The 57,671-nt window shown below is 67.9% G+C and carries 47 protein-coding genes and 1 tRNA gene (2 of these 48 cut by a window edge); 19 read left to right on the plus strand and 29 right to left on the minus strand.

Annotated elements, in window-relative coordinates:
• Nucleotides 1–881 carry the 5' portion of a helix-turn-helix domain-containing protein gene (locus F0344_RS24255; protein WP_185300787.1) on the minus strand. Its footprint begins 43 nt before the window's first position, so 881 of the gene's 924 nt are visible here — the first part of the coding sequence; the start codon lies at nucleotides 879–881; its stop codon lies off the left edge, out of view.
• 1,157 nt (nucleotides 882–2,038) lie between these two features.
• Here F0344_RS24255 and F0344_RS24260 point away from each other — a divergent pair.
• From F0344_RS24260 to F0344_RS24280, 5 genes are all read left to right on the plus strand, one after another.
• Entirely contained in the window at nucleotides 2,039–2,509 is a 471-nt protein-coding gene (locus tag F0344_RS24260; protein WP_258050090.1) for an XRE family transcriptional regulator, read from the plus strand.
• 36 nt (nucleotides 2,510–2,545) lie between these two features.
• Complete coding sequence (locus F0344_RS36090; RefSeq protein WP_258049746.1) at nucleotides 2,546–3,058, plus strand: hypothetical protein; 513 nt, start codon at nucleotides 2,546–2,548, stop codon at nucleotides 3,056–3,058.
• Nucleotides 3,055–4,263, plus strand: coding sequence for an MAB_1171c family putative transporter (locus tag F0344_RS24270; RefSeq protein ID WP_185300788.1), 1,209 nt, complete (start codon nucleotides 3,055–3,057; stop codon nucleotides 4,261–4,263). The genes F0344_RS36090 and F0344_RS24270 overlap by 4 nt, the downstream gene beginning before the upstream one ends.
• Nucleotides 4,260–5,696: an amidase family protein gene (locus F0344_RS24275; protein ID WP_185300789.1), complete on the plus strand. Its 1,437-nt coding sequence runs from the start codon at nucleotides 4,260–4,262 to the stop codon at nucleotides 5,694–5,696. Before F0344_RS24270 ends, F0344_RS24275 begins: the two co-directional genes overlap by 4 nt.
• 129 nt (nucleotides 5,697–5,825) lie before the next feature.
• Complete coding sequence (locus F0344_RS24280) at nucleotides 5,826–6,068, plus strand: hypothetical protein (RefSeq protein WP_185300790.1); 243 nt, start codon at nucleotides 5,826–5,828, stop codon at nucleotides 6,066–6,068.
• A gap of 128 nt (nucleotides 6,069–6,196) precedes the next feature.
• Here F0344_RS24280 and proS read toward each other — a convergent pair whose 3' ends face one another.
• From proS to ccrA, 9 genes are all read right to left on the minus strand, one after another.
• Complete coding sequence (gene proS, locus F0344_RS24285; RefSeq protein WP_185300791.1) at nucleotides 6,197–7,603, minus strand: proline--tRNA ligase; 1,407 nt, start codon at nucleotides 7,601–7,603, stop codon at nucleotides 6,197–6,199.
• Between the two features lie 82 nt (nucleotides 7,604–7,685).
• A protein-coding gene (locus F0344_RS24290) for an IS5 family transposase (RefSeq protein WP_185300792.1) occupies nucleotides 7,686–8,503 on the minus strand; the annotation gives its coding sequence in 2 pieces (ribosomal slippage) (nucleotides 7,686–8,164 and nucleotides 8,164–8,503; 819 coding nt in all).
• A gap of 545 nt (nucleotides 8,504–9,048) precedes the next feature.
• Entirely contained in the window at nucleotides 9,049–10,221 is a 1,173-nt protein-coding gene (locus tag F0344_RS24295; protein WP_185300793.1) for a serine hydrolase domain-containing protein, read from the minus strand.
• Nucleotides 10,218–11,444 (minus strand): cytochrome P450 family protein, encoded by a 1,227-nt coding sequence (locus tag F0344_RS24300; protein ID WP_185300794.1) that lies wholly within the window; start codon nucleotides 11,442–11,444, stop codon nucleotides 10,218–10,220. The genes F0344_RS24295 and F0344_RS24300 overlap by 4 nt, the downstream gene beginning before the upstream one ends.
• Nucleotides 11,441–12,232, minus strand: a complete 792-nt coding sequence (locus F0344_RS24305; RefSeq protein ID WP_185300795.1) for a phytanoyl-CoA dioxygenase family protein — start codon at nucleotides 12,230–12,232, stop codon at nucleotides 11,441–11,443. The genes F0344_RS24300 and F0344_RS24305 overlap by 4 nt, the downstream gene beginning before the upstream one ends.
• Nucleotides 12,233–13,093, minus strand: coding sequence for a TauD/TfdA dioxygenase family protein (locus tag F0344_RS24310; protein ID WP_185300796.1), 861 nt, complete (start codon nucleotides 13,091–13,093; stop codon nucleotides 12,233–12,235).
• Nucleotides 13,090–13,878 (minus strand): class I SAM-dependent methyltransferase, encoded by a 789-nt coding sequence (locus tag F0344_RS24315; protein WP_185300797.1) that lies wholly within the window; start codon nucleotides 13,876–13,878, stop codon nucleotides 13,090–13,092. Before F0344_RS24315 ends, F0344_RS24310 begins: the two co-directional genes overlap by 4 nt.
• On the minus strand, nucleotides 13,862–21,358 hold the full coding sequence (locus F0344_RS24320; protein WP_185300798.1) for a type I polyketide synthase: 7,497 nt from the start codon (nucleotides 21,356–21,358) through the stop codon (nucleotides 13,862–13,864). The genes F0344_RS24315 and F0344_RS24320 overlap by 17 nt, the downstream gene beginning before the upstream one ends.
• A 2-nt stretch (nucleotides 21,359–21,360) precedes the next feature.
• Nucleotides 21,361–22,707 (minus strand): crotonyl-CoA carboxylase/reductase, encoded by a 1,347-nt coding sequence (gene ccrA, locus F0344_RS24325; RefSeq protein WP_374940115.1) that lies wholly within the window; start codon nucleotides 22,705–22,707, stop codon nucleotides 21,361–21,363.
• Nucleotides 22,708–23,098: 391 nt separating this feature from the next.
• On the opposite strand from ccrA, the gene F0344_RS24330 reads away from it, so the two are divergent.
• Complete coding sequence (locus F0344_RS24330; RefSeq protein WP_185300799.1) at nucleotides 23,099–24,316, plus strand: IS701 family transposase; 1,218 nt, start codon at nucleotides 23,099–23,101, stop codon at nucleotides 24,314–24,316.
• A gap of 67 nt (nucleotides 24,317–24,383) precedes the next feature.
• The gene (locus F0344_RS36095; protein ID WP_258049725.1) at nucleotides 24,384–24,518 is read left to right on the plus strand and encodes a hypothetical protein; all 135 of its coding nucleotides are present in this window, start codon (nucleotides 24,384–24,386) and stop codon (nucleotides 24,516–24,518) included.
• A 189-nt stretch (nucleotides 24,519–24,707) separates the two neighbouring features.
• Here the strand turns inward: F0344_RS36095 and F0344_RS24335 are convergent, their stop codons facing one another.
• The 11 genes from F0344_RS24335 to F0344_RS24385 form a co-directional block, all read right to left on the minus strand.
• Nucleotides 24,708–25,283 carry a DUF6624 domain-containing protein gene (locus tag F0344_RS24335; RefSeq protein WP_185300800.1) on the minus strand — a complete coding sequence of 192 codons (576 nt, stop codon included), beginning with the start codon at nucleotides 25,281–25,283 and terminating at the stop codon, nucleotides 24,708–24,710.
• Entirely contained in the window at nucleotides 25,280–25,852 is a 573-nt protein-coding gene (locus F0344_RS24340) for a hypothetical protein (RefSeq protein WP_185300801.1), read from the minus strand. Before F0344_RS24340 ends, F0344_RS24335 begins: the two co-directional genes overlap by 4 nt.
• A 79-nt stretch (nucleotides 25,853–25,931) precedes the next feature.
• Nucleotides 25,932–26,417, minus strand: coding sequence for a helix-turn-helix transcriptional regulator (locus F0344_RS24345; RefSeq protein ID WP_258050091.1), 486 nt, complete (start codon nucleotides 26,415–26,417; stop codon nucleotides 25,932–25,934).
• A gap of 128 nt (nucleotides 26,418–26,545) precedes the next feature.
• Nucleotides 26,546–27,799 (minus strand): acyl-CoA dehydrogenase family protein, encoded by a 1,254-nt coding sequence (locus tag F0344_RS24350; RefSeq protein ID WP_185300802.1) that lies wholly within the window; start codon nucleotides 27,797–27,799, stop codon nucleotides 26,546–26,548.
• Nucleotides 27,800–27,886: 87 nt separating this feature from the next.
• Complete coding sequence (locus tag F0344_RS24355; protein WP_185300803.1) at nucleotides 27,887–28,528, minus strand: GAF domain-containing protein; 642 nt, start codon at nucleotides 28,526–28,528, stop codon at nucleotides 27,887–27,889.
• Complete coding sequence (locus F0344_RS24360) at nucleotides 28,528–29,160, minus strand: GTP-binding protein (RefSeq protein ID WP_185300804.1); 633 nt, start codon at nucleotides 29,158–29,160, stop codon at nucleotides 28,528–28,530. Before F0344_RS24360 ends, F0344_RS24355 begins: the two co-directional genes overlap by 1 nt.
• Nucleotides 29,161–29,212: 52 nt before the next feature.
• Nucleotides 29,213–29,626 carry a DUF742 domain-containing protein gene (locus F0344_RS24365; protein ID WP_185300805.1) on the minus strand — a complete coding sequence of 138 codons (414 nt, stop codon included), beginning with the start codon at nucleotides 29,624–29,626 and terminating at the stop codon, nucleotides 29,213–29,215.
• Nucleotides 29,623–30,138: a roadblock/LC7 domain-containing protein gene (locus tag F0344_RS24370; protein WP_185300806.1), complete on the minus strand. Its 516-nt coding sequence runs from the start codon at nucleotides 30,136–30,138 to the stop codon at nucleotides 29,623–29,625. Before F0344_RS24370 ends, F0344_RS24365 begins: the two co-directional genes overlap by 4 nt.
• A 73-nt stretch (nucleotides 30,139–30,211) precedes the next feature.
• Entirely contained in the window at nucleotides 30,212–31,732 is a 1,521-nt protein-coding gene (locus tag F0344_RS24375; RefSeq protein WP_185300807.1) for a sensor histidine kinase, read from the minus strand.
• Between the two features lie 29 nt (nucleotides 31,733–31,761).
• A complete protein-coding gene (locus F0344_RS24380) occupies nucleotides 31,762–33,663 on the minus strand; it encodes a glycoside hydrolase family 15 protein (RefSeq protein WP_185300808.1) in 1,902 nt (633 codons plus the stop codon).
• A gap of 232 nt (nucleotides 33,664–33,895) precedes the next feature.
• Entirely contained in the window at nucleotides 33,896–34,288 is a 393-nt protein-coding gene (locus F0344_RS24385; RefSeq protein ID WP_185300809.1) for a DUF6415 family natural product biosynthesis protein, read from the minus strand.
• A 359-nt stretch (nucleotides 34,289–34,647) separates the two neighbouring features.
• Here F0344_RS24385 and F0344_RS24390 point away from each other — a divergent pair, with 359 nt between their 5' ends.
• From F0344_RS24390 to F0344_RS24395, 3 genes are all read left to right on the plus strand, one after another.
• Nucleotides 34,648–35,430 (plus strand): aminotransferase class IV family protein, encoded by a 783-nt coding sequence (locus F0344_RS24390; RefSeq protein ID WP_185300810.1) that lies wholly within the window; start codon nucleotides 34,648–34,650, stop codon nucleotides 35,428–35,430.
• Nucleotides 35,431–35,448: 18 nt separating this feature from the next.
• Nucleotides 35,449–35,601: a hypothetical protein gene (locus tag F0344_RS36100; RefSeq protein WP_258050092.1), complete on the plus strand. Its 153-nt coding sequence runs from the start codon at nucleotides 35,449–35,451 to the stop codon at nucleotides 35,599–35,601.
• 63 nt (nucleotides 35,602–35,664) lie between these two features.
• Nucleotides 35,665–36,357, plus strand: coding sequence for a formylglycine-generating enzyme family protein (locus F0344_RS24395; RefSeq protein WP_258050093.1), 693 nt, complete (start codon nucleotides 35,665–35,667; stop codon nucleotides 36,355–36,357).
• Nucleotides 36,358–36,626: 269 nt separating this feature from the next.
• Here the strand turns inward: F0344_RS24395 and F0344_RS36585 are convergent, their stop codons facing one another.
• Complete coding sequence (locus F0344_RS36585; RefSeq protein ID WP_308460989.1) at nucleotides 36,627–37,271, minus strand: ATP-binding protein; 645 nt, start codon at nucleotides 37,269–37,271, stop codon at nucleotides 36,627–36,629.
• A gap of 97 nt (nucleotides 37,272–37,368) precedes the next feature.
• Between F0344_RS36585 and F0344_RS24405 the strand changes: the two genes are divergently transcribed.
• The 4 genes from F0344_RS24405 to F0344_RS24420 all read left to right on the plus strand — a co-directional run bounded on the left by F0344_RS24405 (nucleotide 37,369) and on the right by F0344_RS24420 (nucleotide 40,985).
• Nucleotides 37,369–38,271 (plus strand): helix-turn-helix domain-containing protein, encoded by a 903-nt coding sequence (locus tag F0344_RS24405; protein WP_185300811.1) that lies wholly within the window; start codon nucleotides 37,369–37,371, stop codon nucleotides 38,269–38,271.
• A 14-nt stretch (nucleotides 38,272–38,285) separates the two neighbouring features.
• Nucleotides 38,286–38,495: a DUF397 domain-containing protein gene (locus tag F0344_RS24410; RefSeq protein WP_185300812.1), complete on the plus strand. Its 210-nt coding sequence runs from the start codon at nucleotides 38,286–38,288 to the stop codon at nucleotides 38,493–38,495.
• A 211-nt stretch (nucleotides 38,496–38,706) separates the two neighbouring features.
• A complete protein-coding gene (locus tag F0344_RS24415; protein ID WP_185300813.1) occupies nucleotides 38,707–40,104 on the plus strand; it encodes a helix-turn-helix domain-containing protein in 1,398 nt (465 codons plus the stop codon).
• The gene (locus F0344_RS24420; RefSeq protein ID WP_185300814.1) at nucleotides 40,101–40,985 is read left to right on the plus strand and encodes a phosphotransferase family protein; all 885 of its coding nucleotides are present in this window, start codon (nucleotides 40,101–40,103) and stop codon (nucleotides 40,983–40,985) included. The genes F0344_RS24415 and F0344_RS24420 overlap by 4 nt, the downstream gene beginning before the upstream one ends.
• Before the next feature lie 406 nt (nucleotides 40,986–41,391).
• On the opposite strand, the gene F0344_RS24425 is transcribed toward F0344_RS24420, so the two are convergent.
• The 6 genes from F0344_RS24425 to F0344_RS24450 all read right to left on the minus strand — a co-directional run bounded on the left by F0344_RS24425 (nucleotide 41,392) and on the right by F0344_RS24450 (nucleotide 50,502).
• Entirely contained in the window at nucleotides 41,392–42,348 is a 957-nt protein-coding gene (locus tag F0344_RS24425; RefSeq protein WP_185300815.1) for a restriction endonuclease, read from the minus strand.
• Nucleotides 42,349–42,587: 239 nt separating this feature from the next.
• The gene (locus F0344_RS24430; RefSeq protein ID WP_258050094.1) at nucleotides 42,588–43,652 is read right to left on the minus strand and encodes a DUF2220 domain-containing protein; all 1,065 of its coding nucleotides are present in this window, start codon (nucleotides 43,650–43,652) and stop codon (nucleotides 42,588–42,590) included.
• Complete coding sequence (locus F0344_RS24435; protein ID WP_185300816.1) at nucleotides 43,649–46,852, minus strand: hypothetical protein; 3,204 nt, start codon at nucleotides 46,850–46,852, stop codon at nucleotides 43,649–43,651. Before F0344_RS24435 ends, F0344_RS24430 begins: the two co-directional genes overlap by 4 nt.
• Nucleotides 46,795–48,102 (minus strand): hypothetical protein, encoded by a 1,308-nt coding sequence (locus tag F0344_RS24440; protein WP_185300817.1) that lies wholly within the window; start codon nucleotides 48,100–48,102, stop codon nucleotides 46,795–46,797. Before F0344_RS24440 ends, F0344_RS24435 begins: the two co-directional genes overlap by 58 nt.
• A 28-nt stretch (nucleotides 48,103–48,130) precedes the next feature.
• Nucleotides 48,131–48,952, minus strand: coding sequence for a hypothetical protein (locus F0344_RS24445; RefSeq protein ID WP_185300818.1), 822 nt, complete (start codon nucleotides 48,950–48,952; stop codon nucleotides 48,131–48,133).
• On the minus strand, nucleotides 48,949–50,502 hold the full coding sequence (locus F0344_RS24450; RefSeq protein WP_185300819.1) for a hypothetical protein: 1,554 nt from the start codon (nucleotides 50,500–50,502) through the stop codon (nucleotides 48,949–48,951). Before F0344_RS24450 ends, F0344_RS24445 begins: the two co-directional genes overlap by 4 nt.
• Before the next feature lie 721 nt (nucleotides 50,503–51,223).
• On the opposite strand from F0344_RS24450, the gene F0344_RS24455 reads away from it, so the two are divergent.
• From F0344_RS24455 to F0344_RS24465, 3 genes are all read left to right on the plus strand, one after another.
• Entirely contained in the window at nucleotides 51,224–51,544 is a 321-nt protein-coding gene (locus F0344_RS24455; protein WP_185300820.1) for a MarR family transcriptional regulator, read from the plus strand.
• A 430-nt stretch (nucleotides 51,545–51,974) separates the two neighbouring features.
• Nucleotides 51,975–52,172, plus strand: a complete 198-nt coding sequence (locus F0344_RS24460) for a helix-turn-helix transcriptional regulator (protein ID WP_185300821.1) — start codon at nucleotides 51,975–51,977, stop codon at nucleotides 52,170–52,172.
• A complete protein-coding gene (locus F0344_RS24465) occupies nucleotides 52,172–53,560 on the plus strand; it encodes a tyrosine-type recombinase/integrase (RefSeq protein WP_185300822.1) in 1,389 nt (462 codons plus the stop codon). The genes F0344_RS24460 and F0344_RS24465 overlap by 1 nt, the downstream gene beginning before the upstream one ends.
• Nucleotides 53,561–53,808: 248 nt before the next feature.
• On the opposite strand, the gene F0344_RS24470 is transcribed toward F0344_RS24465, so the two are convergent.
• Nucleotides 53,809–53,884: transfer RNA gene (locus tag F0344_RS24470), tRNA-Arg, on the minus strand.
• 315 nt (nucleotides 53,885–54,199) lie between these two features.
• Here F0344_RS24470 and F0344_RS24475 point away from each other — a divergent pair.
• Complete coding sequence (locus tag F0344_RS24475) at nucleotides 54,200–55,846, plus strand: ATP-binding protein (RefSeq protein ID WP_185300823.1); 1,647 nt, start codon at nucleotides 54,200–54,202, stop codon at nucleotides 55,844–55,846.
• Nucleotides 55,843–57,671: the 5' portion of a GTPase gene (locus tag F0344_RS24480; RefSeq protein ID WP_258050095.1), read on the plus strand. The gene runs 307 nt beyond the window's last position; only the first 1,829 of its 2,136 coding nucleotides appear in the window; the start codon lies at nucleotides 55,843–55,845; the stop codon falls past the right edge of the window. The genes F0344_RS24475 and F0344_RS24480 overlap by 4 nt, the downstream gene beginning before the upstream one ends.

The raw sequence follows: 57,671 nt of genomic DNA on the forward strand, positions 1-57,671 counted from the left end.
GCCATGTGCAGGTCGGCTTTGGTCATGCCGGCCTGTGGGGCAGGGCTGCCGCCGGGCAGGGCGTAGAGGTTCGGGCGCTGGGGTGTGGGGCTGTGCTCGCGGGCGACCCAGGACTGCCAGTCGGAAGCCCAGGCGGCGGCGGAGCGAACGCTCCAGGCGGCTCGGTGGTGTCGCCACTTCGCGTCGGCGGCCTGGAGGCCCTGCTCGCCAAGGCGTGCGAGGTGTCCCTGCTGCTGGGCCCAGGACAGGCTTGCGTCGTCGACCTGCCAGTCAGCGGCGGAGGTGAGACCGGCAGCACTACTGCTGCTGTACTTACGGTTCACCTTCGGTTCACTACAGTTCTGGGGGTCAGTTTCTGACCCGGAAGGGGGGCGGTTTCTGACCCGGGGAGGGGTCAGATTCTGACGAGGGGGTGGAGATTTCGACCCGGTCAGATTCTGACGAGGGGGGCCCGATTCAGACCCCGCCCTGCGGCAAATGCGGTGCTTGCGCAGCCGCTCCTCGTCCAGGTCATCAAGAGCGGGAGCGGGGTCGGCGTCCGCCAGCGGTTCGACGTCCTCGACGCGCAGCTCGGGGTCGGCCTTCTGGGCAGCAGCGACTTTCGCGAGCCAGGCAGCAGGGCGCGGCATGCGGTACACCGTGCTGTGCTGGGGGCCCTCAAAGTCGGCGCATATCTCGAGATCGCCGGTCGCGACCAGTGAGGTGAGGGCGCCGCGCACTGCGTTGCGGCTGGCGTGCGTCCGCTCCATCAGCTCGGTGAGGCCCGCATAGGCGACGCACTGCTCGTCGGGGATCCGGTCGGCGATCGACAGGAGGACCAAGCGGGCCGTGCCGCGGCTGGTGCTGCTCTCCCAGGCCCACTTACGTGCCTGCCCGCTCATCGGGACACCGCCTTCACGAGGTACGTGAGCATGGGTGTCGACGACGCGGGAGACGGGTGAGCGGGGGCGGCTGCCGCGCAGGCCGGGAACGCTGGCCTTTTGCGCAGGGCAGGCGGCATGTAAGACTCTCCTCCGTAGTGAAAGCCGCGCCGGGGTGCCCGTAGGAAAGGTCCGGTGCGGTAAAGGTGGGTAATCTCCGCCCTTGCCGGGGCGGGAGTGCCGTCAGGCGGCCGGCGTCCGGGAGTTAGTGGCTCCATGGGCGCCGTCGCTGTTTTCGGGGCTATGCAGCCCTGCTGGATCGCGCGTTCCGCATATGGCTCCTTATGCCGTCTGCTGCTGGGCGGGGTGCCCGGCGGGGGACGACGAACATATGCGGGCTGTGGCGCAAGATCCAGACCTTGCTAAAGGACTCTCTACAAGTCGTGTGGAGGGCGTCGGCACCTGCGCCTGCGGGTGGGGGCGGCCGGCCGGGACGCGGACAGCGCCATGATTGCCCCGACGGACTCGGAGATGAACATCGCAGCGCCCCGTCGCGTCTCATGCGACGACGGTTTGTTGGACCAACCAGGCAAGCCTCACCGGGGCGTCATCGGTGATCCTTTGCCCGATTCGCCGGGATAGATCGCTCCGGCGGCCGGAGGCTCAGGAGTGCGCTGGTGGCTGCCCGGGCACATGCGCACGGACGAACCCGCGACACGGGCCAGGCTCGGCCCTTAACCCCTGTACTGGTAGCAGAGAGTCACCGTGTGATCGGTGGTCGATGTCGCGCGTAGGGCTCGGTTCGGGCCGCCCCCTGGCGTCGAGGAGCACCGTTGCCGCGGTTGCCCCGAACGTCGAGAGCGTGCCATTGTGTCCGAATTGCGGCGGGTGTCTGATACCTCCCGCGACAGAAAGACGATCTGAATGAGGCGTTTCCACGGTCACCCCCGCGCTTTCCGGTCGAAGATCAAATCCTTGGCGTGCCAGACGTGACGTATGTCGCTAGGGAAATGTGGCTCGCGCCACGTCGCCCGGAGCATTCCTGCCGGTAGAAACGGACAGGCCGACCCGAAATGGGCGGTGCGTGCCACGCGGAAACGTGCTGGTGAGGAAGAACTTTCCATACGCGGGATCGCGCCGTCAACTGGTGTTTATGGCGAGGTAGTGTGGTGGTTGAAGTGACGACGAAGTCCACCCAGAAAAGGATCATGGAAGAGTCGACCGAAGGCCAGGTGACCCCCCAGGGGCTCATGGACCGCCTAAACCGCCTGTTCGATACGGTGCACCCGCCCGATCGCGGCCCTTTCAGCAACGCCGAAGTGGCCGAGCTGATGGAAAAACGAGGGCTGGGCAAGCTGTCCGCGCAGTACCTGTGGCTCCTGCGGACCGGGCAGCGCGATAACCCGACGAAGCGTCATCTCGAAGCGCTCGCAGGGTTCTTCGGGGTGGATCCCGGTTATTGGTTCGATGATGCCGTCGCCGAAAAGACAGTGCAGGAGCTGGAGTTGCTCGCACTGCTTCGTGACGCGAAGATCAAGAACGTTCTTCTTCGCCTATCCGACGTCTCCGCGGACGGAAAGGACGCTGTCCTGGGGATCGTCGAGAGCGTACGAAAATCCGAGGGGTTGCCACCCTCAACTGGCGCGTGAATCGGCCTTAGTTCAGTAAGTGATCAAGGAAAATCAATGTGGTCTGTACGCAGGCTGCGCCGGCCTGACCTCTTGGCCGAGCTGCGGCTCCCGCACGTCACCAATATCCGCGATCTCAGCGACGAGGTCTCACGCCGCACGGGACGGAATGTGGTCCTAGAGCCCCGTGAGCAGGCACCCTCTGTGTGCGGAGCATGCGCTGTCACGGAGAGTGCCTTCTACGTGTACTACGACCCGCGGACCAGCTGTCTGCACCAGGACCACATCATCGCCCACGAGTTCAGCCACCTGCTGCTCGGCCATCACAAAAACCGCCCGGCGTCCGCGCTCTCCTCGACGATCTTCACCAGCGTCGGTTCGGCCACCGTGGAGATGATGTTGGGGCGCACGAAGTACGACGAGGACGAGGAGCGGGATACCGAGCTTCTCGCTTCGCTGCTCCAGCGCCGGATTATCGACCGGTGGCTGCGCAGCGACGAGTCCTCCGGGGACGAAGTCCAGGACCGGGTTACGCACACGCTCCTGCGCCGACGGGAGGCCCGGCCGTGAAGGACTTGCTCCATCCGATCAGCCTTGTTGTCGCCACGCTCGGCTTCCTCTGCCTCCTGCGGGATGTGCCGGCCCGCCGCCGTGATCCCGCCTCCACCGCTTTGGCCGCTGTCTTCCTGCTGTCAGGGCTGTCGTTCCTGTTCTCCATCACACCGATGTGGAACTACCTCGACCGCGTGCTCGGCACCGTCAACCTTTCCGTACCCCTCGCGCAGGGGTGCGTAGTCGCGCTCCTCGCCTGTCAGCAGGTGGTTCTCACGTACTGGGGGTCTTCGCCCGACGTCGCCCGCCGGCGCAGTCGCCGGTGGCTCGGGGCCGGCTTTGCCGTGATCGCCGGACTGTTGGTGCTGTTCGCTCTGCTGACGCCCAGCGCGCCGCGTCCGATCGACTTCACGCTGTACTACGCGCACGACGGCTGGTACGCCGCGTACCTCACCCTGTACGTCACGGCCTACACCATCGGAGAACTGTTCCTCGCCCGCGCCTGCTGGCGCCTGGCCCGCCGCAGCACCCGCGGGTCCGTCCGCGTCGGCCTGCGCATCGTCGCCCTCGGCGCCACCGTCACCCTCGGATACAGCGCAGTCCGCATCGGCAACGTGATCGCCGGCGCCTTCGACACCTCCCTCGCCGACTGGGAAGGCTTCGCCTGGACCTGCGGCGATGTCGGCGCCATGCTCACGCTCATCGGCTGGCTCGTGCCCACCATCAGCGACCAGGCCCAGAGCGTCCAGTACCGGATTAAGCAGTACCGCTGCTACTACGGCCTGCGTCCTCTCTGGCTGGCGTTCTACAGCGAAGCGCCCGAGATCGAGCTGCCGATTGACCGAGTCGACCGGGCCCAGCGGCGTCGCTTTCGCCGCATCTCGATCCGGCTCTACCGCCGAGCAGTCGAGATCCGGGACGGCCGGTTCGTGATCCGTCGGTATCTTGATGCTGCGGTCCGCGAGGCCAGCGAAGCCCATCACCGGGCCCGAGGGCTTCACGGTCAAGATCTTTCGGCCGCCGTCACGGCGGACCAGATCCTCGCCGGAATCGCTGCCCGGGCCGAAGGCACCCGCCCGGAGCCCGACCAGCTCACGGAGTTCGCTGACTCCGAACGCCAGACCAGTCGGCCCATGGACGACATCGATGCTCTCCTCGATGTCGCTCGCCACCTGCCACGCCAGCCCGCACGAGCCCCCCACCTTGAGCGAGTCTCCGCATGACGAACGACCTCACCCGTCAGCCCGCTCACGTTCAGCTCCAGGCCCTGGACCGCGGCGAGATCTCGAGCCGCGAGCTACTTGACCTCCATCTCGATCGGATCGACGCGAGCCACGTGAACGCTGTCGTCACCCGCGACGACGACGCGGCCCGGACCGCCGCGGGAGCAGCAGACGAACGCCGCGCCCGCAACGAGAGCAACGGCACCCTCGACGGCCTTCCCCTCACGATCAAGGACAGCTTCGAGACGGCTGGCCTGCGCACCACCAGCGGTGCCGAAGACCTCGCGGATCACGTACCCGTACGCGACGCCGACGCGGTCGCCCGGCTCCGCCACCAAGGGGCCGTGATCATGGGCAAGACGAATACGCCGGCGTACTGCCAGGACCTGCACACCGACAACAGCCTGTTCGGCCGCACGCTCAATCCTCACGATCCTGAGCGCACCGTCGGCGGCTCCTCCGGGGGGCCAGCCGCCGCAGTCGCCGACCACCTGACCCCCGCCGACCTCGGCAGCGACCTCGCAGGCTCACTGAGGCTTCCGGCGCACTACTGCGGCGTATACGGCCTGCGCCCCACGCACGGACTTGTCCCGGCTCGCGGCCACATACCCCGCCCGCCGGGATGGATCACCAGCAGCGACATGGTCACCCCCGGCCCCCTGGCACGCCACCCCCGAGACCTCGGCCTCCTCCTTGACGCGCTGACAACACCGTCGCCCGCCGAGAACAGCCCCTGGCTCGTGAAGCTGCCCACCCCCCGCCGCTCAGCCGGCCAGCTCCACGTGGCGGTGTGGGCCGAGGACGCAAGCTGCCCCGTCGACCCTGAAATCGCGGGCGCTCTCGCCGCCGTCGAGCAGGCTCTGGCCTCTGCGGGCTCGAACGTCTGCCGCACCGAGGGACCGGTCGGCTTCGCCGCATCTCTCCGCCCATTCGAGCAGCTCCTCCACGGCACCTCAACGGCAGCCACCGACGATGGAGCTGCCGCGGCCGAACTCGCGGCGGCACGTGACCTGCACGAGGGTGACTTGAGCCCACGGGCAACCTTCCTTCGCCACCGAACGCAGACACACCGCGCCTGGCTCCGCGCCAACGAGGAGCGCCTCCGACTCCGGGAGACGTGGCATCGCTTCTTCGCCGACGCCGAGCGCGATGTCCTCGTCACCCCTGTCGCTCCCACTGCGGCGATCCTGGCCGGCAGTCGCACTCTCACGGTCGACGGAGTCGAGCGGAGCTTCTTCGACCAAACCGGCTGGGCCAACCTCACCAGCCACGTCGGTCTGCCCAGCCTGGTCATGCCTGTCGCGCGAAGCGCTGACGGCCTCCCGATCGGTGTACAGCTCGTGGGACCGAACTACTCGGATCGAACCTTGCTCGCCCTGGCGGAGTATCTGGCGTCGCTTCTCGGAGGGAGGGCCGCGGGAATCAGTCTTTGACACTGTTAGCCAGCGGCACGCCGATGGCAAATGAGAGATGGCAGTACGGGTTCAGGGGCCTCAGGCGAATGCCCGCCGGCGGCCCGGACTGTTTTCTTCCATTCGTCGCGGTCGGCGCGACGCTAGGCCGTGGTCGAGGACGATGGACTGGCCGGCCTGGAGGTGTTCCACGAGCTGCGCGCGCAGGGCGTCGATGGCGGGCGCTTCCCGCTCGAAGTAGGTGTGCTCGGGATAGTCGACGCCTCAGCGGCCGTGAAAGTGGTAGACCTCGTCCACGCTAAGACGGATCAGTCCGTAGGTGGCCAGGGCCTGAGGCGTGAGTTGGGGATCAAGGAGACGGAGTGCAGTCCCCTTGTAAGGGATCGCTGTTGACGCGTCGTTTCGGAGAGCGGCCTGGAGAAGCGGGCCGGTGGCAACACCGGAACCGCGCTTCAGGACGACTCAACCGCCCCGCAGGAGCAGTGGCGAAGGCCATGCTCCTGCGGGGCCATGTGGTGGTGCTAGTACGATCTGGCGAGGTAGGCGACCAGGTCCGCTTCGTCGTCGCTGTCGGGCACGGAGCCATCCGCCCTCGTCAGGCAACGCACGGACACCCCCACCTCGTTCGCCCTCGCCTCCCCGTCCGCGCCGACCTTGACCCAGGGCACCCGGGCGAACCCGTCCCCAGCCGCCTCGATGGCCGCTTCGAGCGTGGTGACATCGGCGGTCCGCTCCTTGGTGCGGCGGGTCGCCTCCTCCAAGAGCGCCGCCTGGTCGGCCTCGAGCGCTTCGAGCACCGCCGACACGGCTTCGGCCAGCGGCGTGGGCGTCTTGGTCCCGTCCACGCGCCGAACCAGCACCACGTTGCCAGCCTTCAGGTCACGCGGACCGAGCTCGATACGCACGGGGTAGCCGCGGAGCTCTGCCTGCACCGCACGTCGGCCGAACGACACATCGACGCGGTCGTCGAAACCGACCCGGACTCCGGCGTCGCGCAGGGCGTCCCGTAGCTTCATCGCCTCGGCCATTACGCCGTCGCCGTCCTTGACGACGGTCACATAAGCCTGGACTGGAGCCAGTCTCGGCGGCACCCGCAGCCCGTTGTCGTCGCCGTGGCACATAATGAGGCCGCCGACCATCCGGGTGGACGTGCCCCAGGACGTGGTCCAGCAGTGCTCCTGGCGACCCTCGGAGGACAGGTAATCGATGTCGAACGCCTTGGCGAAGTTCTGGCCGAGCTCGTGCGATGTGCCCATCTGCAGGGCCTTGCCGTCGCGCATCATCGCTTCGCAGGTATAGGTGCGTGTCGCGCCGGCGAACCGCTCCCGGGCTGTCTTGAGTCCGACCTGGACCGGGATCGCGAGCACCTGCACCATGAAGTCCTCGTACGCCTCGTGCAGGATCCGGCGGGCGTACGCGCGCGCGTCGGCCTCGGTGGCGTGGGCGGTATGACCCTCCTGCCAGAGGAATTCCGAGCTCCGCAGGAACAGTCGGGTCCGCATCTCCCAGCGAAGCACGTTTGCCCACTGATTCAGCAGCAGTGGAAGGTCTCGGTAGGACTGGATCCACTTGGCCATGGACTCACCGATGACCGTCTCGCTGGTTGGCCGGATCACGACCGGCTCGTCGAGCTGCTTGCCGCCGCCGACGGTCACCACTGCCAGTTCGGGCGCGAAGCCTTCCACGTGCTCGGCCTCACGGCGCAGGTACGACTCCGGGATCAACAGCGGGAAGGACGCGTTCTCGGCGCCGGCCGCCTTGATGCGAGCGTCCATCTCGGAGACCATCCGCTCCCAGATCGCATACCCAACCGGCCGGATGACCTGCGTCCCTCGCACCGGACCCGGCTCGGCTAGCTCGGCTTTTGCCACGACGTCCTGGTACCAGCGGGGAAAGTCCTCTGCCTGAGGTGTAAGTACGCTCGCCATGAGGTGAGATTGTAGCCGATCGATGGTGGGGCACCCGCCGCGCTACGGCGAACGTGCTGGAGGCGACGCCTAAGAGGATGTCTCACGTGGCGAGCTTCGCGAGTCTCTTGTAGCAGGTGAGGGCTGCGGCGAGGCCGAGAAAGGCGAGGAAGTGGCTGCCTTTTCGTTCGTACCGGACGGTGAGGCGTCGGTATCCGAAGAGCCAGGAGATCGACCGCTCGATCTTCCAGCGGTGCCGGCCGAGCCGCTCGCCGGACTCGATACCGGGGCGGGCGATCCGTGCGATGAGGTTGCGGCCGCGGAGCCAGCGGAGGTGCTCGGCGGAGTAGTACGCCTTGTCCGCACGGACCTTCACCGGCTTCCTCCGACGTGGTCCGCGCCGGGACCGGACGGCGGGGATGCCGAGAATCAACGCCTTGAACGCCTGGCTGTCGTGCAGGTTGGCGCCGGACACCGCCACGGCCAGCGGCAGGCCATGGGCCTCGGACAGCACGTGGAGTTTGCTGCCCTTCTTGCCGCGATCGACCGGATTCGGCCCGGTCAGCGAGCCCCCCTTTTTGCCCGGACCGACGCGGCATCGACGATCGCGGCCGACCAGTCCAGCTCACCCCGGGCGCCGAGTTCGTCCAGCACCGCCCGGTGCAGCCTGCGCCACAACCCGGCCTCGGTCCACACGGTGAACCGGCGGTGCGCGGTGGCCGGTGAGACACCGAACGACTCCGGTAGATACCGCCACGCACACCCACTCGTCAGCACGTACACCACGGCCGTGAACACCGCCCGCTCGTCCACCGGAGCCGTACCACCACCCTGCGGACGGGACGTGAACCTCGGTAACAACGGAGCGGTCAGCTCCCACAGTTCGTCCGGCACCAGCCGACGCGACAGATCAGCACCCACGATCCAACATCATGCCGCATCAGCGGAGCAGCCACGTGAGACATCCTCTAAAAATAAGGGGAGTCGGCGCACGTAGGATAGCGCGCGTATTTACTGGGCTGAATTGACGGCGATGGGCACTAAAGTCGGCATGACAATGGCGAGACTGGTCGGCAACCGCCTGGTGCGCTGCCCGAAAGCGCGCTCGGCACCCACAGCTCTGACTACAGAACGCTGCCCTCTCTCCCGAGGTGGCGTGCTGACCGCGCCGGCCGTGATGGCGATGCGGCCAGCTCCAATCCCTGGCATCACGTTCATAATTGAAAAAGTGCGGGGCGTCGATATATGGACATGTCGGTCTGATTCCCGAGGGAAGCGATAACGGGAGGTCAAACCACTACGGCCGCAAGATGTTGTACTGGCAGAGATTGGTCCGGCTTGCCTTGCCTTTGCATCTTTCAGTGCGCATATCGGTTCCGATAGAAATGAGCCCAGTGACCGTCGGGGGCGAATACGACTGCCCGGCATTCGGGTAGATGGCTTGAGGGCGGATCGCTTCCCTCGTTTCACATCCCCTCGAGCGCCGCGTAGCAGGTACGGATCAGCGCTTGTGCGCGGCGGTCCGGTACCTCGTACACGCTCTTCATCTTGTTGGGCAGGAACGCGAAGGAGAACTCGTACTCCGGGTCGGCGAAGGCCAGTGCGCCGGTGGAGCCGATGTGCCCGAAGGCGGGGCGCCCGAAATCCGGCCACAGTGGACCGCCGGGAAGCATGAAGCCGCCGGCCCAGCGGGTGGGGAGGCGGAAGACCTCGTCCATTCCCGACGAGCGCTCCAACGCCGCCATCCGCACAGATCGCGGGCTGAGCAGCCGACCCTCGGGGATGTCCGATACGAGGGCGGCGAACATCTTTGCGACCGCGTGCGCGGTGCCGTAGGCGGCCGGGCGCTCCGTGCTGTGATATGCCGGGTTGTTCATGTCCTTGAAGGTCATGGCGGTTGAGCCGAATGTCGCCCGGTACAGCAGGGAGTCCTGATCGACGAAGCCCGCAACATACTCGCGCTGCTCTGCGGGCACCACCTCGGGCACCTGGTCGTCGGACGGGGGTAGCACTTCGGCGAGACGCCGTGTGTCATCCGAGCTCAGTGACATGTGCAGGTCGATGCCGAGAGGGTCGATGACATGTGTACGGACAGCCGCGCTCGCTGGCGCCCCGGTGACCCGCCGGATGAGCTCACTGGTCAGGAAACCAAGCACGATGGCGTGGTATCCGTGAGCCTCCCCCGGCTTCCACAAGGGAGTCAGATTCTGGATCTTCCGGACGACGGGCCACCACTCAAGCTCGTCAGCCAGAGTGATCGGATCCGGAAACGCGGGGATTCCGGCCCGGTGCGACATCACGGTGGCCACCGTGATGTCGGCCTTCCCGTTGGCGCCGAACTCTCGCCAGTAGCTACTCACGGGCGCTTCGATGTCCACGTCACCCAGCTCTGCCAGCCGCCACAACGTGGTGGTCAGCACCGTCTTCGTGATCGATGTGAGCGGCAGCAGCGTGGTCGGAAGCCAGTCCAGTCGCCGGTCCACGTCGACATGCCCGCCCCATAGATCGGCGACGACTTCGCCGCGGTGGTAGGCACAGAAGCTGAAGCCCAAGTCCAGGCCGGCGGAGAGGTGCTCGCTCAGAACATCCCGAACCGCCGCGAATCCGGTGTGGACGGAGCCATGAACGCGCCCGGTCATGGCCGGTCCAGGGCTGGACGAAGCCGCACCGGGAGTGTCTTGAGACCGCGGAGAAGCAGTCCGGGCGACCACATCAGTGTCTCCTGGCCACCGACAGGCGCGAGGTCGGGGAAGCGGTTACTGAGGGCGGCGAACGCCACCTCCCCCTCCAGTCTCGCGAGACCCGCGCCCAGGCAGAAGTGGGGGCCCAGGCCGAACGCGAGGTGACCACCTCCCGCCCGGTCCACGATGACGTCGTTGGGCTGGTCGAACCGGCTGCCATCGCGGTTCGCGGCAGCCAAACTCAGGAAGACGGTGTCACCAGCCTTGATGGTCTGCGTCCCCACCTCTATGTCCTCGCGGGCGAACCTCGGTGTCGCCACCTCAATCGGGGAGCAGAACCGGAGCAGCTCCTCGACGATGCGAGGGGTGTCCTGCGGTGCGTCGCAGAGGCGTTGCCATGCCCCGGGCGTCTCGTGCAGAGCCAACAGACCGGCCGAGAGCAGGCCGGCGGTGGTCTCATGGCCCGCGACCAGCAAGATGAACCCCATCGCGGCCAGCTCCCGGTCCGTCATTTCGCCCCGGTCGCGAGCCTGGACGAGCCGGCAGAACAGGGAGTCGTCCGGGGCGGCCCGCCGCTCGTCCGCCAGGGCGAGCAGGTAGTCGGACAGCTCCCGCGCCGCGCCCGGGATGAGCGCCTGCTCCGTCTCGTCCGCGGACATGAGGAGCTCGGCCCAGCGACGGAACCGCTGCCGGTCCGCTACGGGGACCCCCAGCAGTTCGCAAATGACGATCAGGGGCACGAGCGCGGCGAACTCGGTGGCGAAGTCGACCGTCGTGTCCGGGTCCAGGCGATCGAGCGCCTCGGACACGACGGCCTCCACCATGGGCCGCAGCGTGGCCAGCCGACGCGGCCGGAAGTCGGGCGCGACAAGGGCACGCAGCCGGGTGTGCTCCGGCGCGTCCACCGTCAGCAGGTGCTCCAGGACCGGTCTTGACGTCTCGCCATCCCGGTTGATGTGCACGGAATGCCAGCTCGGCCCGGCGAACCGGGAGTTCTTCGAGAGACGATTATCATTGATGAGCGCCCGGATGTGCGTGTAGTCGACCAGCAACCAGCACACAACCCCGGTGGGGAGCCGCACCTGGGCAAGCGACCCGGAGGCCCGGAGCTCGTCGTAGAACGGGAACGGATCGGCCTTGAAGTCGTTGTCGAATATCGGCAGCTCGCGAATCGTGGTCATTCGGCCCCCCGCTCATAGACCAACGGATTGTACTGCGAGTCGGCCAGGTCACCGATTTCCCGACCCGGGAAGTAGACCAGGTCCACGAGGTCGATACCGAACGGCTGCGCCCGCAACCGCTGACCGTCCTCGCAGAAGAACGCGGTGAACGCGTAGCGCGGGTCCTGGGTCTCATTGCGATCGGACCGGTGGAAGAGCGTTCCCGTGTGGAACAGGACATCACCCGGGGACATGTCCGGGCAGCAGAACTCGTACCCCTTTTCCTGGAGGAGTTCGGCTACGTCCTCGTCCGACATGCCCTGCTTGTTGAACAGGCCGTCCTGGTGGGAGCCACGGGCGTAGATGACCGCACCGTCCTCACGGCGCACCGGGGCGAGTGCCACCCAGGCGGTGACCACCCGTTCGAGGAGGGCGAAGTACTCGTCCTGGTGCCACGGGACGGCCCTGTTCTCGGAGTCCTTGTAGAGCATCGAGTCGTGGTACAGCCGCACGCGGTCCATCCCCATGAGCCGACCGGCGATCTCGGCCAGCTTGGCGTGGACCGACAGGTCGGCGAACTCGTCGATGATCCGCCACAGGTTCGAGATCACCTGGACGGAGGATGTCCGCGCAAAGGTATAGCGGGGATCACCGTCTCGCTCCCCGGCGTTGTACGCGGTGCGCTCCGCCACCAGCGCGTCGCGCAGTCGGCTGACCAGCTCCACAGGGAACACGTTGCTGACTTTGACGAAGCCGTCCTGCTTGAACCGGCTCAGCGTGTCGGCATCCAGCAGCTCGCTCGTTTCCATTTATGCTCCCTTCCCGGTGCCGCCCGCGGCGACGGTTCGCTCGATTGAATGCAAGGTGATCCGCCACGTGACCTTCGTCGCCTCCGGCGGAACCGGCTGGGCACGGTGCATGACGATCCGGTTGTCCCACACGAGCAGGTCACCGTCGGTCCATTCGTGGACGTAAGTGAAGGCGGTACTCTCGACGGTCGCGTAGAGCTCGTCCAAGAGTGCCGCACCGCGATCCCGGTCGTAGTCAGCGAGCTTCGCCAGCATCATCTGGTTCAGGATCAGCGCGGCCTCACCCGTCGCCGGGTGCGGACGGACAAGCGGGTGATGGACGTCCTTCAACGACGCCAACATGTCGGGGTCGTCGATGCCGGACGCCATGTGATCGGCGGCCATGGTCTCGCGCACCGGATAGAAGCCCGCCAAGGCACCGACTTCTACTTGGAGTTCCGGTGCCAGAGCGCGATGGACGGCACGTCCGTCGACGAAGCTGGTTGTCCCGCCGCCCTCCGGCGCGACGATGCAACCGAGCAGCGTCGCCGCAGTGGGGACCGGCTGCCAGGAACCATCGGCGTGCCAGTACATGCCGCCACCGTCCACCCCGCTGCCCGCGATGGTGGACTGGAGCCGGATGTGCTCCATGCCGGGAAGCCGATGCTCGGCCGGGCGCACGGATTCCGGCACCCCCAGGGCCTCGGCGAACGCCCGCATCGACTCGGGAGTCAGCCGTTGGCCGGGCAGCAGGACCACGCCGGCCGTGTAGAGAGTCTCGACGAGCAGGTCCAACGTGGGCTCATCGAGCGGGTGGGCCACATCGACATCGGTCACCACAGCTCCGAGGCCGTGGGCCGTCAGCGGGCGGATCGTGATCACGGCCGCACTCCCTTCGAACCGGGCGGCACCGCGGTGATGCCCGTAGTCGTGTAGTGGAGGGTCACCAGCCCGTCGGCGGCGTGCTCACGGAACAGCACCGCCAGCGCATGCCTGAGCTGTTCCGCCAACGGGTCGCCGCGTTCCGGGGCATAGGACGTGGAGTGGATCCGGTGCCAGAGCCCCTCCTCTGTCACGTGCTGCTCGTGCCGGAGGTGGGACGGGTGTATCGAGGTGCCGGGCGGCATGGCTGCGGTCACCAGCTCAACGGGGTCCGGTGCCTGTGCCCTGGCCGCCGCGTAGGCGGGCAGCAGGCTGATCAGCACGCCTTCGAGCGCCTGGCAGAACGCGCAGTTGCGGCATCGCATCTCGTTCCACAAAGCCAGAAGCCCGCCCCCAGGCCGCAGGATCCGGGCGAACTCCACCCGCACCTGCGCGAGGTCGAACCAGTGCAGCGACTGCCCCACGGTGATCGCGTCGACCGACTGGTCCGGCAGCCCGGTATGTTCCGCGGCCGCCGCGACCGAGCGGTAACCCCGGTGGCCGAGATGTACGCGGTCGGCCACCAACCGCATGGCCTCGTTGGGTTCGACCGCGTACACGTGGTACCCGAGGCCGAGCAGGCTGCCGGTCAGGATGCCCGTCCCGGAACCGATGTCGGCGATCTCCGCGGGTGGAGCGACACCCACGATCGCCGTCAGCGGCATCAGCGCGTCCGGTGGATATTCCGGACGGCCGATTGCGTACGACTCGGCCCGCCTGGTGTACAGATCAGTCGACCGCGACATTGATTGACTCCCGTGTGTCGGCGGCCAGCAGAGACGCCATGAGGGCCCGATGACGGTCGGCCCAGGTCGCCACCGTCGCCTCAGCGAAGCGGTGCGCGTGGTACCAGTAGTTGACGACCAGATCCGGCCCCTGTTCCGCCACCACGAGGTGAAGCCCGGGAATGCGGCGCAGCGAGCCGAAGTCGTAGCGGCGCAGGAGCGGGTGCTCGACCTCGCCGAGCACCTCGACGAGGTCGACGCGTGGCGTGCCCGTCTGCTCCTCGCGGCGGTAGCTGGTGAAGTTGATGCCGACGTCACTGAAGTAGGTGTCCAGCGGCAGCCCGGTGAACGCCCGGGCCGTGGTCAGCAGGTCCGTGGCGGGGTACTGCGGATGGGTGGAGAGGGTCGCCAGCGTGTCGTCGACCTGCTGGACCAGCTCGCGGGCGCCCCAGCCCTGGACGTGGATCGGCACCGGGAACGGCATGGTGAAGGGCCCGATCGTGCCAGCGTACCGCTCGTCGAAGCGAGAACTGCGGATCATGGACACGCACACCGCGGGCGCGCCGACGACCTCCGCCATGAGTGCCGCGTAGGTGCTCAGGACGACCGAGAACGGAGTGACCTCTAGTTCCTTCGCCACGCCCCGGATGTCGTCCATGTTCGCCAGTGGTTTGCCGGGTGTGTACCGCAGCGAGGGGTGCGCCTCGGTCGTACCGCCCTGGTCGGCGCCGGGCAGCTGGGTCCGGCCCGGCACGCCGGCGAACAGCCCGGCGAAGTAGGGCCTCTCCCGGTCGATCGAGTCGGCGAGGTAGTCGGCCTGAGCCCGCGTGTACGTCGCGTACTGGACCGTCCGGCCGAGGTCGGGTACTGCTCCGCCGTCCCGGACCTCCTGATAGACCTGGCGCAGTTCACCGACGAATACCGACAGCCCGGATCCGTCGAACTCCAGGTGTTGGCCGGCCACGGCCACCATGAACCGGTCATCCGGCAGGTTGAGGCAACGAACCCGCCACGACGGATGCTCGACCGGATTGGGTATCTCCTCGCGGAGTTGCCGCAGCTCGCCAGCGACAGCCTCGGCGCAGTCCTCCTCGTCCATGGTCGTGAGGTCCCGGAAGAGGTCGTCCTCAGGCGGCAGAACCTCGTCGGCTGACAGCACCGTGATCGAGTTCGCCTCCGGGTAGTACTGCCGCAGCAATTCGTGCCGGTCGACGACCGTGTGCAGGGCGACGCGCAGCGCGGCCCGGTCGAGCCGGTCGTGGAAGATCGCCGGCACGACCCGCAATCCATAGCCGGCCCCGCGGGTCAGACTGAGCCAGCGACGCTGCTCCAGGGAGAGCGCGGGTCTGATCTCCGGTGACTCCTCGGTGGAGAGATCGTCCAGGCGAGTCAGCAGGGACTCGGTGATGCCGGCGATGGTGGGGTGGGTCAGAAGCAGGCGTGGCGGCAACGGCATCTGGAGCGCGCTCTGCAGGGTGTTCCGCAGCTGGATCATCGACAGTGAGTCCAAACCGAGATCTGCGATCGGGTCGTCCGGTCCGAGTACGGTCGGCAGATCGATGTAACGCTCAATCATGGCCGTGATGGCGAGCGCGAGCAGCTCCGTGCGTTCAGTGAGAGGCGCCCCATCGAGCTGTGCCCGTAGCGATGTCTCCGGACGTGGAGCTCGCACTGGTGACGCGGTCGCACTGAGCTCGGCGTAGAACGAGGCGTCATTCAAATCGTGGGCGTCGAGGAACACCTCCCAGTCATTCGGCAGGACCAGCACCTCGGCTGTGTCGGCGCACAGGTGGCGGCGCAGCACCGCCTCGGCTACGCCGGCGTCGACCGTACCGAGGCCGCGCTGCCGTAGTGCCGCCATGAGTTCGGCGTCATCACTGACGTGCCCGGCGTTCTTGAGCACGCCCCAGTTGAACGACACACCGGGCAGGCCAATGGCCGAACGCAGCTGGGCCAGGCCGTCGAGAAACGCGTTGGCGGCAGCGTACGCGGCCTGCCCGAAGTTGCCGTGCACCGCAGTAGCTGACGAGTACATGGCGAAGAAGGACAAGGGTGCCTGGTGTCGCAGAGCGGACCGGTGCAGATTCCACGCTCCACGTACCTTCGCCGTTAGCACCGGGGCCACTGTGGTCCAGGACGCCTTGTCCACGAGGGAGTCGTCGAGGATCCCCGCACTGTGCACAATGCCACCGATCGGACGAGTGGCCCGACGGTCGGCGAAGAGCCCGTCCACGGCATCCTCGTCGCACACGTCAACCGATTCCGTCTCGACGGAAACACCGGCCGCGCGCAGCTCCGCGATGCGCTCCTCGGCGCGTTCACCGGGTGGGCGACGGCCGACCAGCAACAGATGCCGGGCTCCGCTGTTCGCGAGGACCTGGGCAGTCCAGAGTCCGAAGCCGGTCAAGCCGCCGACGATGAGATAGGTCCGGTCCGCGCGGAGCAACGCCGGTGGATGATCCTGTGGCGCGGCGGCGGCTAGGCGCGCGGTCAGCAGAGTGCCCTGGCGGATGGCCAGTTCGCGCTCCGCCGTACCACTGGCGAGGCACGAACGGAGCATGTCGAGATCGGCCGCGGCAGAAGCCGTCGGGAGATCGACAAGGACCGTGCGGAGCTGGGGCTGCTCCAGGGCAACCACTCGGCCCAGACCCCATACCGCACGGTTCAGGGGGGCCACCCTGTCATCGGCGGAGACTCGTTGTGAACCCCTGGTCACGAGCCAGAGCCTCGGCGGGTCGCCGACGGGATCCGAGATCGCGCCCCGCACCACATCGAGCACGCGCGTGATGCACGGGCGTAGGGCCTCGACCGGGTCGACTCCGCTGTCCAGGTCGTCCTCCTCGAAGAGGACCACGATGTCGCGCCCCTCGGAGAAGTCATTCTCGGCCGACAGAGCGGCACGGACCGTGGCGCTCCAGGGGCCATCGGGGCCGACGGCGACGACCTGCCCCGCGGCGAGGGGCGGACGGGAATCCGGCAGGGGATGCGGCAGCCAACGGACCTCGTGGATCGGCGCCCGGCCCGCGTCCTCGACGCCGTAGTCGCCCGACCAGACGGCGGACGGCCCAGTCCAGTGGCGGCGTCGCTCGAACGGGTAGGTGGGCAGGTGTGCCGGACGACCCCCGTCACCGTTGACGGCGTCCCAGTCGAGGTCCAGGCCAGCCTCGTACGCCGAGGCCAGCGCCTGAGCCAGGGTGCGCGACGCGTCATGGCGCGCGCGCACAACGGGGACGAAGGGGCCGGGATGGTCGGGAAGCACGGTGTGCGCGAGCGACAGCAGTCCGGAGGAGCCGCTCAGCTCGAAGAACGAGCCGGCACCGAGTTCCCCGGCCCGGGCGAGCCCGGGCCCGAACTGTACGGTCTCGCACAGATGCCGCGCCCAATAGGCCGGCGTGGCGATGTCGTCACCAGCTATGTCGCCGGTCGTGTTGCAGATGACCGTACGGGTGGCCGGATTGAGTGAGATTCGGCCGAACGCGTGAAGCAGGCGGTCGGCCGCCGGTCGCATCCACCGGGAGTGACCAGCCCGCAGCGAGCCGAGTGAACGTACCTCGAGTCCGGCCGAGGCCGCGGCGGCCCCGAACCGGTCGAGGTCCTCCGCAAGGCCCGAAACCACCGTGTTGCGGTCGCTGTTGACGACCGCGATGTCCACCTGAGAGTCGGTCGCTTCGATCAGCCGCATCACCGTCGCGGCATCCGCGACCACGGTCATCATGGTCCCGTCCGCCGCGGTGTCCTGGATCGCCCGGCCCCGCTCGATGGCGACGTGCATGCCTTCTTCGGCCGAGAACACACCCGCCGCGCAAGCGGCAACGTACTGCCCCATGCTGTGTCCCAGGAGCACGTCGAACCGCACGCCCTTGGACTCCATGAGCTGGAACAGCGCCAACTGGACGGCAAAGGTGAGCGCGTGCACCTCGACCGGGTCGTCGATCGGCAGATCTTGGTTGTCGGGGGCATACAGCAGGCTGCTTACGGTCGTGCTCAGCTCGGCCTTCGTCACGGTGTCGAAGCTGTCGAGCACCGTGCGGAAGACGGGCTCCGTGTCATAGAGCTCCTGCCCCGTCCCTCGGCGCTCGACGCCGTGTCCGGCGAAGAGCCCGACGACCGATCCGGTGCCTGGATACGGACTCGCCGAGTGGTCCCCGCCGACCCGGCTGAGCCCGTCGGCGATGGCCTCGTCGGCGGCCACCACGGCAGCCGTGCGCCAAGCGTGGTGGCGTCGGCCCGTGCCAAGAGTTCTGGCGGTGTCAGGCACGGCAACGGAGTTGAGCGCGTCGTCACGCCAAGCTTCCAGGACGCGGCCGCGTGCGGCGTCGGACCTGGCGCTGAACGGGAGTACGTACCACCGGCGCTGCTCCTCGTCACGCGCCGTCCGCTCCGGTGCCTGTTCGAGGATCACATGGGCGTTGAACCCACCGATACCGAAGGCGCTGACCCCCAGCCGGGTGACGCCGTCCTCCGTCGGAAGCGGGCTGAGCCGGTCGACGACAGTGAAAGGACTGTTCCCGAGACTGAGCTCCGGGTTCGGCTGCTGGAAATGCAGGGTCGGCGGGACCTGCCCGTGCCGGAGCATGAGCACCGCCTTGAGCAGACCCGCCATGCCCGACGCCCATCCGAGGTGTCCGAGATTGCCCTTGACGGAGCCGATGCCGCACGAGGCGACGGGCAGCGGCCCGTAGGCGCGCCGCAGCGCCTCGATCTCGATGGCGTCGCCGACCGGGGTGGCCGTGCCGTGCGCTTCGACGTACCGGATCGTCGAGGGGGCGATCGCGGCCGCGTCCAGCGCCATCCGGATCGCCCGCTCCTGCCCGGCCACACTGGGCGCGGTCATGCCGACCTTCTGTGCGCCGTCGTTGGAGATCCCACTGCCGCGGACGACCGCGTAGATGTCGTCACCGGCTGCGAGCGCGGCGTCCAGCGGCTTGAGGGCGATCACACCGACGCCGTTGCCGAACACTGTGCCGGCGCAGTCGCGGTCGAACACCCGGCAATGGCCGTCCGGCGAGAACGGCATGGACTCCTGGTACAGATAACCGAACATCTGCGGCACCGAGATCGACGCCGCACCGGCCAGTGCGACATCGCAGGTGCCGGACCGCAGGGCCTGGATCGCGGCGTGCAGGGCGTAGAGCGAGGTGGCGCAGGCCGCGTTCACATTCAGGCTTGGGCCGCGCAGGTCGAGCGCATACGACGCCCGCCCGGCCATGAACTCCTTGTCGTTGGCCATCAGCAGGCTGAAATCGTCCACGGAGGACGTCAGCGATCGGACCCCCTGCCCAGGCAACAGGTTGTTCAGCAAGTAGGTGCTCGGGCCAGAACCGCCGTAGACGCCCACCGAGAGATCCGGCCGCGGTACGCAAGCGGCGTCCTCCAACGCCTCGGCACAGCATTCCAGGAAGAGCCGGTGTTGCGGGTCCAGCTGCCGCGCCTGCTCACCAGACATGCCGAAGAAGCCGGCGTCGAACAGCTCGATGTCACGCAAGATGCCCGCCGCGCGCGTGCGACCACGCTCGTCCGGGCCGTCGCCGTGGCGGGTGATGCTTTCCCGGCCGGTCACCAGGTTGGACCAAAACCCCGCCGGAGTGCTGGCATCGGGGAACCGGCAGGCGAGGCCCACGATGGCCACTGGCATGTCGACGCCGTCACCGGTCGGGCGCCGCACACGTCGCCGCACGGGAGCGGTGACCGGCAGATCGCGGGAGTCCAGGTGCTGGGCCAGGGTTCGCACGGTTGGGTGCGCGTACGCCTCGACGAGCGGGAACTCGATGCCCAGGGCGGCCGAGATGTCGCCGACCACTGCGGCGGCGAGCAGCGAGGAGCCACCCAGGTCGAAGAAGTTGTCGTCACGGCCGATCCCGACCACATCGAGCTGAGTCTCCCAGATGCCGGCGATGAGTCGCTCCGACGACGTCCTGGGGGCCGAGTACGTGACCGACAGCGACGGGCGGTCGCGCGCGACGTCCGGGAGCCGCGCGGCGTCCACCTTGCCGTGCGCATTCAAGGGAATCGTGTCAACCCGGATCCAGAGCGACGGCACGGAGGGTCCTGGTAGCAGCGGGGCGAGGAAGCCCCTCCACGGTGGATCCGCCTCCCGTACACCCAGCACTTGCCCACTCTGCCCGCTCTGCCCACTCGTCGGACGGTCGTCCTCCGGCGGGGGAACTGTCGGTATCGACTCCGACACCACATACGCCACGAGTCGCGGCCGGCCCTGCCCATCGTTGGAGACGGCCACGTGCACGTCACTGACGTCGGGGTGGCGCGCGAGGAGCACTTCCACCTCGCCCGGCTCCACGCGGTGCCCGTCGATCTTTACCTGTCGATCGATACGGCCCAGGTACCACAGCTCGCCGTCGTGGTGACGGGCGAGGTCCCCGGTGCGGTACCACCGTCGGCCGTCACGTTCGATGAAGTGCTCGGCGGTCAGCTCGGGACGGTTCCGGTAGCCGTACGACAGGCAGTCCCCGCCCAGCAACAGCTCCCCCGCCTCGCCCGACTCGTCGGCCTCCTCGGCCCGCGGGTTGGTGCTGTCGGCGTCGGCGATGCGCACCGAGACGTGGGGGAGTGGTTGGCCGATCGGCGGCAGGTCGGGCCACTGTGACGCGTTCTGACCAAGCGTGTGGCTGGTGACGACGTGGGTCTCCGCAGGCCCGTAGTGGTTATGCAGCCGAGCGCTCCCGAGGTGGGCGAACCATGCGCGGATCTCGGGCGTGATACGAAGCTGTGAACCGGCCACAAAGACGTGTTGGAGCGCGGTGAGCCTTGGTCGGCTCCGGCCGCGATTCGCCACCGCCTGCAGGATGGCCGTGGGGAGGAACACGCGGGTGATGCCGACATCGGCGAAATGGTCGAGCAGGCGGGCGGGGTCCCGCCGCACGTCGTCGGGGACGATGTGCAGCGTGCCGCCGAGGGCCAGGCTGGTGAAGATCTCCTGCCACGCGACATCGAACGTGGCGGCCGCGAACTGCGCTGTGTGCGGGGCGGTGGAACTGCCCTCGGTGCGGACATGCCAGTCCACGAGACCCGACAGGGGCCCGCGTCCCATCGCCACGCCCTTGGGCTCTCCGGTCGATCCGGTGGTGTGGAGTACATACGCCAGCTCGTCCGCGCGGTCGTTGGACCGGTGGCCCGCGGCGGGGAGCGGGGTGACGTCGAAGTGCAGGGCACTGCCGTCGGCCGGCTCCGCTTCGCGGATCACATAGCGCGCGCCGGTGTTCGCGAGGATCGTCTCGGTCCGCCGCGTCGGTTGGGTACGGTCAACAGGGACGCACCCCCGCCCCGATCGCAGGACGGCGAGGCTCGCGACCACCATGCCCACCGAGCGCGGCACGTCGATCACGACGGGCTCGTAGGATCCGGCGGTGTCCTGAATGGACACGGCGAGGGCCGCGCTCAGCCCACCGAGCTGACGGAACGTGAGTGCCCGCTTCGAGTCCCGCACCGCGACGACGTCCGGACACCGTTCGATCGTCTCCACGATCAGGTCCACAAAAGACATCGTCATGCGCCTTTCACGGTCGGGCCGTCGCTGCGGAAAAGGCGGAGCCGCTCCGCCGGGATGCTGGCCCGAAGCTCGAGGTCTGTGACGCCCAAGCCTTCACTGGGGGCCAGGCACAGCACCCCGACCTTGCCGATGTGGACGTTTCGATGCACCCGGTGGACTGCTTCCGCCGACTCGGTCAACGGATGCACCTCGGAGAGAGCCGGCATGATCCGGCCCATTTGCACCAGTCGGTTCGCCTCAGCTGCCTCCTGGTAGTTGGCACCATGACTTCCGATAATCCGTTTCAGATTCATCCACAGGTGACGATTGTCGAACTCATGCACGTAGCCGTGGCTCGAACCGCAGGTGACGACTGTGCCGCCGCGACGAGCGAGGTAGACGGAGGCACCGAAGGTCGGCCGGCCCACGTGCTCGAAGACGCAGTGTGGGTCCTCGCCGAAGTGGTCCCGTATTCGGCTGCCCAGCCACCGCCAACCCTCAAGGGACGAGAGCCCGTCGGCACCGGGCGCGTCGTAGCGGTTGATGACGAGGTCACATCCGATCGACCGCGCAAGTTCCACCTTCGACGCGCTGCTGACGACGCCGACCACCTGGCAGCCGGCCGCCTTCGCCAACTGGGTCGCGTAAGCCCCCAGACCACCGGTCGCACCCCACACCAGCACCAAGTCGCCGATCTTGACCCGGGCACCGCGATCGCTGATCAGCATCCGGTACGACGTCATCAGGCACAGGGTGCTGCAGGCCGCCTCTTCCCAGGTGAGGTGAGCAGGTTTGGGGAGCAGCTGAGTCGCCTTGACGATCGCGTAGTGGGCGAGGCCACCGAAATTCGTCTCGAATCCCCAGGCGCGCTGAGACGTGGAAAGCATCCCGTCCCATTGCGTGATCGGATCCTGTTCATCCGTATGCAGGGTGCCTACAACGACGTGATCGCCGACGCGCCAATGGCGAACGGACGGCCCTGCTCGAACGACGACTCCGGCCGCATCCGAACCCAGAATATGCTGGTCGGTTGCATGGCGGGCGAGGTCGGGATTTCCTTTCGCCAGTTTATCAAGGAACCGGAATGTGGGGATCGGCCGAAACATTGCGGACCAGACAGTGTTGTAATTGATCGCCGACGCCATGACGGCGACCAACACCTCGTCGGCCGCGAGGTCCGGCAACGGAACCTCCTCCACGTGGAGCGACTTCCGGACGTCAATAGCCGACTCGGCTTGACCTTCGAACATCCGCTGGTCGGATCTCCGAATCACAAGACCGGTGGTGGACGTCGGTGTCGGACACTGCTCGATAATCTCCCTCGATGATTCTGCGAGCACCGCATCAGTCATGTGGGCAGTCACGGCACCCCTCCAATGGTGTGAACAAGAGCAGCCTTGGGCGGCAGGAATTCCTCCTGTCGCTCCAAAGGTTCCCGTAAGGCTGCCCAAGAGTTTTGGGTTGGCCCATCTCAGCGATTCCCCGGCTGATGGTGGTCACGCTTGCAGGCCGCCGCGAACCAGTCAACATAATTTTCGGTCACGGCCGATGTGATTCGTGAGGCATTGGCCTGATCTTTAACCTCGCTGCTGTCTCAGGCGGACGTTTTCGGTGAGGGTTTCGGCTCGCTTCACGGTCGTCCCGGGTTCATGCCAGTCGAGCTGGTTCCGTGCGACGGTCGCCTCGTTCCGCTCGGCCTGGTACTACAGCCGGTCGTTCACGTGACGTGATGATGATCGGACTCGTTGGCGGTGTATGGGGCTGATGCTGCCGCCGGGTCTGGTCCGGCGTGATGAGTTGACTGCGGACGAGGTCCGGTCCTGGGATGCGGATCTGGAGGCGCTGTGTGCGTCGGTGGATGACGTGTTCCGTCGGCCGGCCTCGCGGGAGAACCTGCGGGCGCTGGTGCGCGGGCTGTTGTCGGATGTGCCGCGCAAGAACATGTGGCAGGTCGCGGAGGCGGCCGGGCATGCCTCGCCGGACCGGTTGCAGGACTTCCTGGCCCGTGCGTCCTGGGACGCCGACGAACTGCGGGATCATGTACGGGAGTTCGTGGTGGACTCGCTGCGGGCCGAGGACGCGGTGCTGATCGCGGACGAGACCGGTGACATCAAGAAGGGCACCAAGAGTGCCGGGGTGGCCCGTCAGTACACCGGTGTCACCGGACAGGTCGAGAACGCCCAGGTCAGCGTGCACCTCTCCTACGGATCCTCGCGCGGGCGGGCGATCATCGACCGGGAGCTGTATGCCGGGCGGCACTGGGCGGGCCGCGGCGAGGAACACCGCCGACGCTGCGAGGAGGCCGGGGTGCCCGAGGAGCGGGCCCGCACCGTGGTCACCAAGCCGGAGCTGGCCCGGCGCATGGTCGAGCGTGCTCTTGCGGCAGGAGTGGCCTTCACCTACTTCCTGGCCGACGAGCTCTACGGCGGCTCGCGGTCGCTGCGCGCCTGGCTGGAAGAACACCAGGTCCACTACGTGATGGCGATCCCGAAGAACGAGGTCCTCACCCTGGCCGACGGCCGCACCCAAGAGGCCCGGCAGCTGTGGGCGAGAGTTCCCGAGACGCTGATGGAGCGACGCAGTTGTGCGGACGGGGCCAAGGGCCCGCGCGCCTACGACTTCGCCGTCGTCGACCTGGCCGACACCGCCGCCGGACTGAAGCGCACCCTGCTGATCCGGCGATCCCCGGTGCCGAACAAGAAGAACAAGGCCGGTGAACTCGTCCGCGAGGTCGCCTACTTCCTGTGCCACCACGCCCCCGGCGCCACCCTGGCCGATCTGGTGATCGCCGCTGGTCAGCGGTGGATGGTCGAGGAGACCTTCCAGGCCGCGAAGAACGAAGTCGGCTTCGACCAGCACGAGGTCCGCAAGTGGTGCTCCTGGTACCGGCAGACCACGGTGTGCATGCTCGCTCTGGCCTTCCTCTCCGACGTACGGAGCCGACGCATACCAACCCACCGGGCCACCACCTGACTCCATCGGCCCGACCAGCGAACGAGAGGAAGTCGCCGTCCCGCTGTCCCTGAACGAGATCCGCCGCATGTACGACCGCATCGTCCTGGCTCCCGCCCGCGCCGCCAGGACCTGGCTCGCCCTCCACTGGAACCGCTGGCGCCGCCGACACCAGACCAGAGCCCGCATCAGCCACTACCGCCAACGAGACCACTCACCGTGACAACACCGGCTGTAGTACTGGTGCCGTGCGTCCTGCCTGAGCCGGCCAGCTCCGACCACGGTGGGGGCGAGGGAGATGGCGGCGCCACCAGCGAGGACAGCGGTGGTGACCTTCATAGGGCAACGGTCCTTTCAGGTATAGGGAGCTGCGGTCGGGCGTCGGATCGGTGGAGTGGGCGGGGCCAGCTGGTCATTCGGCCCCCGCGAGCACGACGGTCGGGGCGTCGTCGGCATGGCCATGCGGGGCGAGCCGCTGACGCACCGTATTCAGGGCGGCGGCGATCGGTGGCAGCCCGATGGAGGCCCTTCGCTGGTCCAAGGAGTCGGGCGCGCGCACCGGGCACAGCTCGACTCCTGTTGCGGTGAGGACCTGTTGAGTCCCGAACTCCTGGGGGCGACCGCTGTTGACCAGGGTGCGGTCGTAGAGGTGGGCCCAGTGCTGGACACGCGCGTCGCCGTCCTGCACTGCGCGCTCCAGCAGGGTGGTGGCCGCCCGTTGGAAATCGGCGTCGTCGTCGGCGTGAAGAGCCAGGCTCCAGGCGGCACGTGCCGCTTCGGCGCCGACGAGGCGGTGGCCGGGCCAGTCGTGTTCGGCCAGGACGCGGCGCAGCACCTTGGTGTCGGCGTGGTCGGCGTGTCGGTCCTGGCCGAGTTGGACGGCGTCGAGCTGGTTGCGCAGGCGCTTGGCTCTGCGCGCTGCCGCCTTCGTGGCTCGGTCGATGAGTTCGCGTGCGAGGTCCGGCCGCAGCGGTTCGGCGGCCGTCACGTGATGGTCCGGCTGTCTGCGGAGGACTGCGGTTCGTGGACCTGGCAGGCGATGAGCGCGCTCAGTCCAGAACGTTGCTCGGCGATAAGTTCGAGGCGAGCGGCCCGCTCCTCGTGCTGCCCCGTGCCCGATCCGCGCACGTCCCAGCCCATGTCGGTGAGCCGACGAAGGAACGGGGCGATCGGATCAACGTCGAGGGGATAGCGGGCCAGGGCCTCGGCGCGCACGAGGGGCAGGTCGCGTCGGGCGGCGAAGTCGGAGGCCCACAGGGTGATCAGCTGGATGGTGTCGTCGGAGCGGTCGGGCAGGGTGTGGATGCAGCTCAGGAAGAGACACGGGCCCTGACCCCAGCCGAGGTCGGGCGCGCGCTGCGGGATCATGCAGGCCAGCAGCAGACCGTCCTCGAACAGTCCGGCCGGCTTCGACTGCGGATTGCGGAACAGGGCTGGGACATCGGCTCGGGCGGGTACCGGCAGGCCGCGCATGGTGAGCCATCTCTGACGGTCCTGGACGAGCGCGGCGGCCTCGTCCCGCTCGGCGTCCGTGCACAGAGTCCGCATCTCGTACACGGCTGATAAGCCTGGTGCGCGCGGGTGCAGTGGTGCGGGAGACGGCTCGGAGGACGGTGCGACGGGTGACGTGTTCACTTCACTGCTCCGCTCTCCACCGTGCCGGTCGGCTTGGTGCCCAGTAGGCGCCAGGCGTGGGCCAAAACGACGAGCTGGGTGACGTCGGCGGTGCCCGTCTCGTCGAGCAGTTCGCGAGTGCGGACCGGAGATCGGCGGGGGCGATCTTGGCGGCGAGGGCGATGTCGCGGGGGGAGCTGAGTTCAGCGACCGCCTTCAGCAGCAGCTGCTGCTCCGAGTTGAGCTCAGGCGCCGGCCGCTCCGGGGCGGGTGGAGCGACCTGCTCGGCGGCCAACAGGAGATGCACGAGTACCTGCGGCTTGCAGCGAGGCGGGCAGTGGACGCTCACCCGGATGTCGCGGACGTACTGACGGACCGTGTGGGGCGACAGTCCGGTCCTCGTGGTGATGTCCTGGGCGGTGTGACCGTCCACAAGGTGCTGGGCGACACGCTGGTGGGTCGGCTTCAGCGGTGTGATCGGCGCTCTGGTCGTCGTGGACGGGGTCACGGGTGTCTCTTTCTCGGCTGGGTGGACGGCTTCCGGAAGGGGTGCCGCCGGCCTCCGCGGGGGACGGGGGCCGGCGGCACGGGCCCACGCGCGGCGGTCAGGATTCACGGGGTGCCGCGCGCGGGGGTTCATGCGGCGGTGGGGTCAGGTTGCGCCCAGGCGGCTTCGGCGGCGAGGCGTTCGGACCACTGGATGTGGTCTTCGTCGAAGGCGGCGTCGGCGAGGCGTATTCGCTGGACTTCACCGGTCCCGGCCGGGGGGTAGGTGTGCTGGATGTCGCGCCACAGGCGCTGGAGGACGTACTCGCGGTCGAGGGCTTGGGCGCCGTGCAGTTCCATGGAGTCCTGAACTGACTGCATGGCCCACTGGTGACCCAGGTACTTCGCGTTGATCAGTTCGGCGTCGCAGGGCAGGCCCTGGTCGAGGAGATGCACCGACTGGTAGGCCAGGATGCGTGCGGCGCGCAGGCGGGCCTCCATGTCGCCGACGCGGTCCCGCAGGACTGGCAGATCGGCCAGGGCGTCCCGGTAGCGGGGCCGGGCCTTCAGGTAGGAGGTCGTGGTGGCGGCGACCGCCTCGTGGATGCCCAGGCTGACGGCGGCCAGGTTGGGACGGCCGTACAGGATGCTGCTGCTCTGGGCCACGCTCAGACCCTGGCCGATTTCGCCGACCACGTTTTCCGTGGGGACGCGGACGTTGTCGAGGTCGAGGCGGCCGGCGGAGAAGCCGTGAAGGCCGAGGCCAGGGCGGTGGTCAGCGATGGAGAGTCCGGGGCGGTCGGATTCGACCATGAACGCGGTCAGCGCATGGGAGGTACGCACGCCTGCCTCGGCTGTCCGGGCGATCACGAGGTGGGCTCCCGCGAGATGGCTGTTGCCGATGTGAACCTTGTTGCCGGTGATCACCCACTCGTTGCCGGCGGGTTCAGCTGTGGTCTCGATCCCGCCGATGTGCCCGCCGGCGGTCGGCTCGGTCACCGCGATCGACAGGAGCAGCGAACCGTCCGCCACCCCCGGCAGCCAGCGGACTTTCTGTTCATAGGTGGCGAAGTGCAACAGGGCGCCGACGGGGATCAGGGTGGCCTGCAGGATGGCCGCGGCAGCAGCCGAGACGCAGCCGACGCGGTGGAGCAGGACCGTTTTGGCCACATGGCCGGCGCTCAGGCCGCCGAAGGCGGGCGGGACAGTGACGGCGAACCATTTCCGCGCGGCCATCAGATCGGCGACCTTGCGCTCCACCCGGCCCGGAGTGGCTTCCATCCGTACGGCGCGCGGCGCGACGTGCTCGGCCGCGAAGGCGTCCGCCTCGTTCCACAGCAGTTCGTGGCGGGCGGTGAGATACGGACGCAGCGCCGGAGGCGGTGTGGCGGGTGTGGCGGTCATGGTCGTCTCCCTCTCCCTGGGTGAAGGTCGCGCGGTGGAGCGGCCGGGGATCGCTAGCAGGTCCCGGGTGGGGGTGGTGAAACGGGTCTAGCGGACGGGCGCGGGGGCGATGCGGTCCATCACCTGGGCTCCCGTGCTGATGACGATGTCTCTGAGCCGCCGGGCCTCGCTCAGGGGCCGCTTCTCGGGGTCGATGACGCAGACCGTGCCCAGCACGGTGCCGCTCTCGTGGATGAGCGGGGCGCCGAAGTAGGAGCGGATGCCGACCGCGTCGACCACGTGGTTGCCGCTGAAGCGGGGGCTGGCGTGCACGTCGTGCAGCGGCAGGGCCTTCTTGCGGGCCACGACCTCCGGGCACCAGCCGTGGTCGTGGCTCATGGTGCGGCCGACGATGACGTATCCGCTGTCCGCGGGCGGCTGGTGCAGTCCGACGAAGGTCTGCTCCTCCAGGAACAGATTGACGAACCCGTACAGGAACCCGGCCTTCTCGGCCATGTCGCGGGCCAGCTCGTCGAAGTCTTCGCTGGGAGCGGTGGACAGGCCCAGGCGCTCCAACAGCTCGTACCGCTGCGCCAGTTCGGTGGACTCCTGGGCCTGCGGGCCGGTGACGGCAGCGCCGGCTGGGATGGGCAACCCGTGGGTGCCGTTGCGCATGCCGCGTTGCGGCAAGGACAGGGCGGGCGGGGCGGCTTGGGGCACGAGGTGGGGGTCGTTGGGCTGATATGACATCAGGCGTCCTGGAGGGTGGTGGTGGATGTGGGGCGAGCAGCGGGTCCTGCCGGTGCGTTCTGCACCGCGTGGCCGACGAGGGCCAGAAGGACCCCGGCGACGTGGCTCGGATTGCGGGCGTCCCACGAGGTCGCCCTCGCCCCCACCGCCCAACGGGGCGAAACGTCGGTGACCACCGGTACAGAGGCGGGCAGGTCGAGCGCGGCGCGGACCTGTTCAGGGTGATAGCGGTGGGCTCCGTCGAAGTGGTTCACGGCGACGACGAAGGGCAGGCCGATGTCCTCGAAGAAGCTGACGGGGGTGAAGCTGCTCTCCAGGCGGCGGGTGTCGACCAGGACGACCGCGCCGACGGCTCCCCGGGAGAGGTCGTACCAGAGGTCGACGAACCGGTCCTGGCCGGGCGTGCCGAACAGGAACAGTTCCAGAGGTACGGGCGCGTCGGGGAGGCTGAGGCGGCCGAAGTCGAAGGCGACCGTGGTGGTCTGCTTGGCCTCGACGCCTTCCAGGCTGTCCACGTCCGTGCTCGCCTCGGTCAGGTACTCCTCCGTGCTCAGCGGCGTGATCTCGCTGACCGCGCCCACAGCGGTGGTTTTGCCGGCGCCGAAGCCCCCGGCGATCACGATCTTCAGCACGGTCGGTGCACCAGCATGCGAGGGCGCCGAAGTCCGCAATCCCACAGGCGGGTCATCCGGCCTGGCGGTAGGCGATGGCATCGGGAAACTTTCTTTTCAGGCCCACCGAGAGGGCCGCCAATAGGTGGGTGGTGGGACGTTCATCCGCATCTGCGTCGGAGGCGGCGTAGGCAGCGGTGACGGAGACGACCAGGGCTTGGGCGTCCAGGAGGTCCGAGACGAGGATCTTGACGGCGGTGACGGGGCGGCCCAGCCGTCCCGCCAGTTCGGTCACCGACCGCCGGTGATCCCGGCACAGCGCGAGGATCTCGTCGCACTCCTCGGCCTGACCCGGGCCGGGCCGTCCGGGGCCGACGTCCAGCACGGTGTCCAGCCCGAGCAGGTGTCGCGGCCTGGTGCGCCCGCGCGTCAGCGTGTAGGTCCGCACGAACGTCGAGTCCTCGGCCGCATCGCCGTGGGTGCTCACCGGACCTCATCACCTGTGCCGACGCGGACGGGGATCTGCATGTAGGGGGCGAACTTCTGGATAAGGCGCGCCGTCTCGAATCCGACGGGCCCGGCGTCGGCGTCCGGGGCAGTGATGACGACGAGGACGGTGTCCACCTCACCGCGTTCGTTGCCGGGGTGGTCGTCGAAGGCCGCGCTGCGACCGGCGCTCTGGATGAAGAACAGGCAGTCGTCGCGCTCGATGATGACCTGCCGGGCCGGCAGCTTCTGGCGGCTGGGGCCGGTGGTGTTCGACGCGAGGGAGGCCACTCCGCTGAGCGCGGCCGACAGTTCGTCCGCCCAGTCCTTGTCGATGTCGCTGTCCAGCAGCCGCAGCCCGTCCCGCGACAGCAGGACGGCGTGCGTGACGCCCGGAGCGTCGATGGCGAACTGCCGCAGCAGCCAGGCCATGTCATCCCGCTGATGGCTGGCCGTCGTCTCGGATGCGGGCGCGACGCCGGTCGTCGGGTTCATCTCGGGGTGGGTGCTCATGGGGTGCTCCAGAAGGGGGAAGGGCCGGCGGATATGTCCGGGCCACTGGGAACGCGGAGGGGACGGGCGATAGTCAGGTCCTGGGCTGCTCGGCCGAGGCGGGAGGAGAACCGGCTGCCCCGCCGGCCTTGATGCCGGTGCGGAAGGCGGCTGCGAGCCCTGGCGTCGCCGCTGTCGCGGGGGCTTGCTCCCGCTCACGTGGTGGAGGGAAGGTCTCTGCCTGCCGTGTACGCCGGGGAAGATCGGGCGCTGGAGCAGCGTGCCCCGCCACGTCGGCTCCCGGCGGGCCCACGGTGATCGGGTGGTGGATCTGTCCTGCAGAAGGGGCAGCCGGCGCTGCGGCAGCCTGCCGTGGCGGGAGTGTGGAGGGGCGTGTTTCCCGGCGTCGAGCGCCCGCGTCACCTACAGGGGGAATCGCTACGAGGAGCCGGGCCGGAATGACGACCAGAGCCGTCGTGCCTCCCGTCACGTTCTCTTGCAGGAGAACGGACAGCCCGTGTGACTGGGCGATCTTCGCGGCGACCAGCAAGCCGAGCTGTCCGTCTCGCACCTGACCGCTGACATCGACCTCATTGGGGGCCTTGAGTAGATGATTCATCCGTGCACGGGTCTGCGGGTGCATAGGGATGGCCCTGTCCTCGACCTCGACCGCCAGGCCGTTCGGCACTCGCTGCGCCCGCACCGTCACCTTCGTTGCCGGATCGGAGCACTCGCAGGCGTTCTCGATCAGCTCGGCCAGCAGGTGCGTCAGGTCCGGACCCACGTGTCCGGGAAGCCCCAGCTCACCCCCCACGGAACCGGCCGCGACCACCACGCGCGGGTACTGCACCACCTCGGAGACCGCACCACGCAGTGTGGTCGTGATGGGCACCGGCCGGCGCACGCTGCGCAAGGACTGTCCGCCCAGCACCGCCGTGCTCTCCACCTGACGACGCATCCGCGTCACGAGGTGATCGATCTCGAAGATCTTTGACAGCAGCTCCGGGTCGTCGGTCAGCATCTCCAGCTGACTGAGCGCCGCCAGGGCCTTACTGACCAAGGCGTGCTCCCGTGTGGCCAGGCGGCGCAGCACTTCTAGAAGGACGACGGACTGGGACTCGTCGTGCACGCGTATCAGCGAGGCGACGGCCTGCATTTGGAGTGCACTGAGCGCCTTGTCGATCTCTGCGGTCGCACTGGCCGGCTGCGGCATCTGCATGTCCGGCAGCGGCGGTCGTGCCCCTCGGCACAGTTCGTCCGCCGACCACGCCACCGACTTCTCGACGGCCGCCGCAGCTCCCGTGACGGCGGTCAGCACCGCCGTGCGTCGCTCCTCCGTGGCTGTCTGTACGGCGTCGGCGGCCGTACGCACTCCGCGGGCCGCTACCAGTGCGACCCCGGCCAGTCCGCAGACCAGGCCGAGCAGGAGCCAGCCGAGAGCCACCGCGGCGGTCGACCAGACGGTGAAGGCGACGCCCAGCAGGCCCGCAAGAAGCAGCAGTGGCAGCACCACGGCACGACGGACACAGTGCATCGTGAAGGCATCGGTCCGTGGCGACCGCCTGCGGCGGTGGCCGGTCGTGGCCGGCCGTGTCGGGAACGCGCTGTCAGGCATGGGAATCCTCGTCAGTGGAAAAAGGGCGGCTAGGCGTGCTGCGACGTCAGGGCCTTGCGGTTCTGTTGCGGCCCGAGTGAGGGGGAACGGGGCGCCGGAACCGCCACCGCGCCTCGGTGAGACGAGGGTTGTGTCGCCAGCTGCTGCAGGAGCAGGGCACTCTTGATCAGGCCCATGTGGCTGAACGCCTGCGGGAAGTTCCCGAGTTGACGCTGCTGGATGGGGTCGTACTCCTCGGCGAGGAGGCCGAGGTCGTTACGCAGGGCGAGAAGACGTTCGAACAGGGCGTGGGCCTCATCCAGGCGGCCCGTCAGGGCCAGGGCATCCACGAGCCAGAAAGAGCAGAGGACGAAGGTGCCCTCATCGCCCCTCAGGCCATCCACCCCGGCGTGGTTGCCGATCGTCGGGTACCGGCGCACGAGCCCGTCCGACGTGGACAGCTCCCGGCGGACCGCGTCCACGGTGCCGATGACGCGCGGATCGTCGGGCGGAAGGAAGCCGACCCGGGGGATCAACAGCGTGGCGGCGTCCAGTTCCTGCGAGCCGTAGGACTGGGTGAAGGTGTTGCGCTCCGGGTCGAATCCCTCGGTGCAGACTTCGCGGTGGATCGTCTCGCGCAGCTCGACCAAGGGGCCCGGATCCAGCGCGAGGGCGCCGGCCTTGGCCAGGCGGATGGTTCGGTCGATGGCCACCCAGGCCATCACCTTGGAGTGGACGAAATGCCGGCGTGCCCCGCGGATCTCCCAGATCCCCTCATCGGGCTCCTGCCAGCGCTGGCCCAGGTGCTCGACGAGCCGCTGGTGCAGGACCGCAGTATCGGCGCAGTGGGCGACACCGCTCTGGTGCGCGAGGTAGAGGGTCTCGATCAACTCGCCGTACACATCGAGTTGCAGCTGGCCCGCCGCCCCGTTCCCGACCCGCACCGGGGCTGATTCCTCGTACCCCGGGAGCCAAGGCAGCTCCCGCTCCCGCAGATCACGCTCGCCGGTGATTCCGTACATGATCTGCAGGTTTTCCGGATCTCCGGCCACCGCACGCAACAGCCACCGCCGCCACGCATGGGCCTCCTGCCGGTAGCCGGTTCCCAGCAGCGCGGCAAGAGCGTCGGCGGAGTCGCGCAGCCAGGTGAAGCGGTAGTCCCAGTTCCGTCCGCCGCCGATCTCCTCGGGCAGCGACGTCGTCGGCGCAGCAACGATCGCGCCGCTCGGCGCATACGTCATCGCCTTCAGCGCGATCGAGGAACCAACCACTGCCTCGCGGTAGGGCCCGTCGTAGGTGCCTTCCTGCGTCCAGTCCTGCCAGAAGGCGAGCGTCTCGGCGAGCGCGGCCTCTGGATCGGGAACCTCCGGCGCGGCGGCGTGGGAGGGGCACCAGCTGAGCACGAACGCCACGCTCTGCCCGGCGGCGAGGTCGAAGGCACTGACGATGACGCCGTCCTTCTCCACCTGCTGGATGCCCGTGTCGAGCCACAGCGCGTCCGCGCCGGCCTCCGCGATCATGCGGCCCCCGACCTCGTGGATCCACGGGCTGACGCTGCCGTATCCGGGCCGCGGACGCAGGGCCGAGAGCATCGGTACCTCGCCGGACACACCCTCGACGATCCGGATCACCTGGGGTGCCCCGTCGCGCGGCGGCATGAAGTCGAGCACCCGCACCGACCCGGACGGGGTGCGCCAAAGCGATTCCAGGACGAGCGAGTCACTGAGGTACCGGCGCTCGGACACCGCTCCGGCGTCGGATCGGCCCCGAGGCGGGGCCGGGGCGATCTGCCAGGAGCCGTGTTTCTGCGTGCCGAGCAGGCTGGAGAAGACGGCCGGTGAATCGAAGCGGGGCAGGCACAGCCAGTCGATCGAGCCGTCGTCGCAGACGTGGGCGCTGGTCTGCATGTCGCCGATCAGGCCGTACTGCTCGATACGCGGAAGGCGAGTCATCGTGTGGATCTCCGTAGACCCCGCAGACCGGGGATGGCATCGGGGCCGCCGCAGCGGCCGGGAACGGTAGAAGAGGAAGGACGCGGTGGTCACCTGCGCGGAGAAGGTCTGTTCTACCCCGGTACGGAGTCCTCGTCCTGGGGAGCGGCGCGGCCGGACACTCGGCCACCGCAGAGAATCAGCCAGGCCGTCGGGCCGAGAACCACCGCGATCAGAATTGCCCCGGTGGCGGTCACGCCCGGGGCACCGACGCGGCCAGAGCCAAGAGGGCGAAGGCGACAGCGAAGACCGAGCCGCGCAGCATGTTGAGCTGCGGCCTCCACCAACGCCGTCTCCTCATGGGCTTCGCGGGGACGACGCCGTGAGCTTGTACGGCCGCGACGAGTGCCTGAGTGGCCTCGGCCAGCTTGACCAAATGCACCCTGCTGGGCATGTACCCGTCGGGGACGCCTGCCGAAGCGAGCTGCTGCGCGCCGCGCAGGGCCGAGGCTCCCGGCGGCACGACGGCCCTGAGCTGTCCGATGTGACCGCGAAGGCGCCGCGCCAGTTCCTCCACGTCGCCGGCGCTCTCCGGCAGTGGCGAATCCTCGTCCAACACGAGCGCCACCGTCTCCGCCGCGGCCACCGCCCGATCGCGCCGCGGGCTGGGTGCGGCGCCGATACCACCCTGCCTGCTCGAGCCAACGCACGGGCCAGCATCCCAACGGGAAGTCAGCGGCAGACGCATGACACAACTCCTCTTCACATCGGACCAACTGGGCTCGGCCGCGACTGGTGCGACGCCTGGAACAGGGCTCATCGGGGTCCTCCCAGGTGGGCGGCGCAGGAGAGCGCGGCAGCGGCGCCGATCACTTGACGTGATTGCCTGGTGACCAGCGAACACCCCGCCGCAACGGCTTGGGAACGACCTTCAGATGACGTTGACCCGTCAGTAACCTTGATTGGGGTGCCGCCGGAGCAGACGGCCCTGACATGCTGGGCGCCATGGTGACTCTCGATGGAAAGCCCGTATCCGTAGACGACCTGCTCCCCCTGGCGCTCACGAACGTCGGACACTTCACGTCCATGCGCGTCGCCTCCGACGGCAGCATCCGCGGTCTGACGCTGCACCTTGAACGCCTCACGCGGGACTGCAAGATCGTGTGGCACGCGGCCCTGAACGCCGACCGTGTCCGCGAGTACGTCCGCCAGGCCCTGGGGGGACAGGCCCTGCCGTGCGTTGTGCGCGTGACGATCTACGACCCGAAGGTCGAGATGGGCCACCCGGCCGACGCCAACGAGCCGCACGTTCTCGTGTCCGTACGCGGCGCCGGCGCCCTGCCTCCGGCCCCGCTGCGCGCCCAGAGCCTCATGTACGAGCGCGATCTGCCTCAGGTGAAGCACATCGGTCTCTTCGGTGCTCTGCGCACCCGGGGTGCAGCCCAGCGTGCGGACTTCGACGACGCCCTGTTCGTGGGCCGCGACGGCTTCGTCTCCGAGGGCGGCACCTGGAACGTGGCCTTCGTCGACCAAGAGGGCACCGTCGTATGGCCCGACGCACCTGTGCTGCCCGGTGTCACCATGGCCCTGCTCCAACAGCAAGCCGAACATCGCACCGCCACCGTCACCCTGGACCAGGCGAAGGGCATGGCCGCGGCCTTCGCCACGAACACCTCGATCGGCGTTCGCCCCCTGGCTGCGATCGACGACACCGAGTTCCCCGTAGATCACCCCGTTTTGAGGCAACTCCAGGAGGCGTACCTGTCGATCCATGGCGAGACTCTGTAGGGCAAGACCATGGCGGGGGTGACCAGGTGGACCGGCCGAGAGGCCGAGTTGTTGCGTACGGCCATGCGCAAGAAGCAGAAGGAGTTCGCCGAGCTGGTCGGTGTGAACAGTCGCCAGATCCCTCGGTGGAAGCGCCGGGGGGAGACCATCGAACTCGAACTCGACAATTAGTCGGCCCTGGATACGCTTCTCGCCCAGGCCCCGCCTGACGTCCAGCAGAGGTTCGCCGCGCTCATGACCGAACGTGCCGCTGTTGAGCACGACGAGCGCGCCGAGGAGCTGTTGCGGAGGGATCCGAGCACCCGTCGGCATCCGATCGATGGGAAGGTCATGGCCCTTGTCAGAGAAGGTATCTACCTTTCCGGTCCCGACAACCGCTCGGTGTGGCTGGAGCCGTTCCTCATCGACGTCTACCCGACGACCAACGAGGACTACGCGAAGTTCGTGCTGGCCACTAGGCATCGGCCGCCTCAGCACTGGCCCGACGGCCACTGCCCCGTCACGCTGGCCACTCACCCCGTGGTGTGGGTGACGTGGCACGACGCGACCGCGTACGCCCGCTGGGCAGGTAAAGGTCTGCCTAGCGCGCGGCAGTGGGAGAAGGCGGCTCGCGGACAGCGCGGGCGCGTCTACCCCTGGGGCAACGAGCCGACAGCCGCGAAGGCGAACACGGCCGAGGCCGGAATCGACGCGACGACTCCCGTCTCCCGCTACCAGTCCGGCGCCAGCCCATTCGGTATCTTCGACATGTGCGGCAACGTCTGGGAGTGGTGCTCCACCGAGGAGGACCCCGGCAGCGGGCGGTACCACCTGAAGGGCTCCGCTTTCACGTCCCCGTTCGAACGGGCAGCGCCGTCCCTGCTGAACACCGCCGCTGCGTCGATGAAGGACAACGACACCGGGTTCCGCTGCGCTACACCCGCCTAAGCCGGGCACTGTGACCCGTTGGTCGTATTCGCTCCGGCGCCCCGGCATCAGCGACCTGAGTCGACTAGCACTGCCTTCCGCGTCCTCGCAGGGGTGAGGGTCGCCATCGTCGCCGCGGACGCTCTCGAAGCCGTCGCGCACCGCGTCGATGACGTAATCGGCCGCCAGTTGGCAGCGCAGCCCAGAGCTGACCGTTTCTGTCGTCTCCTGATCGTTGCGGCTCTGAGTCACTCCGAGCCGAATCGCCACCTCGTGCGCCAGCGTCGTCATCACCGGCCTCCGGTAAGGCGGAAGACCGCCGTGGTGGTGTAGCCGTCGTCGCTGACCTCGACACGATGAGCGAAGACAGCGACCAGGAACATGCCGCGACCGGACATAGCGTCCGGGCCCGCGTTCGTGACTCTGGCCGGCTGCGGGTTGCCGTCCGTCACTTCGACCCGGATCTCGCCGTCGGTCTGGCGTACGACCACGCACACCGCTCCCTTGCCGTGAATCACCGCGTTCGTGACGAGTTCCGACACGGCAAGCGTGATGCCGTCGGCGTCTTGCTCCGGAACCTTCCACTCCCGAAGCCGACTGGCTGCCCTGCGGCGCATCTCGCCGACCCGCGAGCGGCGAGGTGGGAAGGTTGCGGCAAAGCTGGGGCCGACGCCCTGATGCATGTCAGCAGCAGCGCTGAGAAGCGCAGTTGTGGCTGGGCTCATCGTCGGTCTCCCGTGGCGTGCGTGGGGCGCTTGGCGTCTGGTGTGCAGTCGAAGCGGTGTCGCAGCGTGCGGCAGGTGTCCTAGTGCCCCCCACGAAGCGCTCCGGCTCAACTGAGCGGGGTGTCGAATGAGTTGGAGTATGGGCGCAGAAACGCTCTCCATGTAACGCTCATGGCGGAAGTGTCCGCATGAGCCTTCCGGGCTCTGCATCGTGCGTAACCCGGGCTGTGTTCCGCCGTGTAACGTCCCTTGTGGTCGCTACGTGCCAGACCGGACACTGGCCGCACTCGTCCAAGGGAGCGCCAGCATGACGAACGAGTCGAAGAGTGCCAAGCTGAACGGCGAGATCGAGTCGGGGCCGACCGCACGTCGTCGCCAACTCGGCTTCCGGCTGCTTGCGCTTAGGAAAGACGCTGGCCTCTCTGCTGAAGAGGCTGGCCGCCGGGCGGGCATATCGAAGGCCACGGTCAGCCGGTACGAGCAGGCCAAGGGCAACGTGCGCTGGAACCAGGTCAAACAGCTCTGCGAGGTCTACCGGGCGTCGGTAGAGGAGACAGCGGAACTAATCGACCTAGCGCAAAACAGCAAGGTCACAGACGGCTGGTGGGTTCCGTATGCCGGAAAGCTCTCCGATCCCATGAGGGTGCTTCTTCCGCTTGAGAATGAAGCGAAATCAATCTGGCACCTTTCCAACGGGGTGGTTCCCGGCCTCTTGCAGACCAGGCGCTACGCCGCGGCGATCAAAGCGACACCGAGCAACACCCTCACACCGGAACAGGTGACGGAGTTCCTGGATATGAGAATGCAGCGCCAACAGATCCTCGAACGCAAGACACCGCCGACCTACCACGTCGTCTTGGACGAGAGCGTGCTCCGCCGCAACGTCGGAGGCCCCGAGGTGATGACGGAGCAGCTTGACCTGCTGCTAGACCGCAGGGCGGAGCCGAACATCACGATCCAGGTACTCCCGTTCGATGCCGGTGCATACAGCGCAACGCTGACCAGCTTCATCGTCTACGGGGGGCCAGACCCATCCCTCGACGTCATCTTCATTGAGAACGCCGTGGGTTCCCTCTTCTTGGAGGAGGAGGGATCACGCCAGGCATACGAGAATGCGCGTGCATTCTTGAGCAGCGAAGCGCTAGACCCCGATTCCTCGGCGGAGTTGATCGCCGAGGCCCGCAAGAAGCACCTGCAAGATCAGAAGTAGCGAGGAAGACATTCGTGGCTGAACAGTCAAAGGAACCGCAGTGGTTCAAAAGCAGTTACAGCGCCTCTCCTGACAACGAGTGTGTGGAAGTTGCCAACATGCCTAAGCGGACGTTGGTCCGAGATTCCAAGCGCCCCGCCGGCCCGCACACCGGCTTTTCGCATTCAGCGTGGGCCACCTTCACTGTCCACGTCGGATCTGGGACGCCGCCTCTGCTTGGGTGAAAGGCGAGTATGCGTGCGCGGCCCGGCCCCTCGACGGGGGGCCGGGCCGTCGGTTTTTCGCCACCGCTGGGCGCGGTGCGACTCGCTGTGCGATCAGCGCGGTCGGTGGTTCCCGCCGACCAGTCTCGGGAAAAGTCCGTGAAGCAGAGCCAGGATGCGGACAATCGAAGAGCAACAGCGCTGTCCGCATCAGGGCGCCGGAGGAGAAGCCATGGCACAGAAACCCAAACCCCTGGACGAGACGGCGTCAGCGCGCGCCTGGTGGGGCAAGGAGCTGCGTAACTGGCGCACCACTCGCAAGATGTCGACGAGCGAGGTAGGCGCAAAGGTGCACCTCAGTGCCACAATGATCGAGCGCATCGAGAAGAACGAGCGCAGGTGCGACGCCGCCTTGGCCAGTCTCCTGGACGACGCCGTCGAGGCAGGGGGAGCGTTGAAGAGGCTCTGGCGCCTCGTCGAGCAGGAAGCAGCAGGGGAGGCTGCTCATGCGGACAAGTCCACTAGCGAAGCCGACCAAGGCGCCAGCGGAGCCCCGATCAAGGGCATGCTTGGACTGAACCCGCATGCGCTTTCGGAACGGAGCCAACCAGACATGGAGCGCCGCGCCTTCTTCTCCCTGGGCGGAGTAGCTGCCCTCGCCCCGACAGCCTTCATCGACCTACTCCCGTCCTCGGGGCCACACGCTCTCCCCAAGGACGTGCGACCGGAAGACATCCAGCAGGTCTTGACGGCCGCAGACACCCTCGCAGGATGGGACAACCTCTACGGTGGCGGCGGGATCGTAGGCAGTTCTTCCATGGGCCTCTTCATCTGGGCCAAGGGGCTGCTCGCCACGAAGTACCCCTCCAAGCTGAAAGCCGACCTCTACACCGCGGTCGGGCGACTCTCGGTTGTGATGGGTGCGAGCGCCTTCGACGCCTACGCACACCACGACGCGACCGAACTCTTACGGTTCGGCACTTGGTGCGCCGAGCAGGGCAACAACTGGCACCTACGAGCGGCATCTCTCAACTGGCGTGCACGCCATGAGATCTGGTGCGGCCGACCCGACGATGGCCTGACGTACGCGGAGAGCGGACTGCTTCGCTCGGACCGTCTCACCCCGCGGGAGCAGGCCATGCTCCACAACGCCAGAGCCCGAGCCTGGGCGAAGATGCGCAACCCGGACGAAGCGCTGGCAGCCATCGACTGGTCGGACCGGATCTTCGCGCGAGCCCGCGATGGTGAAGACGAGCCGTGGATGACCTACTACGACGAGGCACAGCACCACGGGGATACCGGACACGCGGCCTACGACATCGCGCTTATGCCGGGACAATCACCTGCGCTTGCAGCGTCACGCCTTGAGACGGCCATCGACGGCCACACAGACGCGTACGTACGCTCCCGCGCCCTTTCGGGCACCAAGCTCGCAACTCTCACGATGGCCACCGGAGATCCACAACAGGCCGTGGCCATCGCGAACCGCGCACTGGACGAAGTCGGAAAGCTCCGGTCCAAGCGAGCAGTCACGGACATGGAAAACCTGTCCAGCGCATCGGCCCGATACGCCCGCAGACCAGACGTGGCCGCACTCCGCAGCCGGATCACCATTACGGTCCATGCATGACCACGACGCACAGCGAGGAATCGTTCGCCGTCCTCGAAGGGGTGGCAGCCGCTGCCGGCCTCTCTCCACAGGGCGCTGAACCCATCAGGCTCGCCGAGAACGACCTGTGGAAACTGCCCCACGGCGTGGTCGTGCGCATCGCCCGTTCAGGACAGGAGGAGGCAGCCGCCCGCGAGGTGGCCGTAGCCCGTTGGCTAGCTGAGAACCACGTCCCGGCTGTGCGCCCAATGGACAGAGAGCAGCCCGTTTACGTGCATGGGCGGGCGGCCACGTTCTGGGAGCTGCTGCCTCCACACCGGCAGGGCACCGAGTCCGAACTCGGCCCCCTTCTTCGACAGATGCACCGGTTGCCCAAGCCGACGTTCCCCATCGGCCAGCTAGACCCGTTCGTGCGGATCGCTGACCGTCTGACCGCTGCGCGATGTGCCAACGACAATGACAAGACGTGGCTCCTCCACCGCCTCGACGAACTCAAGGACAAGTGGGCGAAGCTCCCGAACGGGCTGCCGCAGTGCGTCATTCACGGAGACGCCTGGGGCGGCAACTGTGCGGTGACGGACGAGGGAGCCTTGCTCTTGGACTTCGAGCGGACGTCCCTCGGACCGCCCGAGTGGGACCTGACCTCAACTGCCGTTGCTTTAGACACCTTCGGAACACTGCCCGCCGAGCAGTACAAGGACTTCAGCGAGCAATACGGCTTCGATGTCCGCGACTGGGCCGGGTATCCCACCCTGCGGAGCATCCGGGAACTGCGTCTGGTGACCTTCGGTCTGCAAACCGCGGATAAAGACCCCGCGGCGCTTGAACAGGCCCGGTACCGCATCGACTGCGTGCGGGGGCTTCGTGGAGACCGGCCCTGGCACTGGACGGCGGTCGGGTAAGCGCGGGGGGACTTCGTCTTCCTGCCGCGAGTCAGGTCCTTCAGGGCCTACACCTCGGCGGTCCGTCGTCGTCACGTACGAACACTGAGACCTAGACCGCGCAGCCACGGCTATTGATCGGATCCCCATCCTGGTGAGAGGGCCCGAGTGCCCAGCGGTCGTGAGCGTCCAGGAGGCTCTTAGCCGTAACGCCGCCCTTCTCGACGACGATGCCGAGGTCCTGATAGGCTGGCTGGCCGTGGGCAGCCCAGCGATCGAGTTCTCTCTCTGGCCTGCGACCGTCCGATCCCTGGCCTTGGTAGAGATTATGGCTCTGCTCAACGGATGGCCGGTCGGTTTCTGGTGCCTGTCAACGGGAGTGCGCTGGGGCTCGTCGACGCGCCACCGCCAGCCATGCACGCGCTCGTCAGTAGCCCCATGGGCCAAATGGTTCGGGGCGTACCTTCTTGTAGAAGGTGTAGTGGTCTGGGTCATACGAATCACTGTGACGTGACACGCTGCGCGCTTTGATGAGGAAGTCGATGTCTACACCCATCATTGTGTCGGATTGGTCGAAGACTTTCACAAGGTGCTTTGCAAGACATCGCATTGAGGTCTCCGAGATGGCGGGATCGTCGGCAAGACGTTCATGGAGATAGTCGAGCTGCCAGTAGAGTCGCGTGTACCTGTCGTCGTAGTAGACCGCCCGCGGCCGTAGCTCGTCCCTCTCGGGGAGTTGTACGGACTCGATGAGGTCAAAGCAGTCGTCCATGATTGATGTATGTAGGCGACTGTCATCGCGATTCGCGAACTTGATGTAGTAGCCCCGAGTCACTCCGGTGAACTCGTTAGATTCGCCGGTGTTGATGATTCGCCAACCTCCCACGCTCGTCGGTAGAAAGCGCTGAGCGATGGGCCATCCCTTCTCGGTATCAAGGGCGCGTTCTATATCGGCGCTGTCCCAGACATGCACAGGGATGCCCTTGTTCCGCTCGATGGCTTCCAGCCGTGTGACCACGGCGCTGGACGGCTGTGTGGAGCAGGCCAACAGGTATCCCTGGGCTTGATGCTGAGTCACCGCGTCAATGATGCCGCCGTCCGCTCCTATGTCATCGAGTCCCACGGATCTGCCCATGCCTCCGTTGGCGTGCGCCATGTGCTTGCAAGAGACGAGCCAATAGCGGATCTTCCCGCCCAGAAGTGGGGATCCTGGTTCCTCGAGGAGGAGATCCCGTCCTCCGTCAGGACCCCTGCCGGTCCAGCGTGCCTTGAAGCCCAAGAGCATAGCCACGTCACGCACGAGCAGTTCGAACCCTTCGCCATCCTTTGGGAGTTCTGTGAAGTCAAGCAAAGCCTTTTCCCTGTCTATCGCCGATTTGACCACTCGCCGGGTCAGCGTACTCGTTGCTCGGCCGATGCCTCAGAGCGGCCGTGTCTTGGTGGTGAGGTGGCCCATCGTGGTTCTCTTGTCGGAGTTTGGGTGTGGGGGTCGCCGCGTCCGCGCTTTTGATCGATAGGCGATATAGGCTCGGCCGTGGATTGGGGCAGTGAGTGCGGGACTAAACATAAACTCGACACCGCTTTCTAGTTGTTGGCTACCCTGAACAAAGGCTTCCGACGAACTCAAGGGAACCAAATGGCGTTACCGGCGAGCTCCTTACGGTTGGTGGCCTCCTGCGCGATGCGGCGGCCCGACATCAGGACCTCATGGGTCTTCTGTCTCTGTCTGGGTGGGAGCCACGCCGTAAGCGTGTGGGCGCGTTCACCGGAGACTGGCTGGCCCGGGGTAGAGGTGTGGCTCAGGAGTAGGTCGTACAGCGCGGTGGCGGGTTCGACCGGGGGCAGCCCGCACTGGGTGGCCGTTACGGAGGCGCGGGCGGGGATGGACAGTCCTTCTGCGTCGAGGTCGCCGTAGTAGAGAATCCGTTGGATTCCTCGGATTTCTTTGGCGGTTTCGATGGAGGCTTCGAAGGCACGTCCGGAGCCGAAGGCTACGGCTCTGGTGCGCCCGGGGTTCGGGGGGAGTAGGTCGCGGAGTGTGGCATAGGTATCGCTGTTCTCGGCGACGAGGAGGGTGTCGCCGTCGCCGAGCTGTCGGAAGGCGAGGGGCGGTGGTTCGCGGTAGGTACCGAGCTGTTCCAGGGTGAGGCGACCGGGGGCGAAGAGCGCACCGGAAATGAGCGCGTCGAGGCGCTTCTCGTCCTGGAAAATCTCATATGAGCGTTCGCGCAGGGAGATCGGCGCGCGAAGTTCCAGGCGGTTGCTGGTGTCGCGAAACCACCGGTTGATGAGAGCTACGACTTCGTGATGGGCGGTGGTGAGGCGCGCGGTCTGGGCCCAGTCGAGTTCGGGGCGGTAGGAGCGTCGTGTGGCGGCAGGGGTGGGCTTGGGCGGGGTGACTGCGGGCAGCCGGATGTGTTCGGGCAGGGCGGGGCGGCCGGCGTCCCACTTGCCTGCCTGGCCGTGGGGGAGGCGGAGGACGCCGGCATCGGAGAGTTCCTCGAGCAGGGTGGCCAGCACGGTGCGGGGGTTGTCGCTGCGCGCGGCGCCGGGCAGGGCCGCGGTGAAGGCTTCCATCACGGTGGCGCGCGGCAGCGTGGCCCGCTCGGCGCGGGCGTGGAGCGCGGCGCTGAGGCGGGCAGCGCCTGGCGAGAGGCGGGGCGGCTGCTCGGGGGTGGGCGCTGTCATCGCTCCGTCTCTCCCTTGGCGAACAGGCGTGCGGAGCTGATGTACCCGGTCGGTTCGGGCGCGTGGGCGTCCGGGGCGGTGCGCGGGCCGGGGATGAGGGCGTTGCGGGCTTGGTCGTCGAGACGGATCAGGGCGAGGCCGGTGCGGGCTTCGGCGTCGTTGCGCAGCTGGATGGTGGCGGGGAAGCGGGCGGTGACGGTTTCGTCGCTCAGGCCGGTGGTGTAGATGAGCTGGATTCCGAGGGCTGCGGCCATCTGCGTCTGGATGTCGACGAGGTAGGGGGCGTTGGCACGGCCGATGGGGTTGTCCAGGAGGAGCAGTCCGCCGTGGCGGGTGCGGCTGCGGGGGCCGGGGGAGGTGCGCAGCGCGGCGAGCGCGCAGTACAGCAGGATCGCTCCGGTCAGTTCCTGGCCGCCGGAGAAGATCTTGCCCATCTTCTCAACGGGCACGCGGTCCACGCGTTGGGTGGCGTTGGGTTTCATGACCTCGGCGGTGAAGCGGGGAACGGCTGCGTGCAGGCAGCGCATGACGACCTCGGTGCCTTTGAGCTTGCGGGTGCGCGGGTTGGCGGCGAGGGTGTCGATGGTTTCGCGCATCTGGGCGGCGAGCATGGCGGGGTCGGGCTTCTTGTAGCGGATGGTGAGGAAGCGCTGTCCGGCCCAGGGGGTGGGGCCGTCGGGGAAGACGGAGAAGCGGCTTGCCTGGTCGACCTGCTGGAGAAGTTCGGTGACGTAGCCGCTGAGCTGGGAGGCGAGGGCCTCACGAGCTTTGGTCATGCCTTCGAGCTGAGTTGTCAGGGCTGCGGCGGCACGGCGCAGTGCGGTGGTCCACTCACGGGCCGCTTCGGGGATGTATCGCCTGTCCAGAGCGGACATCTGAGTGCGCAAGGGGATGTCGAGTTGCTCGAAGGTGACGTCTGCGATCTGGTCCTTGAGGTTGGACACGCTCGCTTCGACCCGGCGCTCGGTGTTGGTGAGTTTGCGTTGGGCGCCTTCATAGCGGGCCATCGCCTGCTGAGCGGCCGGCTCGGCCGCATCGGCGGTGCCTTGATAGGCGTCCGGTGCGGGATGGATGCCAAGGTATTCGATCGTGGTGCCCAAGCGCGCCAAGACATTGCCGAAGGCGTCGAGTTCGCGGGTGTGCTGGCTCTGCTGCCTGCGGGCCGCGTTGTACTGCTGGTTGGTGTGGCGCTCGGCTTCCTGGGCCTGGGTCTGGGCGTCTTCGGCGCGTGTGGTCAGGTCGCGGGTCTCTTCGAGGGTGTGCGGGGTCCACCGCTCGGTGTCCTGGGCGCTGAGGCCACGGGCTGGGCCGGTAAGCGTGTGGTGTCGTTCTTTGAGCCGGCTCTCCTTGTCGCGTAGCCGCTGAAGCTGGTCTTGGAGACTGTTGATCTGCTGGGTCAGGCCGCGCTCTACAGCGTCTCGTTGGACCTCATCCGCGGCGGCAGGGGTGCGGCTGCACTCTCGGGCGAGGGGCTTGATCCGGTCGGGGACCTGCGCCCACTCTTCCTGGCAGGCGCGCAGGGTGTTTTCTGCGTCTGTGGCGCGCTGGCGTTGGTCTTCCCCGATGTCCACACTGCGCAGGTCGTCGAGGGCCTGCTCGTAGTGGTACTGGAGTGCGGCGAGCGCTTCGGGGGGCGTGCCCTCGGCTTGCTGAGCCTGCTCTGCCTCGGGCGTCGCGGTGATCTTCTTGCGCGCCTGGGCATGACTCCGGGCCAGCTGGGTGGCGGCTTCCACGGCCCGGGTCATGCGCGTGATGTCGTCGTCGGCTGCTCTTTCTTTCTCGTCCAGTGCTTCGAGTTCGCGCCGACGCTGCTGGGCAACTTCCTCCAGGACGGCGATCCGGTCGCGTGCCTGGACGGCCTTGTTCTCCGCCTCCGCGAGCCGACGCAGGTCCTGGGCGGTGCCGGTGGCTTTGCGGTGGGCTGAGTCCTGCTCCTTGCAGGCCCCTTCGGCAGCGGCGACGGCATCGTCGAGTTGTTCGGCACCGGCGCGCGCGGCGTCAAGGCTGACTTGGGATGCCTCCGCCGCCTCGTGGAGCTCCTGGAGCTGTTCGAGCCGGACCGGTACGGGCACGGAGCCGGTTTCGTGCAGCCAGTTCGCGATCTTGTTGTCCAGATCGCGGGTGAGGGCGATGCGGCCCTCAAGCTCCGCCAATGCCTGGGCGGAGGCCGCCAGGCGTGCTTCGACTCCGGCGCGTTCCACTGCGGCGGCCTGCTCGTCGTGCAGGGCCGGCGTCGGCTCGGGCACCATCCGGCCGCTCACGTCCGGTGCAGGCGTCAGCATCCGCTCTCCGGTCCCCACCGCGATCGCCGCAGCGGGCAGGGGACGGGTGCGCTCCAGATGACGCTGCGCCGCTTCCAGCGCCGGGGGGCCGCCGCTCACGATGACGCCGCCGACCAGGTCCGGGTGGGCGGTGATGACGCTGTGGTGGTCGTCTGCGGGGACGTTGTCACGCAGCCACTGCCAGCCCGGGACGGCGTCGGTGCCGTGGGCCGTGAGCTCGGCGCACAGGGAGCGGACCTCTTTGGTGGCGGGCAGAAGGCCGTCACTGATGTCCAGGGCGGCGAGCAGTTCTTCGTCCGCGCTGTGCTCGTGCTGGGTCCGCCGCAGTGTCGTGTCCAGAGCGGTGCTCCGGCGCCCGGCCAGGTCCTGCAGTGCGGTGCAGTGGTCGGCGAGCCAGGCCAGGGCATCGCCGTCTTGGAGGTGCTCGGGGCTGAGCTCGAGTAGTTCTGCGGTCAGCGCGTGGCGGCGTACTCTCTCGGCGCGGTCGCGCAGCCGGGTGATGGCTGCTTCGGCTTCCTGGGCCGCTCGGCGGTCGTCGAGAGCCTGCTGCTGGACGTCGGGCAGCCGCTGGTATGCCTCGGTGCGGCGGGTGCGGGCAAGGCCCTGTTCCTGCTCCGCTTCCTCGAGCAGGCGGCCGTGGTGATCTGCTTCGGCGTCCATCCGTGCCGAGGCGTCCGCGGCGCTCTCGTCGGTCTTCACCTGCTCCTGCTCACGGGCGGTGTGCAGCTGCTGCTCGAAGTCCTGCACCTGGCGGCGGAGCAGGCGCTGTTCTCCCTCAGCCGTGCCAGCGTGCGTGTGGAGCGAGTTGCTGCGCTCACGCCACTGCTGGATGCTGCCGCGAGTCTCGACGATCTTCTTGTTCAGATCGTCGGCCTCGGTGCGTGCCTGCGACTCGGCTGCCGCGTAGCGCGCCCGCACGCTGCCGCGGCTGTGTCACGCGCCTGTACATACGGGGCAGCGGCCTGTTCGGCCTGCGAGAGGGCCTGCTGCATACGGCTGTGGTGATCCTGGGCTGCCGCGTGACGCAGGGCGACGGGGACGCTGCGCCAGCCCGCCAGGCTGTCCTGCACCTCCTGGGATTCCCCGGCCACTCTTTTCTGCTCCGCGGCTGCTTCGCGCAGCTCGATACCGCAAGAAGCCAAACGCACATGCGCCACCCGCACATTGGCGACGTCCAGGTCCTGCTTGGCTGCTTCATGGTCGCGGTATGCGGTGTTGACCGTGCCCGTGGTTGTCTGCGCGGCCGCAATGAGGATCTGATGCCGGCGCATCAGCCCTGACGCGAGGGTGACCAGGCCGGATTTGGCCTGGGCGGTCTCCCGCTGCTGGTCGGTGTGCTCCTGGTGCCGGTCGGCGACCTGGGAGCAGATCTGCTCCATGGCCAGGGCGAACTGCCGCTCCTTGCCCAGCTTCTCGCGCTGATCGTGCGCGCTCGCATAGGTCGCGAAGGCATCACCGAGTTTCGCGTACGTGTCGTCGTCGTTGGCCTTCTCCAGCAGCCACTGGACGAACGCTCCGGCGCTGGAGGTGGTGAACGCTTCGGCCGCGCCGCTCTCGGTGGCATTCATCTTGCGCTGGACATCGAAGAGGCCGGGCTCAAGCCCCAGGCCGTCTTGGTGTTTTTCCCACTTCTCCTGCACCTCCAGGATCTGCAGTTCCAACGCCTCTACGGTGCTCTGCAGTTCGCGCAGCTCGGTGCAGTAGTGGTCGAAGGGCAGCCAGTGCCCGTCGCGGTGGAAGGGAAGGGCGTCGGCGCTCAGGGCAGCGCTCGGGTGGAAGCTGTAGAAGCGGCGCTTGATGCCGTCGCCCTCGGGAGCGAGGACTTGCGCGGTGACCAGGAGCCTGCCGGTGCGGGCATCGGCCCATTCCAGGACAATGTGGGAGGGCTGGGCCAGGGAGACGACGAAGTTCCGCAGCACCTCCAGGTCCTGGTGGCGGCGCGGGATCGTGGTGCAGGTGATGCCGGTCAGCAGCACGCCTTTGCCGCCGCCGTTTTGGAGCATGACCAGGCTGGCCGGTGAGGGCCGCTGCGTGACGTGCCCGGCCACCGGCACCAGGGAGGCCGCCTGTACCGGTGCGCCCACTGCGGAGAAGTCCAGGTCCACGTTCTCGTAGCGGGCATCGCGCGGCCCGAAGTTGCGCAGCAGGATGCGGTTCAACTCGTACATGAAGAGGGGTCCTTGCGTCGCGGAGGCGTCAGAGGTCAGAGGGGAGGGGGGAGTCCGGCAGCATGCCGGTGTCTGCACTGTCGGTGTGTTCCGCAGCGCTGGGCGGGGGCGTCGCGTCGTGGTGCGCCAGGGCCGCTACTCCCAGGGTGGCCAGTTCCTGGAGCATGTCCTGGGCCGCCTGGTCACGGATGTGCAGTCGGTACTGGACGTTGGTGGCGTACGTGCCGCCGCCTTCCTCACTGGTCCCGCGGACGAACCCGCGCTGCTCGAGGTGTGTGAACGCCTTCTTGACCAGCGTGTAGGTTGCCGAGAGCGGTGTTCTGTCCTTGTCCGTTCGGCCGGTGGGGTTGCGGCGCAGATAGGCCCGCCACAGTCCCTCGAGTCCGGGGCTGCCCGCCGGTGGGTCGGTGTCCTCGCCTGCGGCTGCGGCCCGGCGTTCCAGGACGGCTGCATAGGCCCGGACGTCTTCGTCGACTTTATGCACCGAGATGCGGGCGACGTGTTCGTCGTCGTCCAAGTCCTCGGGACGGGGGAAGGCCCGCGAGGCGATGGCCAGGTGGGCGAGCAAGTAGAGCGGCCTGTGCTCCGTCTGCGGCACGAGGTCGGCGACGGAGACGGCGAAGTCCGTCTCGGGTGTGGTTGCCAGGATCAGACCGGCCTGCGGGTGTGCTTCCTGGGCGGTCAGGTCAAAGCCCTGAGCGACCTTCCGCACCAGCTGGGCGAAGTCCGGCTCCGCGTCGAATCGCCGTACGAGTTGGGCGTACTGGCCGGAGCGGGCCGGGGACTTGCCGCGGGTCATGGCCAAGGCCACCATCCGGGCAGCGGCGGCAACGTCGTCGTACTGAGTCATGAACTCGGCTCCAGATCTTCGCTCGTGCTCCGGGCGCCAGACCCTGGCGCGTCAGGCGGCTGCGCGCCAGGGCCCGCAACCACGCCGTCGCCCACCGGCTCGCCCTTGGCCGGCATCAGCAGGAAGTCGCTGCCGCCGAAGGCCAGGTCGTCCAGAGAGGTCCCGTCATCAACAGCGATGACGGCTTCCTCTCCGCGCAGCAGCTCGGCGACGGGGACATGCCTAAACCGGTGCGCCGTCTTCATGGCCAGCAAATGGTCGGTGTCATCGTCAGGCCCTCTGTCCTCTCCCCACTGGCGGGCCCGTTCAAGCAACTGCGACAGCCGGATGCCCTGCCCGGGGATGGACGCAAGCAGTCTGTCCACCACGGCGTGCTGCGCCTCATCGAACCGTGGCAGATCGGGCACCTCTTCCCAGTCCTCCGGGGCGTGTACCTCGACCAGCTCGACATCGTCTTGCTCCGGCACACGCATCAGGGCCTCGAAGTAGTCCGGCAGGTACATCACCCGCGGCCGGACCGGGCCGAGCACCCCGCGCACGAACGCCTCCAACGGCCGCTGGCTGTCCTCGATGCTCAGCTCCAGCGCCGGCTCCAGGAGCTGGCTGCGCAAGTGCACCCGCGCATGGACCACGGGAGCCACGAAGATCTGCCGGTCCTGCTGGTGCCGGAACTCAGGCACCACCTTGAGCAGCATGTCGATCAACATCGAGTGCCGCTGCAGGCAGTCCCCGATCAGCGCATCCAGCGACTCCAGCTGCTGCCGCTTGTGCTCCTCCTCGGTGACCTCAAGCAGCTGGGCCACCTGCTGCTTCATCTGACTCTCCACCCGGGACCTGTCCTGGACATGGTCCTGGGCTTCTTTCAGGGGTCCCTCAAGGTCCGCTTCCCAGTCGATAGTGCGCACGTTCCGCTTCATCTCCTCCATGCGGTCGAGCAGTTCCTTGGCATACCGCAGGCTCTGCAGATGGGCGGTGCGGGCGGCCTGCCACGCCTCGCTGATCCGCGCGCGCTTGAGCAGTGCTTCCAGCTTGGCCTCCGCCGCGATCTGTTCGGAAGCGATGTCCACGTCGACCGCGTGGACGAGCACCGTGATGGCCGCATCAGTAACTGTCAGCGCCGCTTGCCCGGCCTCGTCCGGCACGTCCTTGAGGATCTGGAACGGGAAGTCCTTGACCACGAAGCCGTCGGCCGTCACGCTGCCGATGTCGTGCGAGAAACACCGGTCGTGCTTCTCGGTATTGATCAGCCGCTCCACCACCCAGCGGGCGACCTCCCGGTACTCGCCTCCGGGCCGGCCGGGCATCTGGAGCGCGGCAGACTCAGCCGCCTCCTCCACGACAACTTCCTGTCGCACTGCCGACCGTGTCCCTATCCGCAGCGTCACGCAGTCAATGGCTGTCAGCGCGACTTCGGCCAGTCGGTAGCCCTCCCAGCCCCGTTCCCGCTTCACCGGACTGTCGTCAAGCGCCAGCAGCGGCCGTACCACCGCCAGCGCTTTCATCCGCGACGTAATGCTCTCGTACGCCGCAGACGAGTCGCCAAAGAACACCGGGCATCCTCCCAACACTGCTCATCCGACAGGGAATTCACGCTAGGGCACGGCACTGACAATGCATCAGGAAACGAACACACGGGCGATTCCTGGCGGTCGGTTGCATCCACTAGCCTTGTTGCCGGTGGACGGCATCAGCGGCACCTCGACGCTCTCTCGCCTTGGGCCCTGTGCGTACGTGCAGGGCGCCACCGTTGTCCGGTAGCAACTCGTAGCGATGTCTTTGGCATGGGCGTCTTCCGGCTCAGCGCATAACCTCCGTGACGAGGCGTGCACCGGTCTGTGGGTGAACACGTCCAAGCCAGCCTTCCGGGAGTCGGTGGGTCCTGATCTGCCCCTCTTCCACCCCAAGCCGGCACCCGGGACTGGAGAAGAGGCCGTCCGCAGGCTCTGTGATGGGGGCGCTGGCACTCTCCTCAGCGCCAGATGGCTGGCGGCAGGTCGGGGTGATGCCGCACCTGCTGCCCGCATTCGCCGACGGCAGACGAGAAAGCGCCCCAAGGGACTGGAACCACCTCCGGGACCATGCCAACGTACAACGTGCCGGAAAACACCAGGTCAGCGACGGGATGCGAGCTTCCGGGTCGACCGGGAGACAGGCCGGCAGCCACGGCGTCCTGTACCCATTCCCACTCGTCTCGCCGCCGAGGCCCGTCCCAAGGAGGTCCACCTACCGAATCCCGCTCTCCGATCCGCCCGCTTCACCGCCCCCATCCTCTTGACGCTCGGCGTCCTGAACGCGTGGACCGCGCAGGAGACGGAGGACTACGGCGCCCTTTCCACTGCTCTGTGTCTCTGTGTCTGCGCGGCCGGGCTGTTCGGCGAGGACCTGCTGCAACGCGGCTACCGCCGTGACCGCGCGGTGCTGGCGCACATCGCGGTGCACCGCGGAGTCGCAACACGGCACGTTGCCCGAGCCGTTGGCGCTCCCGAGCGTGTCGTGGCCCGCAGCCTCGATCGCCTTACGGATGACGGGCTGCTGGTGCTCGTCACGGACGATGCGACCCCCGCTCTCCGGTCGTACCGGCTGGCCTCCTGACCGAGATCGGTACAGCGCGACGGGAAAGCTCTCGTCGTGCAGCGCGATACATAGCAGACGATCCCCGGTTACCGAAACCGGGGATCGTCCAGATCATTAATGGTGTTCGCACTCGGCTGTGCTTGGCGGTGGAGCCGTAGCGGACGCAGCAGACAAAGCCGCTTAGACGCAAGGAGGTAATGAGCGGCTCGCGCCTGCTGCTGCCCTGAAAACCGCAGCGCTGTTCGCTGAAAGACAGCGATGCCTCCGCCGAGTCGGCGGAGGATGACCGTGCTGCTGGCCTCGCTCTGTCGCCCCGCGCGCTCCTTCGCAAGGAACACCACCTCATGTGCCGATCCGCGATACCCCCTGCCCTTTTTCGCCCCGGGCTGGCAGACCTGACTGACTCGCTCGCCCACTCCGCGCTCACTCGGGATCGCGAGGCGGCGTCATGGCGGTAGCGGTTCGACCTGGGCAAAAGCTGACGGTCGACGAGGTCTGCGACGAGCTGCAGATCGCCCGATCGACCTTCTACGACTGGCGACAGAAGGGGCGCGGACCGCGCTGCATTCGGCTGCCTAACGGCTCTCTTCGAATACGGCGCGGCGATTTTGAAAACTGGCTTCTGGATTGCGAGGACTCTTCCTGATGGACACCAGCTCTTTGGACGTTCGTTTCTACCCAATAGAGACGAACAAGCGGGCCAAGGGCAGCACCTACACCGTCCGTTGGAAGGTAGCTCACAAGAAGCACAGCAAGACGTACAAGAAGAGCGCGGTAGCCGACGATGAGCGCTCGAAGCTGATGTCCGCGCACAGGAAGCGCGAGCCGTTCGACATTGAAACTGGGCGGCCAATCACCTGGATGTCCAAGGCAGCCGAGGTGAATTGGTTCGACTTTGCTGTCGAGTACCTCGACTGGAAGTGGCCGAACGCCTCCGCGAACACCCGGAAGAATATAGCCAAGGCGCTGACGCCCACGACCATCGCGCTGCTGCGCACACCGGCGCCGGCGCACTTCGCGCCGGTAAAGGTGCGCAGGGCGCTCCGGGAGTACGCCTTCAGTAACCGCCGAAATGACCCCGACAACCCGCTTCCCGCCGAGGTTCAGACGATCCTCGACTGGATCCGGCGCAACTCCCCGCCAATGAGCGCCTGGGAGAAGACCGAGAACGTCGACAAAGTGGTCGTTGGGCTCAGCACCCGTCTGGACGGGGCTGCGGCAGCCGCCAGTTCGGTGAAGCGTAATGACCGGATCATGAACCTCGTCATGAGCTACGCCATCAGGCACGACTACCTGAAGGAGAACCCCCTCCCGAAGGGAAAGGATCGCACGTCTCCGAAGGTGGCGGACTCCATTGACAAGCGGCGATTGCTGAACCGCGATCTGGTCGCGAAGATGCTGGACTGGATAGGTGAGCGTCCGCGGCGCGGGCGCCTCTACAGAGCCTTCTTCGCCACCCTCTACTACGCGGGCCTCCGGCCCGAAGAAGCCGTCGCCCTCCGCGTCGGGGATGCCACACTGCCGGAGACTGGGTGGGGCGAGTTCCTCGTCCATGAAGCCCAGCCGGAGGTCGGCAGCCAGTGGACCGACTCCCGTAAGGTCCACGAACAGCGCTGGCTCAAGGGCCGAGGCGAGGGTGACACGCGCGTCGTACCTATTCGGCCGGCCCTCGTCCGCATCCTCCGTGAGGTGATCAAGAAGTATCACCTGGGAGAGGCCGACCTGCTCTTCCCGGGGGAGAAAGGAGGCATGCTCGCGGGCTCTGTGTTCCGGCGCGTCTGGGACAAGGCGCGCAAGGAGGTGCTCTCCGAGCGCGAGCAAAAGACCCTGACGGGCAAGCGAGTGTATGACCTACGCCACACCTGCCTGACTACCTGGCTCAACAGGGGCACCCCGCCCGCCCAGGTGGCCGAGTGGGCAGGCAACAGCGTCCAGGTGCTGCTTACTACCTACGCACGCTGCATCGCCGGGGAGGTCGATGGAATCCTGAAGGCGCTCGAGGACGACGAAGATCGTCAACCGGCGCGCGTGTGACAAGCGGCCTCGGCCCTGCGAGAGCAGGGAACGAGGCCGCTTTGCTGTGCGCCGCATGAGGGGCGGGCGCGGCCTCTTGGTCACACGATTCTGTGGGACGTATGTGGGACGGGCACCCGTAGAAGCCCGGTTTTGGCCGGTGCCAGCCGGACTCCGCCCCCGGCGGAGGGAGGGAGTCCGATTCATCTGGAAGACCAGATAGACGCGGTCTGACCTGCGAAAACGTCGCCAATCTGACGGGACGTCAGTGGCGCCCCCGGCAGGACTCGAACCTGCGGCCAAGCGCTTAGAAGGCGCCTGCTCTATCCACTGAGCTACGGGGGCGGGTGGTGGCCTGGCCCTGTGGTCGGGGCCGTTCCGGCCGGTCCTGACCTTGCCGGGACAAGGATAGGGGTCCGATCGTCCCGACCCGGCTGCTTCACTTGCGTGGCACGATGTGGAGGTTCAGTGAAGCGAACCGATAATCGCAGGTAGGTGCGATTCGCGCACCGCTTTTGGCGTCTCACGCCCCGGGTGTTGTGCACTCGTTATGCCTGCGCCCCACTCGTCCCGTCTGTCCACGGAGTGGAACCGCCGCGCAGAGGGCCCTATACGCTTCAAAATGGCGCCAAAATTGGGCATTCTTCACATGTGGTGACCATGGACGTACGGCCTCAGCTCATCGACGCACTTTCCGCCCTGCGCGACCGTGTCGCCGCCGTGCGTCTTCCACTGCCTCTGCCGGGCACTGAACGGGCCCGGCAGAACAGGGTCGAGCTGCTCGCACAGCTCGACGACTATCTGCTGCCACGGCTCAAGGACCCCGAGGCTCCGCTGCTCGCCGTGATCGGTGGTTCCACCGGCGCCGGCAAGTCCACGCTGGTGAATTCACTCGTGGGATGCCGGGTCAGCCAGGCCGGAGTGCTCCGCCCGACGACGCGGACGCCGGTCCTCGTGTGCCACCCGGACGACCACGACTGGTTCGCCGGGGTACGGGTGCTGCCGCAACTGACCAGGATCTGGCTGCCGCCGGGCCAGGCAAGGGACCCCGACGGGCTCGACGACCTGGGCGCGGCGGGCGGCGACGACGAGGGGATGGCGCTGCGGGTGGAGACCGCCGTCAGCATCCCGCGCGGGCTCGCACTGCTGGACGCTCCCGACATCGACTCCCTCGTCGTACGCAACCGGGTGCTCGCCGCGGAACTCATCTGCGCCGCCGACGTGTGGGTGATGGTGACCACCGCCTCCCGGTACGCCGACGCCGTGCCCTGGTATCTGCTGCGTACGGCGAAGGAGTACGACGTCTCGCTCGTCACCGTCCTCGACCGGGTGCCGCACCAGGTGATCGCCGAGGTCTCCCGGCAGTACGCGGCCCTGCTCACCAGGGCCGGACTGGGCGAGATCCCCCGTTTCACCATCCCCGAGCTGCCGGAGTCCGCCGGCGGTGGCAGCGGTCTGCTGCCCACCACGGCCGTCGCCCCCCTGCGTGCCTGGCTCGCCCACCGGGCCCAGGATCCGGCGGCCCGTCAGCAGGCCGTCGGACGTACGGCGTCCGGCGTCATGGACTCGCTGAACGTACGGATGCCGGAGCTGGCCGGAGCCGTCGCCGCGCAGTACGCGGCCTCGGTGCGGCTGACCGGCGTCGTCGAGGAGGCGTACCGGAAGGAGGCGTCCCGGATCCGGCGCAGGCTCCAGAGCGGCGCCGTGCTCGCCGGGGACGCGCGGACGCGGTGGCGCGGCTACCCCCTGGACAGTTCCGCGGGGGAGCTGCTGGAAGCACTGGTGGAGAGCCTCGTGGCACTGCTCCAGTGCGCCGTGGCCGCGGCGGACGACGAGATCCGCACGACGTGGCGGAAGGAGCCCGCCTCGGGGGCGTTCCGCTTCGAGGACGCCGGCCGGGAAGCGGGCGGCTGGGGACCGGCCGAGGACATCCAGGGCCGTATCGCGATGGCCGTACGGCGGTGGCGGCGGGTACTCGAGGAATTGGCCGAGGAGGAAGTGCGGCTGCTGGAGAAGAACGTCGCCCCCGACGCCGAGACCGTGGCCGCGCTGCTGGCCGCCGCTCTGCTCGGCGGGCGTCGCGCCCGTACCGCGGGGGAGCAGCTCGCCGAGCGCATCGGCGCCCAAGGTGCGCTGCGGCTGCGTGACAAGGGCGGGGATCTGCTCACCACCTACCTCGACCAGGTCATGCACGGGGAGCGGGACCGGCGGCTCGCCCCGCTCGACGCCCTGGACGTGGCCCCGGAACCACAGGCCGAACTGATCGCAGCGCTGTCCGTACTGCAGAAGGAGAGGGTGCAGCCATGACCGCCGTCACCGACCAGGACCAGGACCACGGACAGGACCAGGACCGCAGCCAGGGTCACAGCCAGGACCGCAGCCAGGACCAGGGCCCGGGGCAGGGGCAGGGGCAGGGGCAGGGGTCCGAGGACGGGCAGACCGGGAAGCGGGGCACGGGCGAGGACCACGGGGCACGGCAGGAGGAGGCTCCGGCGAAGGGGGAGGGCCGGGGGCGGCGCTGGGACGACGGGCTGATCGCGCGCCGTGCCGCCCCGTCCGCGGAGGCCGGGGACGCCGGGGACGCCGGGGACGCCGGGGACGCCGGGGACGCCGGGGACGCCGGTGGTGCGGGGGGCGCCGGAGACACGGGAGACACAGGCGACACGGGAGACACCGCGGACGGTGACGCGGGGCCCCAGGTCGAGGCGTACGTACCGTCCGGGGGGCCGCTCACCCAGCGCCTCGACTCGCTGCGCGAACTCGTCGGCCTGTCACGGGCCCGGCTGGACCGGGAAACCCTCGCGGAGGCCGGGCGCGTACTCGACGAGGCGGCAGCCCGTCAGCGGCTTTCCTCACGGCACACCGTCGTCGCCATCGCCGGGGCGACCGGCAGCGGGAAGTCCACGCTCTTCAACGCCCTCGCGGGCGCCCAGATCTCCGACACCGGGCTGCGGCGGCCGACGACCGCCTCCCCGATCGCGTGCAGCTGGACCGACGGGGCGGCAGGGCTCCTGGACCGGCTCGCGATCCCCGGACGGCTGCGGCGCAGGCCACAGCAGGGCGGCTCGGAAGCCGACGCCGCGCTCCAGGGTCTCGTCCTCATCGACCTCCCCGATCACGACTCGGCGGCCTCCGGCCACCGGGACCAGGTGGACCGGGTGCTCGCGCTGGTCGATGCCGTGATCTGGGTCGTCGACCCGGAGAAGTACGCCGACGCGGCACTCCACGAACGCTATCTGCGTCCGCTGGCCGGTCACGCGGAGGTCACCTTCGTCGTCCTCAACCAGATCGACCGGCTGCCCGGGGACGCCGCCGACCTGGTCCTCGACGATCTGCGGCGGCTCCTCGACGAGGACGGCATGGCGCTGGGGGAGCACGGCGAACCGGGCGCCACCGTCACGTCCCTGTCCGCGCTCACCGGCGACGGGATGCCGGAACTGCGCGAGATGCTCGGCCGGTTCGTCCAGGAGCGCACGGCCGCCGCACGCAGGCTCTCCGCCGATGTGGACGCGGCCGCCGCGCAGCTCCGGACGGTGTATGTCGCCGATGGCCGGCCCGGACTCGGTGAGCTGTCCCGTGAGGAGTTCACCGACCGGCTCGCGGAGGCCGTCGGCGCGGCGGCCGCGGGGCAGGCGGCCGAGCGCGAGTGGCGCAGGAACGCCGGACGGGCCTGCGGGACGCCCTGGCTGAGGCTCTGGCGCTGGTACGAGTCCCACCGGCAGCTCGGCGGCCTTGACCGCATGGCCCAGGTCCTCGCCCCTGCCCCGCCGGAGGAGGAGATCACCGCACGTCAGCGTGTCGAGCAGGCGGTACGGGCCGTGGCGGACGACGCGTCCGCCGGGCTGCCGGGTCCCTGGGCACAGGCCGTCAGGGAAGCGGCGGTCAACGGGGCGAAGGGGCTACCCGAGGCTCTGGACGAACTGGCCCAGAACGCGATCGCCGCAGGACGGGGCCGGACGGCAGGAGGCAAGGGCTCGGGTACCGGCACGGCCGCGGACGCGGGCACGGGTTCGGGCCAGTTCAAGGCGGCCGGCAGGGGAGTGGGTCCGCCGCTCGGCGGCCGGGCCACCAAGCCGCCGCGTCCGGCCTGGTGGCCCGCCGCGGTGCTGGTGCAGGCGACGATGACGCTCCT

It is taken from the genome of Streptomyces finlayi, from assembly GCF_014216315.1.
GTDB classification, from domain to species: Bacteria; Actinomycetota; Actinomycetes; order Streptomycetales; family Streptomycetaceae; genus Streptomyces; species Streptomyces finlayi_A.

Coding starts and splice junctions, on each gene's coding strand:
- F0344_RS24275 (WP_185300789.1), top strand. CDS start 4,260: ATGACGAACGACCTCACCCGTCAGCCCGCTCACGTTCAGCTCCAGGCC.
- F0344_RS24390 (WP_185300810.1), top strand. CDS start 34,648: ATGGTGACTCTCGATGGAAAGCCCGTATCCGTAGACGACCTGCTCCCC.
- F0344_RS24395 (WP_258050093.1), top strand. CDS start 35,665: ATGACCGAACGTGCCGCTGTTGAGCACGACGAGCGCGCCGAGGAGCTG.
- F0344_RS24440 (WP_185300817.1), bottom strand. CDS start 48,102: ATGTACGAGTTGAACCGCATCCTGCTGCGCAACTTCGGGCCGCGCGAT.
- F0344_RS24320 (WP_185300798.1), bottom strand. CDS start 21,358: ATGTCTTTTGTGGACCTGATCGTGGAGACGATCGAACGGTGTCCGGAC.
- F0344_RS36095 (WP_258049725.1), top strand. CDS start 24,384: ATGTACGACCGCATCGTCCTGGCTCCCGCCCGCGCCGCCAGGACCTGG.
- F0344_RS24380 (WP_185300808.1), bottom strand. CDS start 33,663: ATGACTCGCCTTCCGCGTATCGAGCAGTACGGCCTGATCGGCGACATG.
- F0344_RS24460 (WP_185300821.1), top strand. CDS start 51,975: ATGGCGGTAGCGGTTCGACCTGGGCAAAAGCTGACGGTCGACGAGGTC.
- F0344_RS24300 (WP_185300794.1), bottom strand. CDS start 11,444: ATGACCACGATTCGCGAGCTGCCGATATTCGACAACGACTTCAAGGCC.
- F0344_RS24330 (WP_185300799.1), top strand. CDS start 23,099: ATGGGGCTGATGCTGCCGCCGGGTCTGGTCCGGCGTGATGAGTTGACT.
- F0344_RS24420 (WP_185300814.1), top strand. CDS start 40,101: ATGACCACGACGCACAGCGAGGAATCGTTCGCCGTCCTCGAAGGGGTG.
- F0344_RS36585 (WP_308460989.1), bottom strand. CDS start 37,271: ATGCAGAGCCCGGAAGGCTCATGCGGACACTTCCGCCATGAGCGTTAC.
- F0344_RS24430 (WP_258050094.1), bottom strand. CDS start 43,652: ATGACAGCGCCCACCCCCGAGCAGCCGCCCCGCCTCTCGCCAGGCGCT.
- F0344_RS36090 (WP_258049746.1), top strand. CDS start 2,546: ATGTGGTCTGTACGCAGGCTGCGCCGGCCTGACCTCTTGGCCGAGCTG.
- F0344_RS24465 (WP_185300822.1), top strand. CDS start 52,172: ATGGACACCAGCTCTTTGGACGTTCGTTTCTACCCAATAGAGACGAAC.
- F0344_RS24355 (WP_185300803.1), bottom strand. CDS start 28,528: ATGTCATATCAGCCCAACGACCCCCACCTCGTGCCCCAAGCCGCCCCG.
- F0344_RS24370 (WP_185300806.1), bottom strand. CDS start 30,138: ATGAGCACCCACCCCGAGATGAACCCGACGACCGGCGTCGCGCCCGCA.
- F0344_RS24375 (WP_185300807.1), bottom strand. CDS start 31,732: ATGCCTGACAGCGCGTTCCCGACACGGCCGGCCACGACCGGCCACCGC.
- F0344_RS24350 (WP_185300802.1), bottom strand. CDS start 27,799: ATGACCGCCACACCCGCCACACCGCCTCCGGCGCTGCGTCCGTATCTC.
- F0344_RS24295 (WP_185300793.1), bottom strand. CDS start 10,221: ATGACCGGGCGCGTTCATGGCTCCGTCCACACCGGATTCGCGGCGGTT.
- F0344_RS24415 (WP_185300813.1), top strand. CDS start 38,707: ATGGCACAGAAACCCAAACCCCTGGACGAGACGGCGTCAGCGCGCGCC.
- F0344_RS24315 (WP_185300797.1), bottom strand. CDS start 13,878: ATGTCGCGGTCGACTGATCTGTACACCAGGCGGGCCGAGTCGTACGCA.
- F0344_RS24475 (WP_185300823.1), top strand. CDS start 54,200: ATGGACGTACGGCCTCAGCTCATCGACGCACTTTCCGCCCTGCGCGAC.
- F0344_RS24445 (WP_185300818.1), bottom strand. CDS start 48,952: ATGACTCAGTACGACGACGTTGCCGCCGCTGCCCGGATGGTGGCCTTG.
- F0344_RS24305 (WP_185300795.1), bottom strand. CDS start 12,232: ATGGAAACGAGCGAGCTGCTGGATGCCGACACGCTGAGCCGGTTCAAG.
- F0344_RS24405 (WP_185300811.1), top strand. CDS start 37,369: ATGACGAACGAGTCGAAGAGTGCCAAGCTGAACGGCGAGATCGAGTCG.
- proS (WP_185300791.1), bottom strand. CDS start 7,603: ATGGCGAGCGTACTTACACCTCAGGCAGAGGACTTTCCCCGCTGGTAC.